This window comes from Pseudomonadota bacterium, assembly GCA_039024915.1.
Lineage (GTDB): Bacteria > Pseudomonadota > Alphaproteobacteria > Rhizobiales > MH13 > MH13.
Genome location: JBCCPK010000002.1, coordinates 230,687 through 288,357, shown reverse-complemented (window position 1 = coordinate 288,357; position 57,671 = coordinate 230,687). Strand labels below are relative to the sequence as shown.

The following is a 57,671-nucleotide window of genomic DNA, read 5'->3' as shown; positions in this document are numbered from 1 at the left end:
ATCTCCTACACCTTCTCAATTGTTCCAGAGGGTCTTGGTCGTGCAGCCGAGGACCGGGTATCTAATCTTCGAACCATCCTGTCGAAATTTACCGATGACGGTGGCCACCACATCAATGTCAACGTCTTTAATCGCGAGACGCTGCGCGATGCGATGCAGAATCCCGAGAAGTACCCGCAACTGACCGTTCGCGTCTCGGGCTACGCTGTGAACTTCATCAAGCTGACGCGCGAACAGCAGGAGGAGGTCCTCAAACGGACCTTCCACGAGGAACTCGGCGCTGCCTGAACTGCGAGACCGAGAAAGCTTCGCGCACCTGGCGAGCCACCGCTACGCGATTCAAAAGCGCGCGATGCAGACTTCGGGTGTCGTGCGGCTGCCTCGTGATCGCCTGGCCAAAGAGGCGGGCTACATTCATTCCATCGAGACCGGAGGGACATTGGATGGCCCCGGCATACGCTTCGTGGCCTTCCTCTCCGGTTGCCACTTCCGCTGCCAATATTGCCACAACCCCGATACGTGGAAGCTCAAGCACGGGCTTCATGTGACGGCTGACGATATGATGGCGGAAGTCGAGCGGTACGCGGACTTCCTCATCAAGTACGGCGGCGGCGTAACCTTGTCTGGCGGCGAGGTGATGGTGCAAGCGCCGTTCGTGGCGACGATCGTGCGAAAGATGAAGAGACGAGGGCTGCATGTCGCGCTCGATACCAATGGTTATCTCGGCGAGGCCGTACCGTCCGGGCTTCTGGAGGACGTTGATCTTTGGCTTCTCGATCTCAAGGCCTTTGATGAGAAGATCCACCACCGCGTCACTGGCCAATCTAATGCTCCGGTTCTACATTTTGCGAAGCGCCTATCGGACGCTGGCAAGACCATGTGGATCCGATTTGTCCTCGTCCCTGACCTGACGGACGACGAAGACGACGTCGCCGCTTTGGCGGATTTCATCGCATCACTGGAGACAGTCGACCGGGTCGAAGTGCTCAAGTTCCACCAGATGGGCGCTTATAAATGGCGTGAGCTAGGTTTGCCTTACCCGCTGTCTGAAACCAAACCGCCAGACGACGTGCTTTTGAACCGGGTACATCGGCAGTTCGCGTCTCGTGGTCTAAGGGTCTACTAATGGTTTTCTTGTCGTCCCGCCCACTGGCGCCAGCAAGGAGCGTATCGGCGTTGCAAAACCAAATATGGATAAAACGGGGAGCCGTGTTCCTCAACAGCACCCCAAAGTTCGTTTCGGCTGGAGCTTCTACCTTTCAGAGGATGCTTGGCGGAAACCGAGGGACAACGAACACCGGCCGGTATTGCCCATATCATGCATAGGGAGAGAGCTCGCGCTCGAGAACGCAGCCGTTGCCAGGCTCAGTGAGTATTTCGCCATCATTCATCGCCAGCCGACCGCCAAAAACAACCATCTTCGGCCAGCCGGTCACCTCAAAGCCTTCCCACGGCGTGTAGTCGGCACCGTGATGTAAGTCCTGTTGGCGGATCGTGCGTTTTTCGTTGGGATCCCAAATCGTCAGGTCTGCATCGAAGCCGATCCCGATTGAGCCCTTTTTCGGGTAGAGACCATACATGCGTGCATGATTGGTCGAGGTCAGTGCTACGAACTGCTGCAGCGAAATGCGGCCTTTCGAGACGCCTTCGGAGAAGAACACAGGCAGCCGCGTCTCAACTCCAGGTATTCCGTTCGGAACCCAGCGAAACGAGGTCCGCGCTTTCGGGTTTTGTTTACCGTCGGTGCCTTCGTAACGGAATGGGCAATGATCCGACGAGAAAGTGTGGAATACGCCTTGCTGAATGCCTTCCCAGATCGCCTTTTGGCTCTCCTCGTCGCGCGGAGGTGGCGAGCAAACGTATTTTGCTCCTGCCATATCCATGTTGAGCCCGCGCATGTCGTCTTCAGTTAGCGTTATGTACTGCGTACAGGTTTCGCCATAGATCTTCATGCCACGGGATTTCGCCCACTGGATTTGCTCCATCGCCTCGCGGCCTGACACGTGCACAATCATAATTGGCACATCAACCAATTGGGCGTGGCTGATGGCGCGGTGTGCAGCCTCACGTTCGACGATCTCGGGGCGGGATATGCCATGGTAGTAGGGAGCTGTTTTGTCAGCGTTCTCCAGCCTCTCGGTCATAAAGCGGATGGCGTCGTAGCCCTCGCAATGGACCATGACGAGGGCTTTCTCGCGCCGCGCCACGTCGAACACTTCCAGCAGTTCTTTGTCGCTCAAGACGAGATCATCATACGTCATGAACACCTTGAACGAGGTATAACCATCCTTGACCAAAGCTGGCAGCTCCTGGCCCAGCACCTGTTGGGTTGGATCAGAAATGATGAGGTGGAACGACGTGTCGATATGGCATCGCCCCTCCGCTTTTTTCCGATAGGATTCAACACTTTCGCGTAAGCTGTTTCCGCGCTCCTGAAGTGCGAAGGGCATAATGCAAGTGTTGCCGCCAGCCAGCGCAGCGCGTGTCGCAGACTCGAAATCGTCCGCCATCACGATTCCGGGGCCTGATGGCTGTTCAATGTGAACATGGCTGTCGATCCCGCCAGGAAGCACCAGGAGGCCGGACGCGTCGATCTCTTCAGCTGCACTGGAAAGGCTCTCTCCCAGTGCGACGATCTTGCCTTCCGTGATGCCGACATCTGCCTTCATCGTGTCGCTTGCGGTGACGACCGTTCCGCCACGGACCACCAAATCAAATTCCGGCATAGTCTTTCTCCCGTCCGGTTTCCTTGAGGCCTGAAGCGGAAAGGGCACCGTCAAGCAAGTCCCATTCCACTTGGGACAATTCTGGTTGGGGTGGGCGAACCGCCGCGCTTGCAAGCAGGCCCATCAGGAACAAGGCACCCTTGATGCGCGCAGTTGCCCGGGCCGCCGGTTGTTCACGGTAGATGGCGCGGGCGAGCGGGTAGATCAGATCGTGTATGGAACGTGCCCGATCCCAATGCTGTGCTGACGCTGCTTCATAAAACCGAACCAGAAGGTCTGGTGCGAGTGCCGCGAGGCTGACCTGGCTGCCGACGCTTCCGATCAGATAGCTTGTCAGCAGGTGCTCATCGCCTGAGCCGAGGACTGCAAAGTCTTTACTTTCAGACTGGAAGTAGCGCCACGTCTCCTCATAGGCGGCAACCTCCCAGCTGCCCTCCTTGATACCGACGATGCGCTCCCGCGCGGCAAGTTCTTTGAGCACGTGAGGTGAGTACGCCATCGCGCCGGCATGAAGTGGTGCTCCGTACAAAAGCAGCGGCAGGGAACATGCGTGTTCGACAAAGTGGTGATGAATTGCCGCGGAACGCTCGTCATGCGCGAGTGCGAAGCTGTTCGGCGGGAATACAAGAAGGATGTCTGCACCCGCCGTTTCGGCATCTTCCGCGTCACGTGCGGCTTGGAGGCTGGATTCTGCATTGACTCCGGAACAGATCAGGCAGTCCTGCGGCGCCACCTCGCGTGCGATTGCGATCACGCGTCTCTTTTCAGCGCTTGAAAGCACTGTGTTTTCGCCGGCGTGTCCGTTCACCAGCAGGCCGCGAATGCCCGGGGTATGCGAAACCCAGACGATGTGGTCTCGCAGCGCGCCTTCATCGAGATCAAAAGCACTCGTCATCGGTACAACGGTCGCCGCGTGAATGCCTTGCAGGCGATCGTGTATCGAGCTGTTCATGCAACGCCTTCCGCAATACGTTGGGGCGGCGTGCGCGCGAGAAGCAATCGATCTATAGGAAACAGCGGCCTTTCAGGTTCCCTACCGAGAAGGTGATCAGCCAGGAGTTTTGCGATGTAGGGACCACTGGTGTAGCCAGAGTGGATCGACCCACAGACGTACGCACCATCGACGTTAGGCACTGGGCCAACCATGGGCATGGCATCTTCGGTTTCGGCCTCATACCCTGTCCATGCTCGCAGCAGCTTTGCATCTCTCAGTTGCGGGATCGTATGGATTGCGAGCCGCGTATTGCCGACGACTTGATCTGGCAAGACCGTGCCCCGGTCACGATCCTTATCGCCGCGTGCTTGCCAACCCCCGCCAATAACGACAGAGCCGTGTGGAAACTGCTTGAGCGACAGGAGCCCGCTGGCTATTCCTAGGACAGTCCGCATCACGGGCTTTATCGGTGTGGTTACCGCGAGTTGGTTGACGAGCACCTTGACGGGAACTTTTACGCCGAGCCAACCAAGCATCGTTTCCAGCCAAACGCCGCCAGCAAGGACTAAGCGTCGAGCGCGAACGCGACGCATAGCGGAAACGATTGTGAAGCTGTTTTGGCCCTGTTCAATTCCCTTGACCGGGCAGCCCTCGTAGAGGGTCACCCCTGCCTGTTCTAAGGCGTTTCGATACGCGCGGCCGGTCAAATAAGCAGCGGCATAGCCATCGACTGTACAGTGTGCAGCTACCCTGATGCCGTCTCCAAGGCCTGGTTCGATCTGTTTTGCGCGGTGCGCAGTAATTAGCTCGATTGGTGCCCCTGCCTCCCGGCGCAGGTTCGCACGTTCAACAAGGATTTCTTCCTCGTTTTCGGTGAATGCCAAAGACAGCCCATCGCAAACCTGCACACCAACATCGTGCCCCAGCCACGACTGCGCATTTGCCCACATGCGGTGACCTTCCAGCGCGTACGGGATCAGCGCCACGCGGGTCATCTGCATCGTGAGCGTGCCAGCGTTGGTGCCCGATGCCTCACGGCAAATGGGGCCGCGATCAATTAATCCGACATTCATTCCGCCCCGCGCAGCGAAAAGCGCAACTGTTGACCCGAGAACGCCCCCGCCAACGACCACCAGATCGTGGTTATCTGTTGCAAGGTTGCTCATAGGGGCGCGGGCCTCGGTATTGGAATATCTGCGTAATCAAATGTTCCTGCGAGAGTGGACAGGTCGACCATCTCCAACGGCGGTCGCATAGTCCAGCGTCCCACGTCGCTACGGCACACGCTGAGATGTTGCGCCATCAGCCTGGCGGTAATTTCTTCGCAAGGACGGCCTTGGCAAACACCCATACCCATGCGCGTGAACTGCTTAAGCTGGTTCATATCCTGGGCACCTGCATCAATGGCTTTCCTCAAATCGCCTACGGTCTGCGGTTCAAAGCGACAAACCTGAAGGTCCGGCGGCAAATCAGATAGTTCGCTGGCCCAGACCGGTTGTTTTGCTACGTCCAAACGGTCGCCATCGCCCGCTCCAAATTCGTTGCTTGTCACCCAATGCGTGCCTTCGGCGGCATCTTTCGCGACCTGTGTTCCGAGGGCGCAAGCTCTGCTTTCTTCTCTTGGAATGGAGTAAAGCCCTGAAACGGTCGTTCGCCCAAACGCGTCACAGGTCGCCGCCTCACCGTCGCCACTTGAGAGGAAGGACATTTGAGCGCCGAGCAACCGCGGAATTTCATCGCGCCAGGTTAAACCGTCGTGGACGAAGATTACGTCGGCTTCCAGCGCTCGGGGCGTGGCCCATGTGGTGCCGTTAGGCGCGATCAAAGTACCTTCGACGCTATCCGTTCCAACCGCTTCGATGATCCTGTAGTCGTCGTAGACGGGAATATGGCGCCCGCTAAGCTCTGCTCTGACCGTGCTTTCCACCTGATCGTTTGAAGCGCCGCCGCCATCGACGCAAACAACGGCGGTCGGAACCGCCCCGCTTGCTAGACACGACGCAATGCCCGACCAGAAAGCGTCGCCGCGACCAGCCAAGATCGCTCTGGCTGACTTGCCGCGATTGACTAAGCGCACGCCTTCGCCAAGTGCCATGACACCGCCAAGCGCCCAGCCGGGAAATGGGACTACGATCTCGATTGGCACCGCTTCTGCAGCTATCCGCTGAGTGAGAAAGGACTTCGCGCCATCTCCTCCAATAACATCCACGCGGAAACCGACGCCCGGCGCTGGAATGACCGACCACACGGTCTCTTCAGATTCGGCAAGGATCGGGTCGGCGAGAAAAGCGGACGCTTCGCAGCTTCGATTGATCTGCTTTGTCTTGAGGCCGCATCCCTGTGCCGCCTCGGCTGTTTGCCGGGCGACCTGGGTTGTACCCAACACGACCAGATCGAACTGTCCTGGTGTTCCTATCATTGCGGCACCACGCGGGGCGTTTCAATGTTTTGCGCGTTGGGCGAGCGCGGGGCGTGAACGAGTTTTTTCTCCGCCGCCTTACCGGCGCGCGCGAAGGACCAGGAAATAATGAAATAGAGGACCAGAACGGTTCCGTAGCAGATCAGCGCGGAGAACCCGCGCTGGTTGAGCATTCGCGCGGCAAAGGTCAACTCAAGGAACCCGATCTGCGAAATGAGCGACGTTTCTTTGATCATGCTGACCGTATGGATCGTGGAGGGCGGCAGGATGATTTTCCACGCTTGCGGAAGGATGACCCGAAACAGGGTCGAGATCGGCGTCATGTTCATCGAGATGGCCGCTTCCCACTGGCGCGGATTGATCGCGTCATAGCCAGCCCTGATGTTCTCTGCCGCCAAGGCTGACATGCGCAGCGCTACGGCGGTCGTAGCAATGATAAACAGTGTCACCTCTGCGCCCGAAAGTTGGAAAGCAAAGAACACGCATAGGAGAAGGACCAGAAACGGGATCCGTCGAACCATCTCGGTGTAGGTGATCAAGAACCATCGCAGTGGTCCGACCGGGTTGATGAGCGCGACACGCAGCGTGGCAATGATGAAGCCGATCAGGTAGCCGATCAGGCAACCGAAAAACGACACCATTAGCGTGTTGAGTGCGGCTTCACCCAGAAAAATGAGGTTCCAATAGGTGTAAAACCTTGGTGCCTCTTCGAACAGGCGACCGATTGCATCCACGATCAGAAGACCTTCACTTTGACGCGGAAAAAGTAGCGCCCAAGGGCGTAAAGGATGACAGACGCCACAATCGTGAGGCCGATATAGATCAGCGCCGTGACCGAGAAAATTTCGAAAGAGCGGAAGCTGATCGCGTTGGCGTTCAGCGCACGACCCGTTAATTCCTCGACCCCAAAAATGGCGGCCATCGACGTGCCCAGCGTCATCAGAATGTAGTGGTTGGAAAGGGCTGGATAGAGCGCCCGGATAATATGTGGCGCGATGACGTACCAAACTGTTTGAACCCGCGAGAAGCCAAGCGTTTCAGCGGCCTCGACTTCAGCTCTTTGGATGGATTGGAAGCCCGCCCGTTGAATTTCCGTCAGGTAGCCAGCCGCGTTCAGCGTCATGCCCAGAAGAACCGCCTGATACGGGCTGAGCAGGATACCGAATTCCGGCAATGCGAAGAATAGAAAGAAGATCTGGACCAGCTGCGGCGTGTTGGTAAAAAAGCTCACATAGCACCGCACGGCGATACGTGCCGGCATGTTGCCATATGTGATGGTTGCAGCCCCAACGAGCCCCAAAATAACCCCGATAAGAAACGCCAGAACCGAAAGCTCGAGCGCAACGAGCGCACCGGCGAAAAAGTCAGGGATATATTGGACAATCTGCCCGTACTGCAGCTGCATAAGCATCAGTGCCAGGACGTGCCGCAAGCCATGACGACGGCGTCGTGCAGTCCTAGCAATCCAGTGTTGCTTCTCAGGTGTGGATAGCCGCCCAGAAGCTTGTTGAGATCAGAAGATTGGATTGAGCGGCACGGGAGTTTGCATGGGCACACCGAACCACTTTTCCCAGGTGGCATCAACAAACCCATTCTGGTGCAGCTCGAACAACGCGATGTTCATGAAGTCGCGCAGTGTATGGTTGCCCTTTTGAACGCCAACGCCAACCCATGTGTTGCTTATCGTCTCGTCCAGAATGCGCCAGCCCACACCCTCGACTTCCTGCATCGGAATGACGACGGATTCGATGACGTCGACCATGGCGTCGGCCCGTCCCTGTTGCATGGCGCGGAAGGTATCGGGGTAGTTGTCGAGGAGCGTCAGCTGGGCTTCCGGCGCGTTGGCTTCGATCCATGGCACGCCAATAGTTCCGCGCACCTGAACGAGCCGGACCTCAGGGTTGTTGAGATCGGCCAGGCTGTTGATCGGGACAGACGTTTCATCCTTTGTCAGGACGGCTACCGTCTGTGTGTGCAGGGGAATGGTGTAATCAATTACGAGCGCGCGGGAAACTGTACGGGTGATCGCGCCGAGGACGATATCGATCCGATCAGCTTGTAGGAACGGAATGCGGTCCGGGCTGCCGACTTGAACGATCTCCAGTTCCACGTTCATCAATCTGGCGAGTTCTTTTGCGATGTCGGCATCAAAACCGTCGATCTCGTTTCGGTCATTGAATGTACCGAACGGCACCAGCGTCGGGTTGATGCCAGCGCGCAGTGTTGATGATGAAAGCACGTCTTCAAGCGGACGGGCACTGGCCTGTTGCGTCGTCGCGGCAAGCGCTGGAATCGCCGCCGCACCGGCAGCCATGCCAAGAGCTGCACGGCGGGTGAAAAGGTTGGTATCCTTAGTTTTCTTGTGGTCTGTCATCGCTCGCGCTCCCAACTTTTGTGTTCACATTGCATACAATGCTTGTACAATTTTGCGATAGAGACTAGGCACTTTTTGTATGTCGATGCAAGTTGTCTTTGCAGGGTTGACGCCGGTTGGTGGCAGGGAAAACCCTTCGGCGGTTTGATCGAAGTCGGTAAAGTCAAGCGTGCTGGCTCGGAACTCATCTGAGCAAACTTGCGCGCTACACTCTGTCCAGCCAAGTAATTTGAGGCCGGCATGCGAGACAACGAGACGAGGATTTATGGCCTATCTTTCAGTCGACGGCATAAGCGCCGGGTATGGCAACGTCCCCGTGCTCAGGGATGTAAACATTGCCATCGAAAAGGGTGAGATTGCGGCGCTCATCGGCCCGTCGGGGTCTGGCAAGTCGACGCTTCTGCGAGCCCTAGTTGGCTTGTCTCGACCTAAGACCGGCGTTGTGCGGATTGGTGGAGAGACCATTGATTACGCCGACGGTAAGTCGCTCCGGAAGGCGCGAGATCGATTTGCCATCGTCTTTCAGCAATACAATCTGTTTCAGAATATGACTGCGTTGCGCAACGTGACCATCGCTCCCGACATCGTAAAAAAACGCAAGAAGACGGAGGTTGAAAATCTGGCTTCTGAGCTCCTCGCAAAGGTCGGTCTTGGGGATAAGCTTGATGCCTATCCAGACGAACTTTCCGGTGGTCAGCAGCAACGCGTTGCAATCGCCCGGGCGCTCGCGCTGAAGCCTGACATATTGTTGCTTGATGAGGTGACGTCCGCTCTCGATCCGGAATTGGTCACTGAGGTCCTTGATACGATCAGGCTCCTTGCCGATGAGGGAATGACCATGCTGATCGTCAGCCACGAGATGGCTTTCGTGCGAGAAGTTGCTGGCTGTGTTGTCTTCATGGACAAAGGGACGGTTGTAGAGTCTGGGCCGCCCGCTCAAGTATTCGACAATCCTGAGACGGATCGCTTGAGGGACTTCACCGCAAAAATCCTTCGCCACTAGTGGCCCCGGGCGTGATCGACGTGCCAGTTGAACCACGGCAGGACACGCCTCTCGGCGACGCCGACTGTCGGCTGCTTCGCGGGGCTGTTGATGGGCACATCCACGCGTGTCCCCATCTTAACGCTCGGCGCTTGAATGCGCTGGAGGCAGCCGAGCAAGCAGACCGTGCGGGCTTCGCCGGCATTGGTTTGATGGACAATTTCAGCAACTCTGCCGCCATGGCGGCTCTCGTTGGGGCGGCGCGATCTCAGAGCGATTTAGACGTCTTTGGTGGCCTGATTATGGAGCCCCAGGCTGGAGGAATCTCTGTCGAAGCGGTGAGCGCGGCACTCGGCTTAGCCTATCATCAGCTGGACACACCGAAGAGGCCTTGCCGCTTCATCTCGCTGCCGACCCACCACACCCGCCATGTTGCAAAGGCCGAGGGCCGATCGCGGGCTTACATTGACGCTTGCTTTGCGGTGCCAGAAAGCGGCCCGCTCCCCGATGCAGTGCTGAAAATTCTTGATTTGATTGCCGCCAGCGATGTCGTTTTGAATGTTGGGCATCTCAGCGCGCTTGAAGCCCTACGTGTGACCGAACTTGCGAAGGCTGCTGGCGTCCGGCGTATTCTTGTGCCGGCCAACAGCTTTACCGTTCATGATGTTGCCGACCTGACTGGCCTTGGCGCTGTGGTCGAGCTGTCGTTTTTTTTCATGTCGCCCGCTGCAGAGGTTGGCCTTACCCACGTCGACAAAGAGCGCCACACGATTGGTCGCATCAGTGCCTCACAGATGGCCGAGCTCGCCATGGCAGCACCGCCGGGAAGTCTCATTCTGTCGAGCGATTGCGGGGTGTCTATTTTGCCGACCCCGGTGGAGGGTTTGCTCAGTTTTGTCCGAACCCTTGAAGCTTGCGGCGTCCCCAACAACACCCTTGCTGAGGCAATCCGGCACACCCCAGCCAGGTTGTTCAAGGTCGGTTCTAGCGAAGCAACTTCGTTGCAAAGCGTCTGAGCGACCGAATGTGCGCGCGGACCGCGCGCCGCGCTCCAGTTTTATCGTTGGCTTCGAGCGCTGCTAGAATGTCTAAATGTTCGGATGAGTCCGGACCAACGCGATCAGCCAGCCGTTCAATCTCAAATAGCCGCGTCGTAATTCGCAGCGCTTGGATCGTGTCCGCGAGAACTGCATTGCCGCATACATCGGAATACATCGTGTGCAAGTTGTCGTCAGATATCCAATGTGCGTGCGTATGGTATTTGGTTGCGCTCTTGAGTTGGTTCAATTCGGTGCGAACGGCGCGAAACGTCTCTTGATCGATGTGCCCAATCGCTAGCGCGGCCGCCTCGGGCTCAAGGATTTCGCGCACTTTAAGGCTCTCCAAGTACTCCTGAAGGTCCACGCGGCGCACAACAAACGATCGATTTGCGACTTTTACAACAAGCCCTTCGCCTTCCAGCCGTTGCAGTGCTTCGCGGAGTGGCGTTCTCGACACCCCAAGAGCTTCGGCCAACCTTTGCTCAACGACAACTTCCCCGCCGCGAAGCTGGCGTTGGTAGATCATTTCGGAGATGGATTTGTAGGCGAGGCTAGATAGGTTGAGGCTAGCAGACGCGGCAGTCCCGAGTGGTTCAAGAGTATCAGCTAGATCAGGCACGTTCACCGTAGCTTGAAGTTTATCGCGATCCAAAATCAAAAGCCTTTTTCAGTGAACAGTAATCGGCGGGGCATTTGTGGCTGTCCAGGCGCTTCGGACCCCGCTTGTTTACGCGACCTGCTCGATAACTCTTGCCGAAAACGCATAACTCAGCGCCCCCAAAACACCGACCTGCGCTGTCTTCAAGTCTTTCTTGCAAACGGGCCGGCTTTTTCCCAGCGATCTTCGGGTGCTTTCAGCCAACCCATAGCGCACCGTTTGGTACAAACCAAAAAAGCATCTTGCAAAGAAACGAAAATCGCAACAAGCTAAATTGTATACGATGTGTATGCATGCAATGGGCTTTCGATCTTTTTATATGGCTGACAAAGCAATATCGTTCCTCCGCGAGTTGGTGAGTGCGCAATGTGGCGGTGAGCAGGAAGTTCAGTCGCTCATCGCTGCTCGATTGGAAGCGTCCGGCTGCGAAGTCCAAGCGGTTGAGTACGATCCGGACGAGGTGAAGGTGGTCGGTGAGTTTGCCAAGGATGCTGCACGGGCCACCGAACGACGCACCGCAATCGTTGGAACGCTGCCCGGTGATCCAAACAAGCCGAGCTTGTTGATGTTTGCTCATCCCGATGGTGAGCCCGTCGAAGATATCTCCGCATGGTCGCATAACCCCTTCGCGGGTGAAGTCTCTGATGGTCGGCTATACGGCTGGGGCATTGCAGATGATCTCGCCGGTTGTGCGTCCGCAGTCCTGGCAATCGAACAGGCCGCAGAGGCTGGCCAAAATATTGGGCGCGCCGTTTTCGCCTCAACGCCGTCGAAGCGCTACGCGCGGGGTGTCGCGGCTTTGCTGCACGGCGGGCTCTCAGCGGAAGCCGCGCTGTATCTCCACCCTGCGGAATCGGGTGTGGGAATGCGCGAGATCAAAGCGGTGGCGTCGGGACAGATGGAGTTCCAAGTCACTGTGCAAGGCAAGCAACCCGCGACGACGGAGCCGGGGCAGACCGCTTTTGCGCATCTTGCGGTAAACCCGATCGATAAAGCGCTGGTTCTGCGACAGGCTCTTATGGAGCTTGCCGAGGATCGCGCATCCCGGGTCCGCCATCCGCTCATCGAACAAGCGGTGGGCCGCGCGACAAACATCATGGTCTCTCGCATCTTTTGCGGACAGATGCGGCGCTTCTCCCGCATCGATGAGACATGTTCAATGGGATGCGCTGTTTCGTTCCCGCCGGGTGAAACCATGCAGCAAGTTAAGGCTGAGATAACCGCCTGCCTCGAAGCGGCTACTGAAGCCGACCCTTGGCTGCGCGATCATCCTCCACAGATCGATTGGATCACGGGCGTCACGGGCGGCGAAGTCTCTCCCCAACACCCGCTTTACCGAACGGCGGCGGCAGCCGTCCTAAAAGTCACCGGCGACACCCCGCACGTCAATCCGATGCACACCTCCTCGGACATTCGTAACCCTATCGTTGAGGCGGGTATCCCATGCGTGGGCCTCGGATGCCTTGCAGGCGATCTCTCCCAAAATGATCGGCACGACGAGTGGGTCGACGTCGATGACTTTCAACGCATGGTCGATGTCACGGCCACGATTCTCACGGACTGGTGCAGTGGCAAGGCCCACCATCATGGATGAAAAAAAGCCTGCAGGGCTGAAACTCATGGAAAACAGAAAGGAAGTTGTCATGAACCTGTTAAAAGCTAGTGGTCTTGCGATGGGGATCGGCATTGTCGCCGGTCTTGGGCTCCTCGCGAGCCCGCTGCCCAACAGCGGAGAGGCCCACGCTCAGGACTGTCCAGAAGACCTGCCGACGATTGAGCCGGGTAAGCTCACAATGTCGATCAATGCGACATTGCCGCCGCGCCAATTCCTCGACGCAGACGGGAACCTTCAGGGCCTGCACCCAGACTTGGGTAACGAAATTGCCCGCCGGCTTTGCCTTGAGCCTGTGTACATGAATGTCGGATTTGAGGTGCAGATTCCCGGGCTGGCCAGCAAGCGCTGGGACATGGTCAACACCGGTATGTACTACAACCCCGACCGCGCGAAGATCATGCGGATGGTGCCGTACGTTGTGAACGCGTTGGCAATCGTGGTCCAGGAGGGCAATCCACTGGGCATCGACAGCTATGAACAGCTTGCCGGTCAACCGGTCGGGACCGAAATCTCAGGCTTCGCTGACAATCTGATCCGCGAGATTAACGCGGAGCAGGTCGAAGCCGGCATGGAGTCGATGGATATCCAAGCCTTCAACACCTTCGGCGACGCCTTTGCAGCACTGGGGGCGGGGCAGGTTGTGGCCGTTTTTGGACCGGATGCCACAGCCGCCTACCTTGCGGAACGCGGCTCGTTTTCGGTTGGAGCCTCCGGCCTTAATCCAGGCCTTCCCTCGTCTTTTGGTTTCGATGGCGAAACAGGTGAAGAACTCGCCGATGCCGTTTCGGCTGTTCTCAAAGATATGGTTGAAGACGGGACTTATGACGAGATGATGAGCGCATACGGCGCCACCCAGATTCAGTTCTGGGAAGACTACACCGGCGATATCGAGATTTTCTACAACCCTGAATAGCCGATCCGCGCGATGTGTTCTCAGCCGCGGCGCAAACGACGCGCTGCGGCTGAGATCGGGCAGTTTGCCCAAAAAGACAACAATCCAGTCGAGGTAGCAGGTGAATTGGAGCTGGGAAGTTTTCTTCTCATACTTTGTCAACGGTGTGATGGTCCAAGGAGCTTGGACGACCGTCTGGCTGAGCGTCATTTCGATGATTTTGGGTCTTGGTCTAGGGGTGGTTGCCGCCTTGATGAAGATGTACGGCAATCGCGGTCTGCGATGGGTTGCTGAATTCTACATCTGGTTGTTCCGCGGCACGCCAATCCTTATCCAACTGGTGATTATTTACACCGGCCTTCCGCAATTGGGCATCCGTCTGTCTGTCATCGAGTCAGCGATCATCGGGCTTGCTCTCAACGAAGGGGCCTATATCGCCGAGATCATTCGCTCCGGAATAATGTCAGTAGATAAGGGTCAAACCGATGCGTCGCGCGCGGTTGGGATGACCTGGCGGCAGCGCATGTGGATGGTGATCCTGCCCCAAGCGACACGCACGATCATCCCGCCACTCGGCAATCAGTTTAACGGTATGCTCAAGACCACGTCTCTTGCGTCGGTCATTTCTATGGAAGAGTTGATGCGGACGGCTCAAATGCTGGCGCAGGTCGAGTTCCGGGTGCTCGAGTCGTATACCGTCGCCGCCGTTTGGTATTTGATCTTGGTGTCGATCTGGAGTCTCATCCAGATCCGCATCGAAGCGCATTACGAAAAGCCGTTTGGTCCTCAAGCGGCCGTCCCGACAAACGGTAAAAAGAGCCCCGCAGCAGCGGTCGGCGCCACCAGCTAGGTTTGGGTGCGATGCATGGACAACCCGATGGATGACATTAGCGAGGTAACTGTTGGTGCATCGCCCACGCACGTTCGGTCAAAAAGCCGCTCGTTGGGCGAGCCTGTTATTATGATCGCCAGCGTCGAGAAGTCGTTTGCTAGCAACCACGTCCTAAAAGATGTCTCGCTCACCGTACGCAAAGGCGAGGTGGTGGTGATATGCGGACGATCGGGAAGTGGGAAAAGCACGCTTTTGCGCTGTATCGATCAGCTTGAAACCATCGATGGCGGAACAATTCACGCAGCCGGCCATCTCATGGGTATGAAGGACAAAGGCGGTAAGCGCGTGCCGCTGCGCGACTCCGAAATCGCCGTGCAGCAGCGCGACCTCGGTATGGTTTTTCAAAACTTCAACCTGTTTCCGCATGTCAGCGTGATCGAGAACATCATGATGGCACCTGTGCGCGTCATGAAGCGTGATAGAAAGCAGGTTGAAGAAGAAGCTCGCGCGCTACTCAAAAGGGTCGGTTTGCCGGACAAAGAGCACGCCTATCCGCGCCAGCTTTCCGGCGGCCAGCAGCAGCGTGTTGCCATTGCGCGGGCGCTGGCGATGAAACCCAAGGTGATGCTGTTTGATGAGCCAACATCGGCGCTTGATCCCGAGATGATTTCCGAAGTGCTCGATGTGATGGTCGATCTATCGGAACAGGGCATGACCATGATCGTGGTAACCCATGAAATGGGCTTCGCACGCGCCGCCGCCGACCGTGTTATCCTGATGCACGACGGTCGGATCGTTGAGGAAGCGCCGCCGGAGAAGTTCTTCAGTGATCCCGACAGCGAACATACGCGGCTGTTCCTGTCGAAAATCCTCCAGCACTGAGGTGTCTGTGGTGCGAACGGTCCTCGGCGATGTCGACCCGGCAGATGTCGGCATGATCGCGTTCCACGAACATGTTCTGTTTGACATTGTGCCACCCGGACTTCGATGTGATCTCACCGCTGACATTACAATCGAAAACCGGTGGCAAATCGATTATCGATCCAATGAGAGCCCTGCAAACGCGTTTCAAACCGATCCCGACATTGCCGCGACCGAGCTTGAGTATTTCAAGCAGGACGGAGGCGGCCTGATTGTCGACCAGTCGGTTGCCGGGCTTGCTCGGGATGCTGACGGCCTCGCGCGTGCCTCCCAAGCGTCGTCGGTGCATGTGGTGGCCGCTGCCGGTTGCTATACCGATGCTTACGCGCCCGACCATCTGAAGGCCCTGCGCGATGAAGAACTGACGGAGCTTTTCGTTGCAGAGGTCAAGCAGGGCGCAGATGGGGGGACGATCTGTGCTGGCCTGATCGGCGAGATCGGCTGCTCCTGGCCCCTTGAGGCCTTTGAAGCACGGGCGTTAACAGCAGCCTCGCGCGCTGCCATCGTGACCGGTGCTGCTCTGTCAGTGCATCCAGGGCGCTCGCCGAACGCGTGCAATCAAATTCTCGATATCATCGAAGGCGAGGGGCTCGATCTTTCGCGGGTCGTACTTTGCCATATGGATAGAACGCACCCCAACGGGGAGGGCGTACGCGAACTGCTGGAACGCGGAGCAAATGTTGAGTGGGACTTCTTTGGCATCGAACAGTCCCACTATTGGATGGATGACACAGAGCTACCGACAGACCGGGGGCGGTTGCGCCTTATTAAGCGCTTCGCGGACGAGGGCTACGCCGACCAAATTCTGGTCTCGCAGGACATCTGCACCAAAACGCGCATGCGCCGGTGGGGCGGTCACGGTTACGGGCACATCTTTCGCAAAGTGGTACCGCTGATGAACCGGATGGGATTTGACGACGCTCTGATTGACCGTCTGTTGAGAAAGACGCCTTTGCGTCTGCTCACACTTCAAGAGGGAAAGACATGAGCCAAACGTTTCGCGGCACGTACACCGTCATGGTGACGGCGTTCGACACGAAGGGCCGCCTCGACCTCGATGCGCAGGCCCGCTTCACTGACTGGCAGATCCGTGAGGGCATCCATGGACTAATCCCGCTCGGCTCCACCGGTGAATTCCTCTCTATGACTGCCGATGAGCGCAGGGCCCTGGCGAAATGCGTCATCGACACGGCGGCAGGTCGCGTCCCAGTTGTGGTTGGCGCGGGAGCTGAGAGCACCGACGACGTGATCGCCAACGTCACCATGGCCGAAGAGCTTGGCGCGGATGGGACGATGATCATTCCGCCCTTCTATTCGACGCCGACCTGGGATGAGCTAATCCACCATTTCGGGCGCGTAGGCGAGGCGGCCACGCGCCCGATCATGATCTACAACAACCCGGCAACAGCAAACGTGGACCTCACACCGCCGCTGGTAGCGGAACTCTCCAGGCTGCCCAACATCGACTACATCAAGGAAAGCACGATGGATGTGACTCGCATTCGCGACATCCTTGAACTGTGCGAGGGCCGCATGACCGTCTTCGGCGGGATCATGGGATTCGAGAGCTTTGTCGAAGGCGCGGATGGCTGGGTTGCTGTTGGCTCCAACATAATGCCCGCGGCACTGGCTAAGCTGTTCACGCTGACCGCTGACGATGAGGACTACCGCGCCGCGAAAGCTCTCTATCGAGAGGTCTTGCCGATTATCCGCCTCGTTGCCGGACATCGCTACGTTTCAGGCAGCAAGGCGGCGCTTAACTTGATCGGCTACCCCATGGGCGTTCCCCGGCCACCGCGATTGCCGCTGCCGCAAAGTGAAATGGCAGAAGTGGAAGCCGCGCTCACCGCTGTCGGCCTTTTGCCACGCAACGTCGCCTGAATGGATGAGCTGACCTTTCACTTCGACGGAAGGTCGTACAGCGCCAACCGGGGCGACAGCATCGCTGCTGCGTTGTCTGCGGCAGGTGTTCATACGCTCGGCACACGGCGAAGCGGACGCCCCCGCGCAGCCTTTTGCGGCATGGGTGTTTGTCATGACTGCCTGGTTACGGTCGATAGTGTGCGCGGAGAGCGCGCCTGTATGACCCGGGTGCGCCAAGGCATGACCGTTCAGCGCGAAGATGAACGCAGCTTCGCCGACGGTACGAAGGCTCCTCGTCCAGCAACCTCAGAGGCCATCAATGCTGACTTGGCAATCATCGGCGCCGGCCCCGCCGGGCTGTCAGCTGCGCTTGGGGCAGCGGATGCCGGCGCGGATGTAGTGGTGCTTGATGAACGCGGCGAAGCGGGTGGTCAGTATTACAAACCACGAAGCGAAGGGCATCGCGGAAGCACGCTGCTCGATCGCCAGCACCTCCGTGGCAAAGCGCTGCGCGCGAAGGTCAGTGCATCTGGCGCGCGGTTCATTGCGGGACAAAGCGTCTGGTTCGCCCGCAGGAACGAAGCGGGGTTTGAAATCAGAACCCTGGGTCAAGAGCGTGCCTATCGCGTTCAGTCCCGCGCTGTCATTATTGCTACTGGCGCCTATGAGCGCCCAGCGATGGTGCCTGGCTGGACACTTCCCGGAGTGATGACGATCGGTTCCGCCCAAACGCTCGTCCGCCGCTATGGTGTCGTGCCGGGAAAACGCATCCTTATCGCGGGCCATGGCCCGCTTGGAATGCAGCTCGCCAGCGAGCTGGCGGATTTGAATGCCGACATGGTGGCGCTTGCAGACCGAGGTCGTCCGGCGCCCGGGCTCGCCCTTCTCTCGGCGGCCCTTGCCGACCCCCGGCTGGTTGCCGATGGGGCCGCCTATCGCCTCGCGTTGATGCGGGCGAGGACGCCTTTCTTATCCGGGTGGGAGCTTTGCCGGATCGAAGGCGAAGACCGAGCAGAAGCGGCGGTGCTGCGGCAGATCTCGACGGGCAAGGAGAAGCGCTTCGAGGTCGACTGCGTGGTTGCTGGCGATGGATTTGCGGCGCAACTGGAGTTGGCGCGGCTTCTCGATGTGCCGGTGAAGACCGACGTTACGACGGGCGATGTGCGTCCCATGAGACAGGCTGATGGCACGACGCCTACGCCCGGCGTGTGGATCGCAGGAGACGCCGGGGGACTGGGCGGTGCCCAGATCGCCACGCGCCAGGGCGAGCTCAGCGCTCTTTCCGCGCTTCAGTACTTAGGCATCCCTTCGTCGGCGGACACCAAGCGGGCCATGCGCAACCTCAACTGGGCGCAACGCTTTCAGAGTGCACTATGGTCAATGTACCGCGCACCGGCGCGCGGACCGATATGCGATCAGACCATCCTGTGTCGCTGCGAAGAGGTCAGTGCAGGAACCGCACGCGCGGCGATTGCGGATGGTGCAGATGACCCGGCGGTTCTCAAGCGAAAGACGCGGATCGGGATGGGGCGCTGCCAGGGACGCTACTGCCTACCGCAAGCGCTCAAGCTGTTCGATGCGGCGGGGATAAAGGCAGATTCATCTGCGCTTTTTGCACCTCAGATTCCAGCGAGACCAACTCAACTAGGAGCGCTTGCCCTGGAGAAGCCGGAATGGGGCGGTCATCGTGAGGGTGCTCCCGCCATCAGGCCCGATCGAGCAGCGCTAGCACCAATGCCTGTTGAAGCCGCCGATCTTGTCATCATCGGGGCTGGGGTGACGGGCGTCAGTGCGGCGCTCTATGCGGCGCGCGCGGGCGCGAAGGTTGTCTGCGTCGACCGAGGGCGGGTGAACGGTGAAGCATCTGGCGGCAATGCCGGCAGCTTACATTTGCAGCTCTTATCCTGGGACTTTGGCGGTAAGGCCGTCGGTGATGGCAGTCTTCAGCTGCAAACGCTACCGCTGCAGCAGGAGTCGATTGCGTTGTGGCGCGAGCTGGAATCTGAGCTTGACGTAGATTTCGAGATGGCCGTGACAGGCGGCTTGATGGTCGCCGAAGACACCGACCAGATCAGGTTCCTCATAGCGAAGGTTGAAGCTGAGGCCCGTGTAGGCATCCACACCGAGGTCATCGACGGTGCCCGGGTGCGAGAGATCGCGCCCGCTGTCTCTGACGAGATCGTTGCGGCGGCATGGTGCCCAGATGAAGGCAAGATCGATCCGCTTGTTGCAACGCCACTGCTTGCAAAAGCTGCGCGCGCTGCAGGCGCGCAGATCGAGGAATTCGCACCGGTGACGGGCGTCGCGCGCAACGGTTCCGGCTACGTTGTCGATACGCCGCGCGGCACGATCAAGGCTGCCCGCGTTCTCATCGCGACCGGTGGTTGGTCGTGCCAGCTGGGAAGTATGTTGGGAGCGGAGTTACCCATCCGTGGCGCGCCGCTGCAAATGGTCGTTACTGCGCCGAGCCCTCCCTTGGTACCATGTCTGCTGGCCCATGCAGACCGTCATCTATCGATGAAGCAAGCAGCGTCGGGCTCCATCATCATAGGCGGTGCATGGCCGGGCAACACAAACCATCAAGGGTGTAGCGAGGTCTTGCCGGACAGCCTGGAGGGCAACCTCTGGGTCGCGGCCAGGACGGTACCCGACGTGGCCAATTTGCAGGTGATCCGCAGCTGGGCCGCCATGAACATCGACATAGATGGGGCGCCCCTATTGGGATCGGTACCCGGTTTTGCCGGGATTACGGTTGCCGCGACCGCGAACGGCTATACGCTTGGCCCGCTGATGGGCAGGGAAGCTGCCAACATCGCTTTGTCGGGTCGAGCCCGTCAGGATCTCGAAGGGTTCTCCCTTGACCGCTTCGGATAAGCTCAGGCTCGCTCTGGTTGGACCCGGCCGCTGGGGACGCATCCTTGTGGAGGCGGTCCAGAACGTTTCAGACACCGTCATCTTTACGCATGCCGTTGCGCGCAACCCTGATAAGGTAGCTGAATGGTGCCGAAGCCGAGCTATCGAGCTGAGCACCGACCTATCGGATGTTCTCAAGAATTCCGACGTTGATGGCATTGTTCTCGCCACACCGCACTCGCAACACGCGGGGCAGATCGTTGAGATCGCAGGTGCAGGAAAGCACCTGTTCTGCGAGAAACCCATCGCTTTGTCCCTGGAGGACGCCCGGCGCGCCCTTCATGCTGCCTCATCGGCAGTGATCGTCTTCATGCCCGGCCACAACCGGCGGTTTCTGCCCGCCATCGCCGAAATGAAGTCCCGCCTTGATTCCGGCGATCTGGGAAAGCTGCTGCACGCTGAAGGCAATATGAGCAGCCATGTAGGCTACGGTGAGGTCTATACCGCCGACATATGGCGAGTGGCCCCAGGCGAAAGCCCGGCCGGTGGCCTGGCAGCGGCAGGTTTTCACCTCATCGACCTTATGATCCATCTTCTTGGCCCAATCGATGCCGTGACAGCTCAAAGCCACCGATTGGTCCATTCGATCAAACACGATGATACCACGAGCATGCTTCTGCGGTTCGGCTCTGGTGCGACAGGCTCGATCAGCACGCTCACGGCAACCGCCCAGATGTTTCAATTACGGGTCTTCGGAGAAAAAGGGTGGTTGGAGTTGCGTGGACAGGATGAACTCGCTTTCAAGCCCGTGAATGGTGCATGTGAGAGGCTATCTCTTCCAAAGGTGTCGACGGAGCGCCTTGAGCTTGAAGCGTTCGCGGATGCAATCCGAACAAGGACGCTGTCACCGATCCCTCAATCCGAGATCCTTAACGGCATCGCTGCTTTCGAGGCTGTGGTATCGTCCGTCGAGTCAGGCACTTGGGTCTCGTGTTGACGAAGTCAAAGGTCGGGCGCGGCGGTAGACCCAGCGTGCCAGCAATATCCTATCTTGATCGTTGGGCAGAACCGTCAGCTTGTTCAAAAGCGCTGATCTCCAACGCGTAAGTTTGAACCGCCGTATCGAAGAAGAAGGCTGCCTGATCGTTCTCGTTCCAGCCCTGAGTGAGCTCTATAAACGCGTTAATAGCTTCAGGTCCGGGGCAAGCCAGATCGTGGACCGGGTAGTCGGTACCCATCATCATGCGACTTGGTCCGAAGAGGTCGGTTAGCGGGTCAAAAACGCGGCGCAAGCTCGGCACTGTCCAATTCGAATCGTGCACCTGAAGGGCCGAGACCTTGACCACCGCATTCGGCAACTCTGCAAGCTTGGCCATGCTTCGTCGCCATGCATGCAGCCCTGCGGGCGATTGGTCGCGCGGCGCGCCCGCGTGCTCAATCGCTACCTTGAGCTGGGGAATTGTTTTTAAACAGGTATGCGCATCCCCTATTTGGTTTGGTTCCAGCATCAGATCAAAGACGAGGTTCTCGGCAGCAAGGGCCGCAAGGCCGACCTTAAAGCGCGGTGAAGACAGAAGGTCCGCGGCACGTGCGAAGCTTGGCCTATCGTGGACGTAAGCCACGATATCGCGGACCCCGACGACTGCCGGACAGTTGGTGCGAAGCTCGGCAAGGCGTTCGTGAATGTCAGGGGCGTCGAGTGGGCAGTGCGCGACAAAGCCGGTTGCAACTCTTTTTCCAGACTGTCTTCCCCAGCTTGCTGCGTGCTTCGCTTCCAAGACTGGATCGTCAGCATGTCCTTCGACAACGACAGAGCCTGCGATGGAAAACCCAGCGAAGGTGTTGGCGTAGTCTTCGGGCGTCACGTCGTGTGCGAGTGCTTCGCGGCTCGGATCCAGCAACCAGCTGTAATTGCCTTTTAAGGGCGCCCACAGATGGTGATGTGCGTCAATGATTGGGCCATTGTAGCGCGCCATTGGCTCTCACAATTCGGGAGTGACAGGCTTTTCAGTTGCAAGCGCCTCCTCCGCTGCCACCATCAGCGAAACGGCGCGCAAACCGTCCTCAAGTCCGACAATTGGGGTCTTGTCCGCAGCGAGGCAGTCCACAAAGTGGTCGACTTCGATACGTAATGCGCCCTCTACACGGCCATGTATCACGGTCTGGTGCCTTAACCCGGCAGGCCTGAAGCCTTCGATCTGATCAAATGCGATCAACTGCTGGCTACGCATTGACATGTCGTTGGATATGAAACCCTCACGCCCAAAGACGTCTAGGCGATTGTTGCCAGCGCCGGACCAAACGCTGGGCTTTGCGAAGTCAGTATAGGCAGGCGGCAGGTTCCAAGCGCTTTCTACAGTGCCGATAGCGCCGCCCGCGAAACGCACCGTTGTCACAACGTGATCATCCAACCCAAACTGTTCATAAAGGGGACCGCGCCCCGCGACCGCATAAACGTCGATGATCGGCGCTGGGTGGACCCACCGCAAAAGATCAAAATCGTGCACTCCGAGGACCTTCAGCGTTGATGAAATCCCAGCAAATCTCGGCGCTTCTACGGGTGCGAATTGTCGTCGAGCCATCACGGACACAACCGATCCGCATACACCCTCGTCTAGCGCGGCTTTCAGCTGAGCGGAGCCAACTTCAAAACGCTCCACATGGCCCGCCATCACCATGATGCCCGCGTTTCGCGCAATCTCGATCATTGATTGAATCGTGCTCACGTCCGCAGCGACCGGCTTTTCTACCAGCGCCGCGACACCGTGTTCAGCTGCCAATTGCAGGTGTTCGAGATGCGCATGTTCAGGTGTGGCGATGATAACCCCGTCGAGCTTTCCCTCGGCAAAGAGGTCGGTCGGCTCGGTGTAAGCTTTTGCGCCTAAGCTCTCACTGAGTGCGCCGACCTTCTCGTAGTCAAGGTCGCAAAGCGCAACGAGCCTTGCCTTCGCACCTTCCGCAAGAATGCGCGCGTGCCACGCGCCAATCGCCCCCACTCCGATGACGCCGACCCGCAACTCAGTCATCAGACGATGGTACCACCGTCAACGAGGATGTCCTGGCCTGTGATGTTGCCCGCAGCATCGGACAGAAGAAAATGAACGGCGTTTGCAACGTCCTCATCCGAACTCATTCGGCCGAGAGCAGCTGTCTTGCAGAAATTGGCGTAGACCTCTTCGTAGGTGATCCCCATTCGTTCAGCCTGTTCTCCGAGTTGGCGCGTCAGACGAGGGCCGTCCACGCCGCCCGGCGATACCATATTGACCCGCACCGCAGCCGCGCCTGCTTCAAGGGCGGCGGATTTCGTGAACCCGCGAAGCGCCCATTTCGTTGCGCCGTATGCGCTGGCATCCCGCACACCTTTGAAACCGAACGTTCCGCCTACATTGACGATGGAGCCGGCCTTGTCGGTGATCATGCGTGGCAAGAGAAACTTCATGGTTAGGAATGTGCCCATCACGTTGACATCGAACACTTCTTCGACGTCGGCCAACGTGTGCTCCCAGATCTTCTTGCCGGACGGTCCCGTCGTTCCCGCGACATTGACAAGGTCCCAACGGACTGAACCGAAGGCGTCAAACGCTTTCGCAACCGCCGAGCCCGTGCTGTCCTCGCTTGTGATGTCACAGGAGAATATCTCGGCGCGCTTGCCGAGAGCCCGCACCTCTTCGGCTACCGCCTCCATCGCATCCAAATCGCGGCCCGCCATCGCTACATCGGCGCCGGCACGCACGAGGCACAGAGTAACAGCGCGCCCCATACCTTTTGCAGGCCCTGTGATGAACACTGTGTGTCCATCAAGACTGAAGGGGCTAAGGCTCCTGTTCATTGGTTGAGGCTCCTTTCGATGCGGACCGTCAACGCGAAGATCATGAAGGCTAACGCAATGGTCAGCACAACGCCGGCCCACATCAGGGGCAATTGTCGAGAAGCTCCAGCTTCAAGGATCAAGGTCCCGATGCCGGGCGCCCCCGAAAGCCACTCAGCCAACATCGCTGCGAGCAGTCCGCTTGTTGCCGCTGTGCGGAGCCCGGTGAAGATATGCGGCGTGGCATAGGGCACGCGAACTTTGAAGAACGTCTGCAACCATGTCGCGCCGCAGACATGCATCAGCTCTAACGCTTCCCGATTGGTTGATCGAAACCCTCGCGTTGCATTTACCATCATCGGAAAGAAGGCGACGATCACAACGACCGCAATCGACGTGGCTTGGCCGCGCCCAAAAATGAGAATGAGCAGGGGGGCGATAGCCAATACTGGGGCTGTCCGAATGGTGATGACAATCGGCATCATCGCCCGCGCCAACCCATCCGACATGGTGAACAGGGTGGCGAGTGTCACCGCGACCAGGAAAGCTGTCGCGAGGCCGAGAAGGGCACTTTGCAACGTGTAGCCAACTGCGCCACTCAGACGGCTCCAATCGTTTTGAAGCGCTTCGAAGACACTTAATGGCGCTGGAACGACAAAGCTAGGCAAGTCCAGCGCTACGATTGCTGTTTGCCAAAACAGCAACAAAATCAGTAGGGTTACGGTGGCGAAGATGACACTTCGGTAGAGTGCCTTGAGCCTGCCTGCTGCCAAATCGCCGCGGGTTGGCACCAGGCTTGGGTTTGGTTGATCGATGACCCGCGCCATGGTTCTAACGCTCGGCCCCCAAGTCGCTGGACGAGCGGTGCCACACGACGATCCTGTCTTCCGCAAGCGCAACAATTCCGTAGCTAACGGCTGTAATGGCGCTGACGGCGATGATCCCAACCCAGACGAGCGGAACGTTGAACGAGAACAGCGCGTAAATGATCATGGTACCCAAGCCACGGTCTGTACCCATCCACTCCGCGATAAGCGTTCCCAGGAGAGCCAGGGGTGCCGCGATCTTCAGCGCCGAGAAAATGAAGGGAAGGGCACTGGGTAGGGCGAGACGTGTGAGAACTTGCCAGCGCGTTGCCGAAAGCACATGGAATAGTTCCCGAGACGTTGGGTCGGCTGATTTGAACCCTTGGATGAGCCCGACCAACATGGGGAACAAGCCAGCTATCGCAGCTGTCACAACATGCAATGTGATCCCGTTACCAAGCCAGATCATAAAGATGGGCGCGACTGCTATCAGTGGCGTCGAATCGACGAGGATTCCGAAAGTGAACACGCCGCGCTCCGCACGCGGCCAGGACACCGCAAATGCAGCCAAAGCGGCGGCGACAAGCGCTGCGCACAGATACCCGATCGCTGCTGACCTGATCGTCGAACTCGCGTGGTAGAACAGGTCATCCCATTCAGTAAGGAACGCGGCCCAAACCTGGGTTGGGGACGGTACTGTAATGGGTAATAGGTCTGCTGCGAAGGCAAGTTCCCAAACGACGAGGAGACCGGCAATCACCAATATTGGAGGGAGCACGTTGCGGGCGAGGGGCGCAAATCCTGCGGTGCGCGGGTTCGTCGATTGTCTGTTTGTGCCAGTGCTGACTGCGTCAACCATTGGCGACCAGCGGAAGGCGTTGCGGAGAACGATCGCCCGCGTCAGAAGTCGTGCTGGACGACGGTTCAGAACCGAAAAGCGCTGTGCGTACCGCGTTCTCATAAGCGTTGAAGGCAGGAGTAAGCTGTAGGCTCAGCTCGCGCGGACGTGGCAGATCCGTCTCGATACTCTCCGCCAGACGCCCGGGATGGGCCGACAGGACATGGATCGTGTCGGCCATGAACACAGCCTCGGATATCGTGTGCGTCACCAGAATTGCCGTGGTGTTGGTCTCTCGCCAGATCCGAAGCAACTCGAGATTCATCCGCTGTCTGGTGATCTCATCAAGCGCCCCAAAAGGCTCGTCCATCAGCAGAACCTTGGGATCGAGCGCCAGTGCACGAGCAATGGCCACGCGTTGTTGCATCCCACCAGAGAGCTGTGCCGGTCGTGCCTGCTCGAAGCCGTGTAGGCCGACTAGATCGATCAACGCTTGCGGGCTGCGTGACCCTTTGATGCCCGAGAGCTCGCTTGGAAGGCCCACATTGTCGAGGACTGTCCGCCAAGGAAGCAACGTCGCGTGCTGAAACACGAACCCAATCTGGTGGGATTTTCGCGCATGCGCGGGCGGTTGCCCTCCAATAGAGATTCCGCCTCTAGTCGGCTGAAGGATATCGGCGATGAGCCGCAACAAAGTCGATTTTCCGCAGCCCGATGGCCCGATGAGTGCGGTGAAGCTGCCGCTAGGAAATCTCAGTGACACATCGTCTAGCGCCAAGACATCGTTGCCCTTATCGAGGCTGAAACGTTTGGATACACTGTCGACCGTGATCGTCGTCATGAAACGAGCGCGCGCTTTTGCGCAACCTTTTCAACTGGTGTGGTGGATTGCGTGTGACAGCCGCATCGGTAGTAGTCGCGGTAGGCATCCGCGATGGCATCCAAGACTTTCAGGTCAACACTGGCAGCAGCTCGCCGCACGCGCTCAATGAGTTCGTCTTCCGCCGCTTCAAGATCGGCACCCATAAGCCTGCCAGCTGAAACGATCTGCTGTCCCGCTACCCAAACCTCATCGACGTGGTTCCTGGTCGCGCGGGTGAGAATGAGATCAATCAGGTCCGTACGTCCCGGAAGTACATCGCGTTGGATTGCGCCGGTATCGAGCACCATAAGATCGCCCGGTGCGCCGGGGCTGATCGGCTGTGCCGATCCTGGACCGAGGATGGCATCACGCCCGGTGAAGAGCACCGCCTCCAGCAGGTCGGCGCGGCTAAGTGTGTCGGTGAAACCGAACCCGCGCTGGATATGCCAAAGCAACCGCATTTCGCGCAGACCGTCTTCGTCATCGTCAAATGCCATCCCGTCCATGCCCATGCCGAAGCGAACGCCCGCGGCCATGAAGTCGGCAACCGGTGCGATGCCGGATCGCAAGCGCAGATTGGAGGACGTGTTCACCGAGACATAGACGCCGCGCTCAGCGAGAAGGTCGCACTCCCCGCGGGTCAGATAGGTGCCATGAGCAACCGTAAGCCGCTCGGACAACAGCCCGATACCATCGAGGTGCTGGAGGAGACCATTCGGATAATGCGCGTCCGCCCATTCCCTTTGGGCTTTGGTCTCAAACAGGTGCATGTGAATTCGGCGATCATGATTTGCGGACCGCTCCGCTATCAACTCCAAACTCTCGTCATTGACCCATTGCGGTGCGATGGGGCCGTATTGAACCGACACCAGATCATCGGAAAGTTCGAACAGCTGGTCCGCAACGGCTATTTGATCCCCAAAGCTCGGCACAGCCGCTGCATTGTCACGTATTTGCTCTGCCGCACGGTCCGGCAATCGGTCATACAGCGGCTTAGGGTCGCCGTAGGCGACTGGATTGTGTCCAAAAATCGGGGTTGCAAAGGCGAGGCGCACACCCACCGTGCGGGCGGCGCGGGCGACCGCTTGAGCTTCTTCCTCAAGCGTCCGGAAGTCGGCGGTGTTGTGGCAGTGGTTGATGATGGCGATGCCGCTGGTCGCCATACGTCCAACTGCAACAAGCGCTCGCAAGTATGGATCGACGGCAGGCTCCAAACCCAAGCGTGTCAGCCAGATCTCCAGTGCGTCGTCGAGTGCACCAAAGGCGAGCGTGCGCATCCCGCGCCCATGGTCATGAGCGTTTGCAAGCACGGGCATCGCCAGCCTTGCGCCCGACTTGTTGTAGGGTTCGCAGTAAACACCGCGCACGTTTGCGCCATCGAACATGAGTTCGCCTGCTCCGCTTACTGGTTTGTCGGCAGAGGCAAGAAGGTGGTCGAAAACCACCTTCCTCCGGGCGTGGTTGGACTGCACAGCAGACACAGGGTTCAGGACGATGTTCGTTTCTAGTCTTGTTCCAGCCGCTTAGATCGTTGCATGCGCCTCAGCGATGAGGTCCTGCGTCATCACGTCATCGACCGTTAATTCCGCCGCCGCTTCGTTACCGCCGGCCACATTAAAGGCGAGCCCGGCTTCAAATGGAGCAGGATTGATCCACAAGAGACCATTATCCGCTGCGTCACCCACAGGCAGGAAGTCCGCCATCATCAGGCTCTCGGCGGTCTGCGCTTCGAGATCGAGGCCTCGCTGCCCATATTTCTCGACCATGAGGCGAGCCATCTCTTCGGGGTTGTCTAGGTGCCATTGCCAGCCGCGAATTTCGGCGCGCAGCCACCTGACGAGCATGTCACGCTTGGTATCGATGGTTTCATCAGTGGCGATGAGAACGCCAGCGTAACCCGGCACACCTAGATCATTCATGTAAGCAATTTCGATGTCCACGCCGCGCGTCTGCAACATGACACCTTGGTTGGTCGCCCAGCCGTAATATCCATCGACTTGGCCAGCAGCGAGCATGCCTGGATCGGTTCCGACGGGTACATAATTCACGTCTCCTGGATCAAAGCCGCCGGAAGTCAAAAGGGCGTTGAGCTGCGGCCGGAGGCCATCGGGCAAAGCGATGGTCTTGCCCGGCATGTCACCTAACCCCGAGATCGGGCTTTCGGATAAGCTCATAATCGCGCCCGGTGCTTTCTGCATGATCGCACCGAAGGCTTTCACGGGCATGTCGTTCAGGCGCGCACGGATCGTTCCATCCACATCCGTGTCCGACGTCGTCGCTTGTCCGGTTGCGACCGCGACGTCTGTGCCAATGCCCGTCGGTCCGCCGGTAACGAACTCTGCCTCGATACCTTCTTCTTCGAAATAGCCCTGTTCAATTGCCGCGAAGTGCCCCCCAAATTGGATCGACTTCACCCAGCCCAGTTGGTGGGTTACTTGATCCATGGCGAGGGCGGGGCCCGTTCCTAACCCAACAAGGCCGCCCGGTACGATTGCGGCGCTAACCGCAGCGCTGGTGCCTTTGAGGAAACTACGACGGTTGAGATGGGGTGCCGCTAGCTCCTCGTCAGAACTGTTCTTATGTCCATTGTTAGTCGGATTTTTCGCCATCTTCATCGCTCTCTTCGTATTGTCGTTGGGGGTATGCGGGGTGGCAGCTCGCCAACGTTTAGTCAGCCTTGTTGCGCAAATTAGCAGCGCATGGGGATCGTGGCATGCAAAAATTGTATACAGTTAGCGCACACTTTGCCTAGAAATTAGCACGCACTAACGCATCGGCGCGTGTATAGATTTGTTGCTCGGAACACCCACCACTTGGAATCGACCGGGCTTCCATGGTTGCTCGATCACACCTCATGACGCCGCCCCAAAGCCTCCCGCGCACTCACCTGCTTGCTAATGGGATCACTCAAAGCGTGGTTCATAATGACGAACCTGACGGTGTGCCCGTCGTTCTTATTCACGGTTTGGGGTGGGATGCCGAGCGCTTATGGCTGCCAACAATCGAAGAGTTTGGGCCTGGGTCATGGCGCTTCTTGGCGCCTGACATGCGCGGCGTCGGCCAGAGCAGCAAACTCGATCGGCCATACACCATCTCCGCGTATGCCGATGACATTGAAACGGTGATCGAAGCGCTCAAAGTGGACAAGTGTGTGCTCGTTGGTTTCTCCATGGGTGGGATGGTCGCCACCCAGCTTGCAGGCCGGTTGGGGGAGCGTGCGCTGGGCATGGCTCTTTGCTGCGCGGGTCTGGCCTCCACGCCGGAGTCGGAAGCAGAGGTCGATGCCATGCTCGCGCGCGCTAGTCAGTTGGGCGCTCAGGCGTTTGCCTCGGAGCAGGCAGCGGCTATCTGGCATCCAGAATGGGCGGCGGCTAATCCCGGTGCTGTCAGTGACTTCAAGGATTGGCGTGCGGCGATGGATCAACAAGCGTTGTTTAACGCCTTCCGTGCCCCCGCTGGTTGCGATCTCACTGGAACGTTTGCGGGACTTAAGTGCCCGATCGCAACGGTCTTTGCAGCCGACGATGCCTTTATTAGCCTTGAGGATGCGCGTGCAACCGCCGCTGTGAACCCCAGGGCCAGCTTCACCGTCATCTCGCCAAGCGGCCACATGGCCCCCATTGAGCAGCCTGCGCAGTTCAACGCTGCACTCCGCGACTTTCTTAACCGATGCGCGCCAGCCGAAAGTGCCGCCTAATGGGTGTCGGACTGGTGACTGGCTCGGAGCCGTTTGCAAAATTGCCGGACAATCCCGCGATGACGGTATTGCCCTATCTCGATGGAAAGCGCTTTGGCGATATTGAGGTGAAGGCAGTCGCGACGCCGGTGAGCTTGAAAGGCTTGCCAACGTTCCTGCCCGAACTCATCGAAGAGTATCGGCCGGATTTTATGGTGTCGCTGGGGCTTGCATTGGGCGCGCCCGCTTTCCGCGTTGAGACCATTGGGACCAACATGCTTAGCTTCGGCGTGCCAGATAATGAAGGTGAGCGTCCCTTAGGAGGCGCACCGCTGGAAAGAAATGGCCCTGCCGCGCGACGTGCCACATGGGATCACGCTGCCATTGTCAACGCTTTACTGCATGCCGACCTGCCCGCTGTAACGTCCTTCTCGGCTGGCACGCATATGTGCAATGCCACTTTGTACACCGCGCTTGGCACGATGGAAAAACTTGGATTGCCCGGACCGTGCGGCTTTTTCCATTTGCCATATCTACCCTCGCAGGTCGCAAGGTTTTTGCGGGAAGCGCCGGCAGAGGGTGACCGGGCACCGGTGACCGATCGCGTCCTGGCGTCAATGAGCTTGGACGACCAACTGCGGGGACTCACAATCATGCTTGAGACGGTAGCTGCGCAAGTTGGCGGCTCACCGGCAGACAAATAAACCACAAGGAGAGCGAACGATGAATGAGCAATCAACGCCAGAGGTTTATGCCAAAGCCTCAGAGGTTGGGATCGACGCAATTCCGGTGATCGATGTTGGCAAGTTGCGGGGAGGAACGCTTGCCGAACGGCTTGTTGTTGCCCGCAAGATCGCAGCAGCATGTGAGACAGTTGGTTTCTTCTACATCATCAACCACGGTGTGCCGCAGGGTTTGATTGATGATGCATTTGGGCAGAACAAAGCGTTTTTCGATCAGAGTTTTGAAGATCGCATGCAGTCGGCGGCAACACTCGACCACTGGCGTGGCTATGTGCCATCGAAGCTCGAAGGGGAAGGCGGTGCCGTTGGCGGCGCAATCGAGACGTTTCGGTTCATGCTCGACCTACCGTGGGACGACCCTGATGTGAAAATTGGTAAGCCGATGCACATGCCCAACCGGTATGCCGACCACCTTCCAGGTTTCCGCGAGACGTCAACGGCTTACATCAAGGCTATGCACGAGCTATCAGCCGATTTACGACGCGCTTTCGCGTTGGGTCTGGGGTTGGCTGAGGAGTGGTTCGATCCTTTCTATAACCGCCCGCTGTTTCAACAGAGTTTCCTGCACTATCGACCGCCCGCTTCGCAACGCGAAGAAGATTTCGAAATTGGTGCAGGCGAGCATCGTGACACTGGTGCTTTCACGCTCTTGATGCAGGATGAAACGGGCGGCTTGGAAGTCGGCCACCTGGAGCATGAGTGGATTTCCGCAACACCGATCAAAGGCTCGTTCGTCGTGAACATTGGCGACATGATGATGCGTTGGACCAATGGCCGCTTCGTCTCAACGCTGCATCGTGTGGTCAATCGTTCGATGCAACCGCGCTACTCCATGCCCTATTTTGCAAATCCAGATTATGACGCCATCATCGCGCCAATCCCAAGCTTGGTTGTGCCGGGTACAAAAGTTGAATTCGAGCCGCTACATTTCGGCCAGTTCATGTATGATTTCTATAAACAAGGAATGGCCTACCTCAAAAGTGAAGCAGCAGAGTGAAGGCAAGGCCACAGCCCTGCGATGGCACAGTGTATTGACGCTTAATCTCGCCAGAGGGCGTTCTGCTCGTGACGGATTATTGTGCCTGCCAGGGTGTCGAATTCGCGGACTATGAACTTTCTAAATCTCTGAACCGTTGGTCCGAGTGCCGCGTCTTTTTTGTACAGAACACCCAAGTCTCGCTCCGGGTGGCCGATCTTGATCGAAAGAGCGGCTAGAGCCTTCTGCCGACGCAGCGTGAAAACCACGGAGTAGGGGAGAACGGTGAGTGCATCAGAACGCTCGAGAATGTTGACGATCGAGGTGAGAGACCCGCCGGAGAAGCTGACCCGGAAGTCTCGCATACCAATACTGCTCAAAACGCTCCTAAGATCCTCATACAGAGGGCTGTTCGTGGGCGGTGCAATCCAGGGGTAAGGGGCAATATCTGAAAGCGTCACCGAACTGCGGTTTGCAACTGGATGTGCCGCGCCGCATGCTATGACGTTGCGCCCAGGCAGAATGCTCGTAAACGTGAATTCGCCCGTAATCGCCTGAGGCTTCATGGGACAGATAGCGAGGTCAAGGCTACCCGTCTTGAGCCGCTCCATAAGCTCGTGTGCGTAGTCATACGATTGCTCAATGCGCACATCCGGCTGGGCCGTCTGGAAGTCAGCAATCATTCCCGAAATCACCCCGTCCATGAAGATGGGTGTCCCGCCCACGCGGACGATACCTGAGCGACCGTCCAGGTAGCGGCGGACGGTATCTGATGCACTTTGGCTAGCAGCCAGAACTTTTCGCCCTTCGATCGCGAGCGTCAGGCAGAGCTCTGTCGGTTGCAGTGGGCGCTTGTGCTTTTCAAACAACGGGCTGCCAACGCGAGCCTCGAGTTGAGCAAGGGTTCTCGAAATGCTCGGTTGGGATTTCCCAAGAGCGTCAGCCCCTTCCGTAAGGCCACCACGGTCAACGATAGCGGCCAGTATTTCGAGGTGTCGCGGGTCAAACTTCATAACATGGAGTTATATTAAGCGCATTTAATTCGATCAAGACCACAAAAATTGCGTGCTAGCGTTTCGCCAATCAAGGAAAAGACGCCCTCGAAAGGCGCGTTCCGGAGGTAACGTGACGCATTTCCAGCCATCATTCGAAGCTCAAAACACGGCGGTTCGTGTGCGCTTTGGAGCCGGCGTGCGTGCCGAGATCGAAGCGGAAATTGACCGGCTTGGTTGCTCCCGTGCCTTGGTCCTTTCGACGCCGCCGCAGGCAGATGGCGCCCTGGATATGGCGGCAAAGCTCAATGGAAAGGCCGCGGGGGTCTACACGAAAGCGACAATGCACACGCCCGTGGACGTGACAGCTGATGCGATCGCGCATGCCAAGAGCGTTGAAGCGGATTGTGTGGTTGCTCTCGGCGGTGGGTCGACCACGGGCCTTGGCAAGGCCATCGCATACCAGACGGACCTTCCGCAGATCGTGATCCCAACCACCTATGCAGGCTCTGAAGCCACTGCGATCCTTGGCCAGACCGAGAACGGGGTGAAGACCACCGTGACGGACCCGAAAATCCAGCCGGAGGTCATTCTTTACGACGCCGAATTGGTCGCGACACTGCCCGTCCCTATGACGGTTACCAGCGCGCTTAACGCAATGGCGCATGCTGCTGAGGCGCTTTACGCGGTTAACCGCAATCCAGTATCGACCATGCTGGCCATCGAAGGTCTGGCGGCGTTCCAGCGTGCCTTGCCGGCGGTGATTGATAAGCCGGGCGATTTGCATGCGCGCGGTGAAACCCTTTACGGCGCCTGGCTGTGCGGGTCCGTCCTTGGTCAGGTCGGCATGGCGCTGCATCATAAGCTTTGCCACACGTTGGGCGGCTCGTTCGATCTGCCGCACGCTGAGACCCACGCGATCGTCTTGCCACACGCCATTGCCTATAACGGTGTGGCCGCCAGCGATGAACTGCAACCCATCTGCGATCTATTTGGCGGTAATGAACCCGGCGCATCGCTTCACGCATTCGCCGGTTCGGTGGGCGCGCCCCTGGCACTCAGAGAGTTGGGCTTGAAAGAGTCCGACCTCGAACGCGCGGCGGACCTGGCGGTCAGCAAGCCCTATCCGAATCCACGGCCGGTTGAACGGCAAGCTATTCTCACGCTGCTTCAGGCGGCATGGGCTGGCGACGAACCAACATCATAAGAACAGCAACGATCATCTCGGGAGGATGACATGATTTCACGTCGTACACTTTTGAAAGGAACCGCCGCAGCCGCCGCAGTTAGTGCGTTCCCGATGCCCGCCATCGCGCAGGGCGCCCGCATCAAGCTTGGCTATGTGAGCCCGCAATCGGGTCCGCTTGCCGCGTTCGCGGAGGCCGACAATTTTATCCTCTCCAACTTCGCGCAGGCCGCTGTCGCCGAGAATTTCGAGGTTATCGTCAAGGATAGTCAGTCTAATCCAAATCGGGCTGCCGAAGTCGCTCAAGAGCTGATCATCGACGATGAAGTTGATCTCCTCCTCGTCGCCTCAACGCCCGAGACGACCAACCCTGTCGCAACCACCGCCGAGCTAGAAGGTGTCCCCGTGATCTCGACCGTGGCGCCCTGGCAGCCGTGGTTCATCGGACAGCAGGGCAATCCCGGCGACCCATCAAGCTGGCAGCCGTTCGACTACGCTTTCCACTTTTTCTGGGGCCTTGAAGACATCATCTCGGTCTTTACCGCCATGTGGGCGCAGCTTTCGACCAACCAGTCTGTTGGTGCACTGTACCCCAACGACGGTGACGGTAACGCGTGGGGCGACCCCAATGTCGGCTTTCCTCCGGTTTTGGCTGAGCAGGGCTACACGCTGACCGATACGGGACGGTATCAAAATCTGACCGATGATTTCACTGCACAGATCAATGCCTTCAAATCTGCTGACGTTGAGATCGTGACCGGCGTGCCGATCCCGCCAGATTTTACGACGTTTTGGACACAGGCTAAGCAGCAGGGCTTCACCCCAAAAGCGGCATCCGTCGGAAAGGCGATCCTGTTTCCGCAAGCGGTCCAAGCTCTGGGTGACACCGGCCACAATCTGTCTTCCGAGGTGTGGTGGTCACCGAGCCATCCATTTGCATCATCCATCAATGGGCTGACGGCAGGCCAAGTCGCCGAGGCTTACACCAGCGAGACAGGTCGGCAGTGGACCCAACCGATCGGCTTCGTCCACGCACTGTTTGAATTGGCGGTCGATGTGATGGCCCGCGTCGAGGATAGCCGCGATGGCGATGAGGTTGCCGACGCCATCGCCGCGTCCAATCTCGACACCGTTGTTGGCCCGATCGCCTTCAACGGAGCGGGCCTGCCTCCGTTCGCCGCGCGCAACATCGCGAAAACACCGCTCGTCGGCGGTCAGTGGCGTCTGAACGAAGGCGGCGGCTACGATCTGGTCATCGTCGACAATACCGACCATCCGTCGATCCCCACTGGTGGGACGATGGAAGAAATCGCCTAGCGGCTAGCTTCCGGGCGCTGATCATTGGTTGGCGCCCGGTCCCACCAAACCTCCCAACCCGCACGGTTTTGGAGCTGGTCATGACCATGCTTGCCTTACAGAACGTGTCAAAGAGCTTTGGAGCCCTGAAGGTGACCGATGATGTCTCGTTCGAGGTTCCAGAAGGCCAGGCGCTGGGCATCATCGGCCCGAACGGTGCGGGCAAATCCACCTTGTTCAACCTGATCACCGGCAATCTGCCCGCCGATCTGGGAACTATCCATTTTGAAGGGCGCGATGTCACACGCGTGCCGGCGATGCAGCGCTGCGTGTCCGGCGTGGGCAGGTCCTTCCAGATCCCGCAGCCGTTCACCCATCTGACGGTCTACGAGAACCTGCTGGTTGCCGCGACCCACGGCCGTCAGCACTCCGAAAGCGAAGTGATGCGGCAGTGCGCGGTTATCCTTGAGCGCACTGAGCTGATCCATCGCGCCAACCAGACGTCCGGTTCGCTATCGCTGCTGGAACGCAAACGGCTTGAGCTCGCGCGGGCGATGGCGACGCACCCGAAGTTGTTGCTCCTGGACGAGATCGCCGGCGGGCTCACCGAAGGCGAGTGCCACGCGCTGGTCGAGACCATCAAGGCCATCCACGCCGAGGGTGTGACCATTATCTGGATCGAGCACGTGCTGCATGCGCTGACCTCGGTTGTCGACCGGCTTCTGGTGCTGGACTTCGGCAAGGTGATCGGCATCGGCGAGCCGGACGCGATCATGGAGTCGAAAGAAGTCAAGGAAATCTATTTGGGGATCGACGTCTGATGGCCCTGCTTTCCACCCACACGCTAACCGCTCACTACGGAGACTTCCAAGCGCTTTTCGGCGTCGACATCGCGCTTGAGGAAGGCGAGACCATCGCGATTATTGGCGCCAATGGCGCGGGCAAGACCACGCTGATGCGCTCGATCTCGGGCGTTCTGACCAACGAGTCCAACATGGTCACGCTCGATGGCGCGCCGATCGGCAACGCATCGGCGGACACGATCATGGCGCAGGGCGTTGCGATGGTGCCCGAGGGGCGGAAGCTCTTCCCGTCCCTGTCGGTCGAAGAGAACCTTCTTATCGGTACCTATGGCCGCAAGACCGCCGGCCATTGGTCGCTGGAAACGATCTACGACCTCTTCCCGATCCTCAAGGAACGCCGGAAGAACCCCGGCACGGCCCTATCAGGCGGTCAACAGCAGATGGTCGCCATCGGCCGCGCCTTGATGAGCAATCCGCGGGTTCTACTGTGCGATGAGATCTCTCTCGGCCTCGCGCCGGTGGTGATCAAGGACATCTATCAGGCGGTGCCGAAGATTAAACAAGCCGGCGCCTCGATGATCGTGGTCGAGCAGGACATCGGGCAGGCCATGAAGGTCGCCGATCGCCTTTACTGCATGATGGAGGGTCGGGTCACGTTAACCGGCACGCCCGCCAGCCTCTCGCGGGACGCGATCCATAATGCCTATTTTGGAGCAGCCGCATGATCTGGGTCGACACCATTGTCCAAGGCATTCTGCTAGGCGGGCTCTATGCCTTGTTCGCTGCCGGTCTGTCGCTCGTTTTCGGAATTATGCGGCTCGTGAACCTCGCCCATGGCGACCTCATCGTCATGGGGGCCTATCTGATCCTGGTCGTTGTCTCGCTAACTGGCCTGTCCCCTTTTATCGCGGCTGCCATAGCCATGCCTTTGATGTTTGCGCTGGGGTATGGCCTGCAGAAGGTGATGCTCAACCGCGTGCTCGGCGATGACATTCTCCCGCCGCTGCTTGTGACCTTTGGCCTGTCGGTCGTCTTGCAAAACGCGATGCTGGAAGGCTTCTCCGCTGACAGCCAACGGCTTCCGACCGGAGCGATTTCCACCGCATCGGTCGAACTGGGATCGATCAACCTAGGCGTCCTGCCGCTGCTGACCTTTGGGTCCGCTGTTTTGGTGATCGTTGTGCTGAACCAGATTTTCTACCGCACTGAGCTGGGCCGGGCTTTTCGTGCCACGTCCGACGACGCGATCACGGCCAGCCTGATGGGCATCAAGCCCGCGAACATCTTCGCCATGGCAACGGGCATCGCGCTCATCATTGTGACCATCGCCGCACTCTATCTCGGCATGCGGGCGAACTTCGATCCGAACATCGGGCCGGCGCGCCTGATCTATGCCTTCGAGGCCGTGATCATCGGAGGTCTTGGTTCTCTCTGGGGCACGTTGCTGGGCGGGATCATCATCGGGGTCGCGCAAACCGTTGGCGCCGCCATCAACCCCGAGTGGCAGATACTCGCCGGCCATGTCGCCTTTCTCATCGTTCTTCTAATCCGTCCGCGCGGGCTGTTCCCGCGGGTCGTGGACTAAGGACGCGCACATGACCGATCAAGCCGTTCCTTACGCCGTCCACACAGGCACAGCGGTTTCCCGTATCGCGGGGCTTTCGGCCCTGATCCTGATCCTCGTACTGGTGGCGCTGCCAGCCTTTGCGTCACGCAGCCTAATCCAGGACCTGTTCTTTATCCTGACCATGCTGGTGCTGGCTCAGTTCTGGAACCTGCTCGCGGGCTATGGCGGCCTGGTCTCGATCGGCCAGCAGGCCTTTGTCGGTATCGGTGCCTACGCCATGTTCGGTGTCGTGATCCTTGCTGGTCTCGATCCGGTGCCGGCCATTTTACTGGGCGGCGTGGTCGCGGTGCTTCTCGCTATCCCGACCGCGTTCTTCGCCTTCCGCCTGCAAGGCGCGTATTTCGCTATCGGTACCTGGGTGATCGCCGAAGTCGTCCGATTGCTCACGTCGCAATGGAAGGCCGTGGGCGGTGGCACTGGCACCTCGCTGCCCCGCGATGCCACACGCGATCTGTGGATGAGCGAGACGATCGAAACGGTCTTTGGGGTCCGCAACTCCGCCGCACGGGACATCCTGTCCTACTGGCTGGCCGTCATTCTGGCAGTCGCGACCATCGGCGGCATCTACTGGCTCTTGCGCACCAAGCGCGGGCTCGCGCTGGCGGCGGTGCGCGACAACATCGAAGCGGCGAAGTCAGTTGGCGTCGATGCTGTGCGCATGAAGTGGACCGTCTTCCTTGTTTCCGCCTTTGGCACCGGCCTGACGGGCGCGCTGATTTACCTGCAGAAGGCGCGCATCTCACCGGACGCCGCGTTCTCCGTGACGGACTGGACGGCCTTCGTCCTGTTCATCGTCGTTATCGGTGGCATAGGCACCATCGAAGGGCCGATCATAGGTGTGATTGTCTTTTTCGTGCTGCAGTCGCTGCTGGCGGACTACGGCACCTGGTACCTCATGCTGCTTGGCGTCATCGGCATCATCATCATGCTGTTCGCCCCCAAGGGCCTGTGGGGCCTTATCTCATCACGCACTGGCATCGAACTGTTCCCCGTGCGCCGTCGCCTGACCGGCGGCATGCTCGCTTCTTCCAAACCAATCAAAAACACAACCGAGGAAACCTCCAATGGCTGACATCACAACCGACGTCCTGATCATCGGCACGGGTCCTGCCGGCTCGTCCATGGCCGCGCTTCTGTCGACCTACGGCGTCGCGAACATAGCCGTGAATCGCTACCGTTGGCTCGCCAATACGCCGCGCGCGCACATCACAAACCAGCGCACAATGGAGGTCCTGCGGGACTTGGGCAAAGACGTCGAGGACGAGGCTTACATGTTCGCTGCGCATCAGGAACTGATGGGCGAAAACGTGTTTTGCGAGAGCCTTGCTGGCGAAGAAATCGGTCGCATGAAAAGCTGGGGCAATCACCCCATGTCGAAGGCTGAACATCTGCTGGCTTCGCCCACAATGATGAACGATCTGCCGCAGACCTTTATGGAGCCGCTTCTGTTCAAGACCGCCTGCTCACGCGGTACGCAGGCACGCCTGTCGACCGAATACCTGCGCCACGAACAGGACGCCGACGGTGTGACCACCACCTGCCTTGATCGGTTGTCAGGCAAGGAGTTTCAAATCCGCTCGCGCTACCTGATCGGTGCCGATGGTGGCAACTCGAAGGTTGCCGAGCTCGAAAACCTGCCGTTTGAAGGGCAGATGGGCGTGGGCGGTTCCATGAACATTATTTTCAAAGCCGACCTTTCTAAGTACGTCGCTCATCGTCCGTCAGTCCTTTATTGGGTCGTTCAACCAGGCGCTGATGTTGGTGGCATCGGTATGGGCCTCGTCCGCATGGTTCGCCCTTGGGATGAGTGGTTGATCGTGTGGGGTTACGACATCAACCAACCGGCGCCAGAGGTGACGGATGCGTTTGCGACCAAGGTTGTCCGGGACCTGGTAGGTGACCAGACGATCGAACCAAAGATCACGTCTGTTTCGACCTGGACCGTCAACAATATGTACGCGACGAACATGCAGGCGGGCCGCGTGTTCATTATGGGCGACGCCGCGCACCGGCACCCGCCCTCGAATGGGCTCGGCTCCAACACGTCGATCCAGGATAGCTTCAACCTCGCGTGGAAGATGGCGGCCGTGGTCAAAGGCGAGGCTGGCGATAGCCTGCTTGATACCTACACCGAAGAACGAGCGCCGGTCGCAAAGCAGATCGTTACCCGCGCCAACCAGTCTATCGGCGAATTCGGTCCGATCTTCGAAGCGCTGGGCCTAACTGAGTCTACTGACCCGGAGGTCATGCAAGCCAATATGGTCGCCCGCTGCGATGCGAATCAGGAAGCTGAAAAACAACGCGCGGCGATCCGCGATGCCATAGCCTTCAAGAAGTACGAGTTCGACGCCCACGGCGTTGAGATGAACCAGCGCTACAAGTCGTCCGCCGTCGTCACCGATGGCCAGATGGAGCCGGCATTCGAGCTGGACGCGGAACTCCATTATCAGCCCACGACCTGGCCGGGTGCGCGTATTCCTCATGCCTGGGTCTACGATCATGAAGGTGGAAAACACTCGACGCTTGATCTGGTCGGCCAAGGCCGTTTCACAATTCTCACCGGTATCAATGGCGAGCCCTGGGCTGCGGCTGCGCAGGCTGTCGGCAAAGCCATGGGCATCGATGTTGTTACCCATGTGATCGGGCCGCGCCGCGCGTTGATAGACCATCATGGCGAGTGGGCGAGGGCCCGCGAAGTGAATGAGGCCGGTTGCGTTCTGGTTCGACCAGACCAACACGTTGCTTGGCGCGCGGAAGACATGGCCGAGGACCCACAGGCTGAACTGACGCGAGTGTTAGCGACGCTTCTACACCGCGATGTCGACGCGGTGCGGGAGGCGGCCCAATGAGTAGCGCCGTCAAATCCCAACTAAGCAATGCAGATATAGCTGATACGATTGATTACTTCACCGAAGACCATTCGGTTGACGCCGTTAACGCACGCATGAGCCCTGACGCCGATGAACGGCTGGCAACGGTCATCGCCTCGCTCGTCAAGCACCTGCATGGCTTCGTCAAGGATGTTGAGTTGACACAGGACGAGTGGGGCATCGCGATCGATTTCCTGACGAAAACCGGGCACATGTGCGACGAAAACCGGCAAGAGTTCATTCTCCTGTCCGATACCTTGGGCGTCTCCATGCTTGTCGATGCGATCAACAATCGACGCCCGTCGGGCGCAACCGAAAACACGGTTCTCGGGCCCTTTCACCTCGATGATGCACCCAATTATCCCATGGGTGCCAACATCTCCCTCGACGGCAAGGGCGAAAGCTGCCTGTTTCACGGTCAAGTTGTTGATCGCCAAGGCCAGCCCATCGAGGGCGCGAAGATTGATGTTTGGAGCGACAATGCCGACGGCTTTTACGACGTCCAGCAGCCAGACGTTCAGCCTCCCTTCAACAATCGCGGCGTGTTCACCACCAGCGCCAGTGGGGACTACCACTTTATCGGGGTCCGTCCGGTATCCTATCCTATCCCCGATGATGGCCCGGTGGGTAAGTTGCTCGCCGCGCTCGGTCGCCATCCAAACCGGCCCGCACACATGCACTTCCTTGTCACAGCACCTGGCTATGAGCAGATCATCACCCACACCTTTGTTGCTGGAGATAGATGGTTGACGTCAGACGCGGTGTTTGGCGTCAAGGCCTCGCTGATCGCAAGCATGGAGACCGGTGAGCCCGGTGGGCCCCAATGGAAATCACAGTTCGATTTCGTCATGACGGAAGCGAGTTGAACGATGGCTCATCCATGCATCATCTGCGTGGCAATCACCGGCTCGCTGCCCACAAAGGCGAACAACCCCGCGGTGCCTATTACGGTGTCCGAACAGGTGGAGTCGACGCACGAAGCCTTCGAAGCCGGCGCCAGTATCGTCCACGCTCATGTTCGCAACGATGACCAGACGCCATCGTCGGACCCTGAAAGGTTTGCGCGTCTGAAAGAAGGCCTCGAAACGCACTGCCCGGGAATGATCATTCAGTTTTCGACCGGCGGGCGTTCAGGTGCAGGCAAGGAGCGTGGAGGCATGCTTCCTTTGAAGCCAGATATGGCCTCGTTATCAGTGGGCTCGAACAATTTCCCGACGCGCGTTTATGAAAACCCACCCGATCTGGTGAATTGGCTCGCTTCAGAGATGCGGGAATATGGCGTGAAACCAGAGATTGAAGCTTTTGACCTGTCCCACATTATCCAAGCCGTCCGGCTGTGGAGAGACGGCGCGATCGAGGGCACGCCTTACATCCAGTTTGTCATGGGTGTGAAAAACGCCATGCCTGCGGATAAGCATGTGTTCGACTTCTACGTCGAGACCGTCGAGCGCCTCGTACCCGGCGCTCCCTGGTGTGCCGCCGGCATCGGTCCCAACCAGATCGTTGTGAATGAGTGGTCCATCGCGGCGGGCGGCCACGCTCGTACGGGTCTTGAAGACAATGTTCGCTTCGATCGCGAGACCCTTGCGCCGTCCAACGCTGCGCTCGTCGGGCGCACCGCGCAGGTCTGCGAGAAGAATGAAAGACCGGTCGCAACCTGGCAGCAGGCTCGGGAAATCCTTGGAATACCGCTGAACTGAGCCGCATCGCGGATCAGCGGAGCGGTGAGGTCACTGCGATAACCTACGCGGCAGCGCTTCGCTTGCTGCGTTCGAGGCGGCCGGTGAAGCCGGCTTGTCGGGGGAGTTCTGTGTTCAGCTCGTTTCATTGGCGAAAAGGGCGCTACGATCCAACTTTAGCCTTCGCTGCATACGATCGGGTAGACCTCGGTCTGTTCCACGATCAGGACGCCAGCTTCCGCAACCTGCTTGTCGCCTTCTCCACGTGCCGTTCGAATCGAGACCAGGACTTGCTGGACGTTTGGGTCGGTGAAGTCGGCACGTCTTCCGGTCGCGTCACCGAAAGCCTGACCGACAATGATTTCTATTTCGTCACCCGAGGGAGTGAGGGCGTAGTTACCGGTTGGTGTGCTTATACGCCCGTTAACGATCGCTAGAACGGGAAGGCTGCCAAGAGTGAGGAGTACTTCGACATCGCTTCCATCAGCGCCGGTACAAACCAAAGAGCTGGTTGCGAGAGAGGGTGATGGCAGGCTTAGTACGGCCGTAAGTGCGAGTGCAGACACGTGACGCTTTTTCATCGCTTTTGGCCTTTCTCCAAGTGCCGCGAAGGAACAATACAGGATGGTGGTTAGTCGGGCAATTGTAGGACCCCAAGGTGCGCACAGCTCAAATGAGACAACGATATGGCTCTCTGTTTTTGACCGCTGGTGTCGCGCGTCATTGGGCCGAGGCAACGCAAGTAGCCCCTTACATTTGTCAAAAGACTTAGATGGTCTGAACTGTCAGCTTTGCATGACGCCCCCACGCTGCTAAGACCAAGTTCACTGCATGTTGCGTGGGATAAACGATTTGGGCGAGCGGGCAGCCTTTCCATTTTCAGCCATTGTTGGCCAGACATCCATGAAGCGGGCGCTGCTGATCTCAGCGGTCGACCCTGCGGTAGGTGGCGTCCTGGTCTTTGGTGATCGAGGGACCGGCAAGTCGACAGCTGTGCGAGCCCTCGCTCAGCTACTGCCGAAGATGCGCGTCGTGTTGGGGTCGCCCTACAATATCGATCCGACGTCCATACCTGAAACCGATGGTGTGAAGAGCCGTCTGGTTCCTGTTCCCGTGGTCGACTTACCGCTTGGCGCAACCGAAGATAGGGTTGTCGGAGCATTGGATATCGAAAAGGCTCTCACCCAGGGCGAGCGGTCGTTTCAGCCCGGTTTGCTGGCCCAGGCCAATCGAGGTTTTCTGTACATTGATGAAATCAATCTGCTCGAAGATCATCTCGTGGACTTGTTGCTCGATGTCGCAGCCTCAGGTGAGAACCTTGTGGAACGCGAGGGGCTGTCCATCCGCCATCCGGCGCGATTTGTTCTGATCGGTTCCGGCAACCCCGAAGAAGGCGAGTTGCGCCCGCAGCTCCTCGATCGGTTTGGATTGTCGGTGGATGTTGCAACGCCCGAAGCGATCAAAGACCGTATTGAGGTCGTACGACGTCGCGATGCGTTCGATCGTGATCCCACGGCTTTCTATGAGAAGTGGAAGCGGAAAGACGCCCAGGTTCGGCGCAGCATCGTCTCAGCGCGCGAACGGTTGGAGAGTGTCGATGTCCCAGACCGTGCGCTGGAACGCGCCGCTGCGCTGTGCATGGCGTTAGGTACCGATGGGCTGAGAGGGGAGCTGACCCTGATGCGCGCCGCACGAGCGCATGCAGCCTTGGAGGGTGAAGAACAAGTCGGTGAGGCGGCGCTCGACTTCGTTGCACCTATGGTTCTCGGGCATCGCCTTCGCCGCAACCCCCTTGACGACTCGCGAGCGGTCACACGGGTCGAAAAGGCACTTGCGGAGTTGGTCGGGTGACCGCCAACCTCCCTTTTACTGGCGTGCAAGGACAGCCACTTCATGCGCCCGCCCCGATACCCGGAGACGATGTTCGCGCCATGGTTTGGGCGGATAGCTGCATGGCAGCGGCTTGCTTTGCCGTTGCGCCCGCTGGGTTTGGCGGTATCTCGGTTCGCGCGCATGCGGGGCCGGTGCGCGATCGGATGGTCGCTCATGTATCAGGCTTGGTGAAAGGGTACGGACCGCTTCGCAAGCTGCCGGTCCACTGCCCAGATGACCGGCTCGCCGGTGGTCTCGACCTTGCCGCCACCTTGTCTCAAGGTCGGCCAGTTGCCCAGAGGGGTCTGCTTTCGGAAGCAGATGGTGGTGTCGTCGTCGTTCCAATGGCAGAGCGAGCCGAGGGCCTCGTTGTAACGCGGCTCCTAAACGCTCTTGATAGCGGGAAGGTCGCTGTCGAACGTGACGGGTTGGCCCACCGTTTGGACGCGCGCGTCGGAGTTGTGGCGCTTGACGAGGGCCTGGATGATCATGAAACGCTTGCGCCAGCGCTTGCCGACCGCCTTGCCTTCAGCTTCGACCTTCGTGCGCTTTCGATCCGAGACTGCGTATCGCCTACGATTCATGCAGCGGATGTCGAAGCGGCACGGGGTCGTTATGAGCAGCGGAGCGAACAGGGCGAAATTGTCGAGGCGGTTATGGCGATAGCGGACGCTTTCGGAGTCCGCTCGGCTCGTATCGGGCTTTTTGCGGTGCGGGCGGCTCACGCTCTCGCGGCGCTCAATGGCCGTGATCTAGCGTCGCAAGATGATGTCGGACTCGCGGCGAGGCTGGTGATTGCGCCAAGAGCCACCCAACTTCCGAGTGTCGAGCAAACTGAGCCGGTCGAAGATGAACCTTCGGAGCAGGATAGGCCCGATCCACGTGATCAGGAGCAAGCTGATCCCAAAGATCGGAGCGATCTCCAGGCAGATGACAATTCCATGGATCAAGGCCCCCTTGATGACCGCGTCGTTGAGGCTGTGACGGCAGCCATACCGGCTGATCTGCTTCAGCAACTTAAGCTCGGCGCCGCCTTTCAATCGCAGTCTTCAAGGTCAGCCGCCGGGCAGGGCGCGGTTCGAATGGCGCCTCAACGCGGGCGACCGTTAGGTTCAAAGCGCGGTCGGATCGGTGGTCACCAGAGGCTTCATGTCGTTGATACTCTGCGGACAGCGGCGCCGTGGCAGACGCTTCGTAAGCGGGAACGTGGCAATGCAGGGGTTGCGAGTAGTGTTGATGTACGAGCCGACGATATTCGGGTCCGGCGTTTCAAGCATCGCGAGGAAAGCGTCACGATCTTCGTCGTTGACGCCTCCGGTTCGTCCGCACTCAACAGGTTAGCCGAGGTCAAGGGAGCGGTGGAGCTGCTGCTCGCTGAGAGCTATGCACGGCGAGACTATGTTGGCTTGATTGCATTTCGCGGGTCAGCTGCGGAATTGATCTTGCCGCCGACCCGCTCGCTGGTGCGCGCCAAAAGAGCGCTGGCTGCGCTACCTGGAGGTGGTGGGACACCGCTCGCGTTGGCAATCGATGCGGGTGGTCAGCTTGCCAGCGATTGCCGAAAGCGGGGGCAATCTCCTCGGGTGGTGTTCATGACGGACGGGCAGGCGAACGTCGGTTATGGCAATGCTTCTGGCCGCGCAGCAGCGCATGCGGATGCTCTGTCAGCGGCGCGACGCTTCGCGACCGAACGTCTGTCGGCCATGCTTATCGACACGAGCCCACGCAAGAGCTCGAAGGCCGCGGAGTTGTCGCAAGCGATGGCGGCGCACTATCTGCCACTTCCGCACGCCAGTGCCGAAGGGATCACCGCGGCGGTAGCGGCCGCGGCTTCGTCTGTAGGGCGAGGCTAGCCGCATGTTTCTCGCTCCTGATCCACCTTCATGGCGCGCACTCGGCAAGGTCTGGCCCCACGCTTCGGTCAGCGAGTTTGTTGATTCTGGTGGGTTACGGTGGCACGTGCAGACCATGGGCGAGGGGCCCGTCGCTCTTCTTATCCACGGTACCGGCGCCTCATCCCATTCCTGGCGGGATGTTATGCCGCTGCTGGCGCAGCACATGCAGGTATTGGCTATCGATCTGCCCGGGCACGCGTTTACAGATGCACCCCCGAGCTATCGTCTGACGCTTCCCCGTGTTGCGCGACTGGTGGCAGGTTTGTTGGATGAGATTGGTGTGTCCGTTGACGTTGCCATTGGCCACTCGGCGGGAGCTGCAATTCTCATCGAGGCAATCCACAGCCAAGCGGTCCAGCCGCGTGCACTCATCGGCGTAAACGGTGCTTTCCAACCGTTTGAAGGTTTGGCAGGTTCGGTCTTTCCGGCAATGGCGAAGCTGCTTTTCATCAATCCGCTGACGCCCAGAGTGTTTGCCCTTTCGGGGCGCGATGAACGCCGCGTTCGGCGGCTGATCGATCAGACTGGGTCGCAGATCGACCAACAGGGCGTCGACTACTACCATGCCTTGATGATGTCGTCCGGGCACATAGCCGGGGCTTTGGCGATGATGGCGAACTGGGATCTTCAACGTCTCCAGTCACGTTTCAAAGACGTTGGTACGCCAACCCTGCTTCTGGCGGGCGATAAAGACAGGACCGTGCGACCGGCGGTTTCGGCGCGTGTTGCAGAAGCGATGCCGAACGCATCGTTAGAAATCGTTGAGGGCTGCGGGCATCTGCTGCATGAGGAACGACCCGAGGAGTTCGCGCGGCGATGTCTATCGTTTACGCACGAGCGTGGAGTGTTCGCGTAATGCTGACAAGAACGAGTTTCCGGAAGGGTGACAAATGACGAGCCCGGAATTCAAAGCGTCCTTGCAGATGGGCTGGAACGAGACCGCTTGCCGGGCATTGATCCGCCGCGGGTCCAAGTCCTTTTACGCGGCCTCGCTACTGCTGCCTAAAAGGGTTCGAAAGCCTGCATACGCCCTCTATGCTTTTTGCCGCTTGTCCGATGATGCCGTCGATGCGCTTGACGCGCCGGTTGATGCGGTCGATCGGCTAAGGGACCGCCTAGACCGGGTCTATGCCGGACGTCCGGAGGCTATTCCTGCCGACCGGGCGTTCGCGGACGTCATTGAAGCCTTTGATATGCCTCGCGCTTTGCCCGAAGCCTTGCTTGAGGGCCTCGAGTGGGATGCCGCTGGTTGGCGACCAAAAACCTTGTCGGATACCATCGCCTACAGCGCGCGTGTCGCCGCGTCCGTTGGTTCGATGATGACCATTCTCATGGGAACGCGTGACCAGGGCACGCACGCACGCGCGTGCGATCTAGGTGTGGCAATGCAGCTTACAAATATCGCTCGCGATGTTGGGGAGGATGCACGGCGTGGTCGGACCTACATCCCGACCGAGTGGCTTGAGAGGGCGGGTATTGATCCCGACGAGTTTGTTGCTTCGCCAAAATTTAGTGAAGCTGTAGCCGATTGCACGCGCCACCTGCTTGGTGAGGCTCGAACGCTTTATGATCGGGCTTTGAGTGGTATCGCGCAGTTGCCGACCGATTGCCGTCCAGCAATACACGGTGCCCGGCTGATCTATAGCGAAATTGGCAGCGTCATCGCCGACAATGGGTACAACTCGATCGATGATCGAGCTTTTGTGACGACCAGCCGCAAGCTCGCCTTGTTGGCTGCCGCTGGAAGGCAAAGCCTCCGTGCCCAAGGTGTCGTGGATGAACCAGCCCTTGAAGAGACAACCTTTCTGGTCGATGCGGTCACTACCGGTGCACCATCGCGCCGCGAAGACTTCAAGGATCAGCGCTTTCTGCCAGCCGATGATGAGCCGGATCGTGGGGTTGGTCGGATGATACAACTCATTCATCTGCTTGCGCGACGTGATAGTGCGCGTACGACGGTCACTCGCGCGAATTAGCGTCTGCGCGGGGTCCGCTCATAGGTCTTGCTATGGTCACCTGCGCCAGAGACTAGAGCTGGCCGAATTGACCTTGCCCCCACCGGACGCGTACTACGCAATTCAGTTTGACGAGCCATACACGGTCTTAGGGTCTGGATTGCTATGACGATTTCTTGGTCACTGTTCGCCTTTTTTGGGTTGTGTTTCGTCGCGGCTTTATCGGGAAGTGTGTTCCGCCCTGGCGAATGGTATCGGCAACTCAACAAGCCGTCATGGAATCCGCCTGACTGGTTGTTTCCGGTCGCCTGGACCGCGCTTTTTGCCATGATGGCGATTTCAGCATGGCTGGTTTATCGTCAGGCAGGTTTGCAGGGTGCGGGGCTGCTCGCACTAAGTGCATGGCTGGCACAACTGGCCTTGAATGCGCTTTGGTCGGCAATCTTCTTTGGGGCTCGTCGCATGGACTTGGCCTTGATAGAGGTCGCCGCACTTTGGCTTGCAATTGTCTGGACGATTGTCCTGTTCTGGCCAATCTCCACTTTGGCAGGCGCGTTAATGCTGCCCTATCTGGCGTGGGTGAGTTTCGCTGCCTTCTTAAATTGGACCTTGCTGCGCATAAACCGCTCGACCGCAACGAGCGTACCAAACGACGCGTAAACGAAAACGGAGAAGCGTCGTGGAGTACGAGACCTTCAAAGCACTCAAGTTTGTCATGCTGGCTGTCGCTTTTTTCGGCTTCTGTTTTTGGCAGCTTTATTCGGTCGACAAAGACATCAAAAAACGTGAGGCGAAGCAGGTGGCGGATGCCGCTAAGTCGGCCAATGGCTCCGACGCGGCATCCGAAACGGCAAGAGCCGCTTGACCCAGCCAGATCTGAAGCGGTCAAGATTGAGAGCTTCGTGCACCGCGGGACACGCTTTGCCGTTCAAAATGATTGATATCACGTCGCGCGTGTAAAATGGCGCGTCTAGAAACGGCGTTGTGATTTTCGCTTCATCGGCGATCTCAGATCGCGTATGGCGTTTGATGCCCCACAGCCCAGGCTTTAGTTGGGCAGTGGGTGGAGCAGTATAAGTCTCTACGCGACCTTGGTGATCCACGTGGATGGCGATGACAGACTGTCGACCCGAACGCTCATCTGGCTCGTAGAAGATCACGGTGCCATCATCCACCGTCGCCCGCGACCAGGTCCAACCTGAAAAATCATCTTCAAGTGCGGCCGAACCAGTATTGGTGTCTGCATAACCATGCCCGCTCCAAGATAGTGCGGGGCGTTGAAAGTCCGCGGAGATGGTGCCGAACGGCGCGTACGGCCACCAGTGATGCCTCGCATTGCTGTCCAGCTCAAAGGATCTGTTTTGGACGAAATCCGGGCGAAAGCGGATCTCCCCGCTCAAGCGGCGCGGAAGCGGCGCACAGATTTCGTTGACGGCAATAACAAGCGTGTCGTTTTGCCACCGAATTGAACTGGGACCGACGGTGAAGCTATCGGGGGTTTGTGCCAGTGCGCTGCGACCCCGCTCGGTCATCGACCAGCGCCTTGTGTCGCCATACAGAGCAACATTAATGCACACATGGTCTTCGGGCTTCGAGCGATCAGACCATGCGTAATAGGGCGAGAAAACGCTGCCCACGAACCCTATGACGGTGAGGCCGTGGCGCCCGTCATCGCTCAGGCCGTCAATGTACCACCAACGGTAACCGCCCGTGGGCGTGAGAGCGTCGAAGTGCGGTCGGCCAGGTAAGCCGCTGCTGCCAGGCGACCCGAAAGGGCTGCCATCGGAACCCCAGGCCCCGGATGAACGCTCCCCCCGGCGAGGTACAGCCCCGGTACGGCCGTTCGATTGTCCGCTCTCTTGAAGCTGGCAAAGGGGCTGTGGTTGGCGCGGCCATACAAAGCCCCCCCGGAGCCGGGAAACAGCTGGCTGAAACCAACCGGGCCGGTTTGAACGCTCGCGGCCTCGTCGACCGATACCGTCAACCCGCATGCCTCCAATCGCTGCAAAGCTCGCTCGGCGCATGCGATCATCTCCTCGTTCAGCGTGCCGTTGGTGTCGCCATGGGGCGGTGCATTGATCACCATCAGCATGCGCTCGGCGTCGGTGATAGACGCCATCTGGGCGTTCGCCGATCGGTCCTGAGCGCACAGATAAACGGTTGGATCGTTCGGGAATTTGCCGCGTTGTAAGGTCGCCTCAAATTCTTCTGGGTAATCGCTCCCGAAAAAGACATTGTGATGCGACAGGTCAAATCCACTGGTGTTCGCCTCGAGCGTCCACGCGATCGCAGATAGTGAACGTTGCGATGGTGGAACCGGCTCTGCTGCGCCGGCAACTTCGCGACCGAGCATGCCGGTACCCAATGCCGATGCATCGGTGTTTGCGATCACCGCATTCGCCCCAAAGCGCTCGCCGGACGATAACAGGACAGCGGAGACCTTTCCGCCGTCGGTCTCTATCCGTTCAACTGGACAGTCTGTTCGAACGGTAACGCCCTTCGCTTCGCACGCCCGGCGCATGGCCAGCGCAAGGTTTTTCATACCACCGCTGACCTGCCAGACCCCTTGCATCTCAACATGGGCGATCAGCATGAGTGTTGCCGGTGCGGAGAAGGGAGAAGCGCCGGTGTAAGTCGAATACCGACCAAACAGTTGGATCAGGCGTGGGTCGGAAAAAACCTTCGAGAGAGACTGCCAGAGTGTCGAGAACGGTTGGACGGAGAAACCCCGGAAACCTAGATGCGCGCTCAAACTCATAACGGATGGTTTTGACGAGCGCAGGAACGGTTCCTCCAATAGTTCGTACATCTCGGCGGCTTGACGTGCAAAACTCTGAAAAGCGCGCGCTTCCGATGAGCCGCAGAACGCCGCTATCGCGTCGGTGCTGCGCTCAACATCGCCAAACAGGTCAAGGTAGCCGCGCTCGTCCCATGCATGGCGCGCAAGAACATCACACCGGCTGAGTTCGACGAAGTCGCTGAATTCGAGACCAGCTTCATCGAAAAGCTCTTCGAAGACCCAACGCATTGTGAACACCGTGGGGCCGCCGTCGATGGGCCTGCTGCCAACAGGCAGTGCGCGAACCTTACCGCCGACCTCCTTGCGCGCTTCGACAAGCGTGACGCTCAAGCCCTTTGCCGCCAGCTTCAGCGCCGCCGAGAGGCCACCCATGCCCGCGCCGACTATGACGATTTCATCCTTAGGCAAGGCGGCTCCCTGACAAGTCGATTGTTTTGAGGACAGCGCCGGAAGACAACTGTCAATTTAATTTGACAGTTTGCATAGTCCGATTAAATTGACAACTATCGGTCTCCAACGAGTGCCGCTGGATGAAAATGGTTTGGAGCAGACAATGGATGCCTCATCTTCGATCGAACGCGGCCTGGAGCTGGCGGTCCAATTGGCTCAAGGGCGCGGACGAGGATGCGAACGCGCGCCGGGACAATTGGGCATGGCGGTTCGCCACGCTGTCTTCCCCGGTGGCGCGCGGGTCCGGCCGAGGCTTTGCCTGGCGGTTTCAATGGCTTGTGGCGGCGATGCGCCAAGGTTGGCGGGTGCGGCGGCAACGAGTATTGAATTGCTCCACTGCGCGTCTCTCGTTCATGATGACATGCCTTGCTTCGATGACGCTCATATTCGTCGGGGTTTGCCGTCTGTTCACAAGGCATATGGCGAAGCCTTGGCGCTGCTTGCTGGTGATGCACTGATCGTGCTCGCCTTTGATGTGCTCGGCCACGCCGCTGAAGAGGCACCTGAAAGGCTCGGCCCCGTTCTCTCGACGCTGGCCGCGGCGGCAGGCATGCCGGGAGGCATTGTTGCAGGTCAGGGTTGGGAAAGCGAGACTGCGGTACCAGTGGAAGCCTATCATCGCGCGAAAACCGGGGGCCTGTTCATTGGAGCTGCAGCCGCCGGTGCTCAAGCCGCCGGGGATGATCCCGCGCCTTGGAGGCGTCTTGGTCAGGCGTTAGGTGCTGCCTATCAGGCAGCCGATGATTTACGCGACGCCTTGGGCACAGAGGAAGAGCTTGGAAAGCCCACCGGACAGGACCAGGTTCATCATCGGCCGAGCCTCGTGAGCAGTTGTGGTGTCCGTGAGACGGTGACGCGCCTGGAAGACTACGTGGCATCTGCAATCGCAGCCATACCGCCGTGTGCTGGAGCAGCATCCTTAGAGGCGTTGATCAAATCCGAAGCAAAGCGGCTGAAACCGAAGAACCTTTCACTGGTCGCCGCATAGTTTTGAAGCCAGTTGTGAATGAAGTAAGCCGCGATCCCGCGATGGACTTGCTTGTCAAGCCGACGAAGTTTCGGCATGGCAATGCCTGGCGCGAGGTGCGAGCCCGCGCAAGTGATGACCCTAGAGTAAGGCGGCTTTTGGCCGGTGGCGGGCAGTTGAACTTCGTGCGGGACAGATGGTTGGCGTGGCGCGACGCGCTGTTGCAGAAACCGGGTTTTATCCGCTGGGCCAGCCGTTTTCCGCTAACGAAGCCGATGGCGCGCCGTCGAACACGCGAGCTGTTCGATCTGGCTGCTGGGTTCGTTTACACGCAAATTTTGACAACCTGCGTCCGCCTGAACCTGTTTGAACATCTGCGATCTGGTCCAAAGACTGTGAAGTCGCTCGCTCAGGCGCTCGACTTACCGGTTAACTCCGTACGCACCGTGGTTAAGGGTGCACAAGCCCTTGATCTGATTGAAGAGCGTGGTGATGAGCGCTACGGACTTGGCCAATTAGGTGCCGCGCTCCTCGCCAACCCCGGTGTGATCGCGATGGTCCACCACCATGCTTTGTTGTACCAGGACTTACGCGACCCGGTTGCTTTGCTTCGCGACCCGTCAAGCGCGACATCCTTGTCGCGCTATTGGGCCTATGCGCAAGACAGCGTGCCGGACGCACTGCCTGCCGAATCGGTTGCCTCGTACTCTCAGCTGATGGCGTCGTCTCAGGATTTCATCTGCGCTGAGGTGCTCGACGCCTATCCCGTCACCAGACATCAGCAATTGCTTGATATTGGAGGTGGGGAGGGCCGGTTTGCCGAAGCGGCCATGATGCGCTCCAAGAAGATAAAGGCAACAGTTTTCGACCTGCCCGCAGTGGCCGAACGCGCGGAGTTGCGCTTCGCCGATGCTGGCTTCGCCCAGCGTGGTGGCGTCATTGGGGGCGACTTCTTTGTGGATTCGCTGCCTCAGATGGCCGATTTGGTGACTTTGGTTCGCGTTCTGCACGACCACGATGACGACAAGGCACGCAAGCTTCTGGACCAGGCGCACTCAGCGCTGCTTCCGGGCGGGACGGTCGTGATTGCAGAGCCAATGGCCGATACGCCAGGCGCTAAGAAGGCGGGTGACGCGTATTTTGGCTTTTATCTCATGGCGATGCGGTCGGGTCGCCCGCGAACGTTCGGTGAGATCAAGCGGTTTCTCGCCGACGCAGGCTTTGACAACGTTCGGGAGCACCAAACATCCAATCCGCTGTTGACCCGCGTTATCAGTGCGAAGGTTCTGTAAGGGAAAAAACGAGGGTGAGTGTCAAACTAACTTGACATGTAAATGTGTCAAATTAAACTGTCAGTCAGATTGTTGGATGCTGACGAAAGCCCCCTGGCGTGACCACTTGCCTCTCTACCACTGCAGTCGTTCTGCAAGCCCCTGAAAAACTTGGGCTTCGCGATCTACCGCTCACGCCTCTTGGTCCGCGTGATGTGCTGGTCGAGGTCGCCTACAGCGGCGTTTCCGCAGGTACGGAGCGCCTTTTGTGGAAGGGCGAGATGCCGACGTTCCCTGGCATGGGCTACCCGCTTGTTCCCGGTTACGAATCGGTTGGCGTGGTCAGCGACGCTGGCGAAGCTGCTAAGGCGCGCATTGGAGATGCGGTCTTTGTTCCCGGCGCGCGCTGTTATGGCGAGGTGCGCGGGCTCTTCGGCGGATCAGCGCGTCGCGTGGTGCTCGACGCAGACCGCGCGACGACCATTGATCGTAAGCTTGGGCGCGATGGCGTTCTCTTGGCGTTGGCGGCGACTGCCTACCACGCACTTGCTCAACCAGATGCCAAACCTCCCGAGGTCATCGTCGGCCACGGCGTGTTGGGTCGGCTTATGGCGCGGATCGCAACCGCCATTTTCGCGACGCCGCCGATTGTATGGGAAACCTCGGAGCACCGGCGTGATGGTGCCGAAGGATATGCCGTCGTCGATCCATCTGACGATGATCGGAAAGGCCTTGCAGCCCTATACGACGTCAGCGGTGACGGATCACTCCTTGATAGCCTTATTGCTCGCCTGGAACGCGGTGGGCAGGTGGTTCTTGCTGGCTTCTACAGCCAGCCACTTCAATTTGCGTTTCCCCCCGCATTCATGCGCGAAGCGCGCCTGCGTGTTGCCGCTGAATGGAACCCAGCGGATTTAAGCGCCGTGCTCGGTTTGATCGAGGCAGGCGACCTGTCGTTGAAAAATCTGGTGACACACTGCGAAGACGCAAGCACATCCAAACAAACTGATCGTGCTTACCGAACCGCCTTCGACGATCCCGATTGCCTCAAAATGGTTCTCGATTGGAGCGGCGTATCATGAGCATGACCTTGGACGATGCGTCGATTGCTGCTGCAGAGGCCTCAACTGAGGCCTCGGGTCGTCAGACACTTGTTGATCACACAACATCCTTGCGCGAAGAAGCCGCGCAGGCACCCGAACCCGCGCACTCCGGTCCCGTCACCAAGGAAACGCAGATCATTGCGATCTATGGCAAGGGTGGAATTGGTAAATCCTTCACCCTAGCCAACTTAAGCTACATGATGGCGCAGCAGGGCAAGAAGACCCTTCTGATCGGCTGCGATCCCAAGTCAGATACCACGTCACTGCTGTTCGGCGGGCGCTCAACCCCAACGATTATTGAGACCTCATCGGCCAAGAAAGAAGCTGGTGAGGAGGTTCAGGTTGGCGATGTCTGCTTCAAGCGTGACGGTGTTTACGCCATGGAGCTCGGTGGTCCTGAGGTCGGCCGAGGTTGTGGCGGGCGCGGCATCATCCATGGTTTTGAAACGCTTGAAAAACTGGGTTTCCACGATTGGGACTTCGACTACGTCCTGCTCGACTTTTTGGGTGACGTTGTATGCGGCGGTTTTGGTCTGCCGATCGCGCGAGACATGTGCCAAAAGGTGATTGTGGTCGGTTCGAACGACCTGCAGTCTCTGTACGTCGCCAACAATGTTTGCTCTGCCGTGGAGTACTTCCGTAAGCTTGGCGGCAATGTTGGCGTCGCCGGCATGGTGATCAACAAGGATGATGGAACAGGCGAAGCGCAAGCTTTCGCCGATGCTGTTGAGATACCTGTCCTTGCGGCGATTCCCGCCGATGAAGACATCCGCCGAAAGAGCGCAAACTACGACATTATCGGCAAGCCTGATGGTCCTTGGGGTCCATTGTTTGAAACGCTTGGCGTGAACGTGGCGGAGGCGCCGCCGAGACATCCCACTCCCCTGACGCACGATCAGTTGCTGGACCTTTTTAAAGGCAAGGAGAGCGATAGCGAGTTCAAGCTCGAGCCTGCCACGTATGCGGACATGTGCGGCGTGAACTACGTCGAGAAACCGTCCCTCGAAGTGATTTACGACGAGGCGTAGCGGCAATGACGGACAACCTCGATCGGCAGATGACACCAAATGTCGGAGACTTTGGCGGCTCGCAAGGGGCCGCTGAAGTCTATGAGGTGGTGTATGATGAGGCTGGTCGCGTCACCGTCGAAACCGTCCCGGTGATCGACCCCACCGCAAAGCCGCAAGTGACCAACCCGGACGCCAAGAAACGTTCCACCATTGAAGCGGGTGGAGCGCCTGCGAAGCGGGACGAAGCCACGTCAGCGGCTCCGAGCGACACAAATTCTGCTTCTGGCTGTCACGGTGGCAAGGACACGATGCGGGAAGCGGCGAGGGCGGCTGGCCAGAGTGCCGTGCTTGATGCGTTAGCGGAAGACTATCCCCAAGGCCCCCATGATCAGCCGCAATCCATGTGCCCGGCGTTCGGTTCGCTTCGGGTTGGGCTGCGCATGAAGCGGACTGCGACGATCCTCTCGGGTTCCGCCTGCTGCGTCTATGGGTTGACCTTCACTTCGCACTTTTACGGTGCGCGGCGCTCGGTTGGGTACGTTCCCTTCAATTCTGAAACTCTGGTCACGGGCAAACTGTTTGAAGACATTCGCGAGGCGGTTTTTGCGCTCGCAAAACCAGAAGACTACGACACCATAGTCGTCACCAATTTGTGTGTGCCGACCGCGTCGGGCGTCCCGCTGCGTTTGCTTCCAAAAGAGATCAATGGCGTCCGCGTGATCGGGATCGATGTTCCAGGTTTCGGCGTGCCGACACATGCCGAAGCCAAGGATGTCTTGGCCGGCGCGATGCTTGCTTATGCGAGACAGGAGGCAACTGCAGGACCCGTCCAGGCGCCAGATGCACCAAAGGCCGAGCGCCCCACGATTGCGCTTGTGGGTGAAATGTTCCCCGCTGATCCGATGGTGATCGGTCAGATGTTGGCGCCACTTGGCCTTGCGGCAGGACCTGTCGTTCCAACGCGCGAATGGCGCGAGCAGTACGCTGCTTTGGATTGCGCAGCGGTTGCTGGCATTCACCCATTCTACACAGCTACGTTCCGTGAGTTCGAAGCCTCAGGCCGCTTGGTTGTCGGATCAGCGCCGGTTGGACGTGACGGTACTGCGGAATGGCTTGAAGCAATCGGTGAAGCCTGCGGCGTCGCGCGCAAAAAGGTTCAGGCAGCGAAGGCTGCTCTTTTGCCCGGTATTGAGGGCGCGCTTCAGGGTCAGCGCATCAATGGGCGCATCACGATGTCGGGCTATGAGGGCTCGGAACTGCTTGTGGCCCGCCTTCTGATCGAGAGCGGGGCGGATGTTCGCTATGTCGGTACCGCGCTGCCGCGTACGCCGGTCGCTGAGATAGATCGCCAGTGGCTCGAGGCGAAGGGCGTTTCGGTGCGTTTCCGCGCTTCGCTTGAGGATGATCTTGCCGCAATGCGAACGTTTGAGCCCGATTTGGCCATCGGCACCACGCCGGTAGTGCAAAAGGCTAAAGAACTGTCGATCCCGGCGCTTTATTTCACAAATCTGATCTCCGCGCGGCCGCTCATGGGCGCAGCTGGTGCCGGCTCGCTGGTGCAAGTCATCAATGCCGCGATCGGTAACCGCGATCGGTTCAAGCGCATGACGGCGTTTTTCGAGGGCGTTGGGACGGGCGACCTCGCCGGCGTTTGGGAGCACAAGCCCGTCGAAAGACCTGAATTCAAAAAGAAATATGCCGCGCGCTTAGCAGCCGCCTCCAAGAAAGTCGTGGAGGGCTCAACGGGATGCTAGTGCTCGACCATGATAGAGCCGGCGGCTACTGGGGCTCGGTCTACGCCTTCACGGCAATCAAGGGCCTGCAGGTCATCATTGACGGGCCGGTTGGCTGCGAAAACCTGCCTGTCACCTCTGTGCTTCACTACACGGACGGTCTGCCGCCGCACGAGTTGCCGATTGTCGTTACCGGACTGGCGGAAGAGGAGCTCGGACAGAAGGGCACCGAGCAAGCGATGAGTCGCTCGCACAAGACCCTGGATCCGGCGCTGCCGGCGGTTGTCGTAACGGGTTCTATTGCCGAGATGATCGGCGGCGGCGTGACCCCTGAGGGCACCAAC

Annotated in this window: 55 protein-coding genes (2 of these 55 running past the window's edge); 35 read left to right on the top strand and 20 right to left on the bottom strand. The window is 58.8% G+C overall.

Annotation, left to right across the window (positions count from 1 at the left end):
• Positions 1 to 288 carry the final stretch of a formate C-acetyltransferase gene (pflB, locus tag AAF739_04670; protein ID MEM6381947.1) on the top strand. Its footprint begins 1,986 nt before the window's first position, so only the last 288 of its 2,274 coding nucleotides appear in the window; its start codon lies beyond the left edge, outside the window; the stop codon is at positions 286 to 288.
• Between the two features lie 64 nt (positions 289 to 352).
• Positions 353 to 1,126, top strand: coding sequence for a pyruvate formate-lyase-activating protein (gene pflA, locus AAF739_04665; GenBank protein MEM6381946.1), 774 nt, complete (start codon positions 353 to 355; stop codon positions 1,124 to 1,126).
• Positions 1,127 to 1,316: 190 nt separating this feature from the next.
• Here the strand turns inward: pflA and hydA are convergent, their stop codons facing one another.
• The 7 genes from hydA to AAF739_04630 form a co-directional block, all read right to left on the bottom strand.
• Positions 1,317 to 2,726, bottom strand: coding sequence for a dihydropyrimidinase (hydA, locus tag AAF739_04660; protein MEM6381945.1), 1,410 nt, complete (start codon positions 2,724 to 2,726; stop codon positions 1,317 to 1,319).
• Entirely contained in the window at positions 2,713 to 3,678 is a 966-nt protein-coding gene (locus AAF739_04655) for a dihydrodipicolinate synthase family protein (protein ID MEM6381944.1), read from the bottom strand. The genes hydA and AAF739_04655 overlap by 14 nt, the downstream gene beginning before the upstream one ends.
• Positions 3,675 to 4,826 carry an FAD-binding oxidoreductase gene (locus AAF739_04650; protein MEM6381943.1) on the bottom strand — a complete coding sequence of 384 codons (1,152 nt, stop codon included), beginning with the start codon at positions 4,824 to 4,826 and terminating at the stop codon, positions 3,675 to 3,677. The genes AAF739_04655 and AAF739_04650 overlap by 4 nt, the downstream gene beginning before the upstream one ends.
• A complete protein-coding gene (locus AAF739_04645) occupies positions 4,823 to 6,079 on the bottom strand; it encodes a (2Fe-2S)-binding protein (GenBank protein ID MEM6381942.1) in 1,257 nt (418 codons plus the stop codon). Before AAF739_04645 ends, AAF739_04650 begins: the two co-directional genes overlap by 4 nt.
• The gene (locus AAF739_04640) at positions 6,076 to 6,813 is read right to left on the bottom strand and encodes an amino acid ABC transporter permease (GenBank protein ID MEM6381941.1); all 738 of its coding nucleotides are present in this window, start codon (positions 6,811 to 6,813) and stop codon (positions 6,076 to 6,078) included. The genes AAF739_04645 and AAF739_04640 overlap by 4 nt, the downstream gene beginning before the upstream one ends.
• Before the next feature lie 2 nt (positions 6,814 to 6,815).
• Entirely contained in the window at positions 6,816 to 7,490 is a 675-nt protein-coding gene (locus AAF739_04635) for an amino acid ABC transporter permease (protein MEM6381940.1), read from the bottom strand.
• Between the two features lie 102 nt (positions 7,491 to 7,592).
• On the bottom strand, positions 7,593 to 8,453 hold the full coding sequence (locus AAF739_04630) for a transporter substrate-binding domain-containing protein (protein ID MEM6381939.1): 861 nt from the start codon (positions 8,451 to 8,453) through the stop codon (positions 7,593 to 7,595).
• 265 nt (positions 8,454 to 8,718) lie between these two features.
• Between AAF739_04630 and AAF739_04625 the strand changes: the two genes are divergently transcribed.
• Entirely contained in the window at positions 8,719 to 9,456 is a 738-nt protein-coding gene (locus AAF739_04625) for an amino acid ABC transporter ATP-binding protein (protein MEM6381938.1), read from the top strand.
• A 20-nt stretch (positions 9,457 to 9,476) separates the two neighbouring features.
• Positions 9,477 to 10,451, top strand: a complete 975-nt coding sequence (locus tag AAF739_04620) for a DUF6282 family protein (GenBank protein ID MEM6381937.1) — start codon at positions 9,477 to 9,479, stop codon at positions 10,449 to 10,451.
• Here the strand turns inward: AAF739_04620 and AAF739_04615 are convergent.
• Positions 10,420 to 11,094, bottom strand: coding sequence for a GntR family transcriptional regulator (locus AAF739_04615; GenBank protein MEM6381936.1), 675 nt, complete (start codon positions 11,092 to 11,094; stop codon positions 10,420 to 10,422). The genes AAF739_04620 and AAF739_04615 overlap by 32 nt on opposite strands.
• A gap of 358 nt (positions 11,095 to 11,452) precedes the next feature.
• Here AAF739_04615 and AAF739_04610 point away from each other — a divergent pair, with 358 nt between their 5' ends.
• From AAF739_04610 to AAF739_04575, 8 genes are all read left to right on the top strand, one after another.
• The gene (locus tag AAF739_04610) at positions 11,453 to 12,727 is read left to right on the top strand and encodes a M20/M25/M40 family metallo-hydrolase (GenBank protein ID MEM6381935.1); all 1,275 of its coding nucleotides are present in this window, start codon (positions 11,453 to 11,455) and stop codon (positions 12,725 to 12,727) included.
• A 49-nt stretch (positions 12,728 to 12,776) separates the two neighbouring features.
• On the top strand, positions 12,777 to 13,661 hold the full coding sequence (locus tag AAF739_04605) for an ABC transporter substrate-binding protein (GenBank protein ID MEM6381934.1): 885 nt from the start codon (positions 12,777 to 12,779) through the stop codon (positions 13,659 to 13,661).
• A 148-nt stretch (positions 13,662 to 13,809) separates the two neighbouring features.
• Complete coding sequence (locus tag AAF739_04600; protein MEM6381933.1) at positions 13,810 to 14,490, top strand: amino acid ABC transporter permease; 681 nt, start codon at positions 13,810 to 13,812, stop codon at positions 14,488 to 14,490.
• Positions 14,491 to 14,517: 27 nt separating this feature from the next.
• Complete coding sequence (locus AAF739_04595; protein ID MEM6381932.1) at positions 14,518 to 15,354, top strand: amino acid ABC transporter ATP-binding protein; 837 nt, start codon at positions 14,518 to 14,520, stop codon at positions 15,352 to 15,354.
• A gap of 10 nt (positions 15,355 to 15,364) precedes the next feature.
• Positions 15,365 to 16,381, top strand: a complete 1,017-nt coding sequence (locus AAF739_04590) for an aryldialkylphosphatase (GenBank protein ID MEM6381931.1) — start codon at positions 15,365 to 15,367, stop codon at positions 16,379 to 16,381.
• On the top strand, positions 16,378 to 17,274 hold the full coding sequence (locus tag AAF739_04585; GenBank protein ID MEM6381930.1) for a dihydrodipicolinate synthase family protein: 897 nt from the start codon (positions 16,378 to 16,380) through the stop codon (positions 17,272 to 17,274). Before AAF739_04590 ends, AAF739_04585 begins: the two co-directional genes overlap by 4 nt.
• Complete coding sequence (locus AAF739_04580) at positions 17,275 to 20,130, top strand: FAD-dependent oxidoreductase (GenBank protein ID MEM6381929.1); 2,856 nt, start codon at positions 17,275 to 17,277, stop codon at positions 20,128 to 20,130.
• Positions 20,114 to 21,106, top strand: a complete 993-nt coding sequence (locus AAF739_04575) for a Gfo/Idh/MocA family oxidoreductase (protein ID MEM6381928.1) — start codon at positions 20,114 to 20,116, stop codon at positions 21,104 to 21,106. Before AAF739_04580 ends, AAF739_04575 begins: the two co-directional genes overlap by 17 nt.
• Positions 21,107 to 21,155: 49 nt before the next feature.
• On the opposite strand, the gene AAF739_04570 is transcribed toward AAF739_04575, so the two are convergent.
• The 8 genes from AAF739_04570 to AAF739_04535 all read right to left on the bottom strand — a co-directional run bounded on the left by AAF739_04570 (position 21,156) and on the right by AAF739_04535 (position 29,032).
• Positions 21,156 to 22,085, bottom strand: a complete 930-nt coding sequence (locus tag AAF739_04570) for an amidohydrolase family protein (protein MEM6381927.1) — start codon at positions 22,083 to 22,085, stop codon at positions 21,156 to 21,158.
• 6 nt (positions 22,086 to 22,091) lie between these two features.
• Complete coding sequence (locus AAF739_04565) at positions 22,092 to 23,135, bottom strand: Gfo/Idh/MocA family oxidoreductase (GenBank protein MEM6381926.1); 1,044 nt, start codon at positions 23,133 to 23,135, stop codon at positions 22,092 to 22,094.
• Positions 23,135 to 23,938: an SDR family oxidoreductase gene (locus AAF739_04560; GenBank protein ID MEM6381925.1), complete on the bottom strand. Its 804-nt coding sequence runs from the start codon at positions 23,936 to 23,938 to the stop codon at positions 23,135 to 23,137. Before AAF739_04560 ends, AAF739_04565 begins: the two co-directional genes overlap by 1 nt.
• Positions 23,935 to 24,744, bottom strand: coding sequence for an ABC transporter permease (locus AAF739_04555; GenBank protein ID MEM6381924.1), 810 nt, complete (start codon positions 24,742 to 24,744; stop codon positions 23,935 to 23,937). The genes AAF739_04560 and AAF739_04555 overlap by 4 nt, the downstream gene beginning before the upstream one ends.
• A 4-nt stretch (positions 24,745 to 24,748) precedes the next feature.
• A complete protein-coding gene (locus tag AAF739_04550; GenBank protein MEM6381923.1) occupies positions 24,749 to 25,582 on the bottom strand; it encodes an ABC transporter permease in 834 nt (277 codons plus the stop codon).
• A complete protein-coding gene (locus AAF739_04545) occupies positions 25,575 to 26,402 on the bottom strand; it encodes an ABC transporter ATP-binding protein (protein ID MEM6381922.1) in 828 nt (275 codons plus the stop codon). Before AAF739_04545 ends, AAF739_04550 begins: the two co-directional genes overlap by 8 nt.
• Complete coding sequence (locus tag AAF739_04540; GenBank protein MEM6381921.1) at positions 26,399 to 27,868, bottom strand: amidohydrolase family protein; 1,470 nt, start codon at positions 27,866 to 27,868, stop codon at positions 26,399 to 26,401. The genes AAF739_04545 and AAF739_04540 overlap by 4 nt, the downstream gene beginning before the upstream one ends.
• A gap of 78 nt (positions 27,869 to 27,946) precedes the next feature.
• Positions 27,947 to 29,032, bottom strand: a complete 1,086-nt coding sequence (locus tag AAF739_04535; GenBank protein ID MEM6381920.1) for an ABC transporter substrate-binding protein — start codon at positions 29,030 to 29,032, stop codon at positions 27,947 to 27,949.
• Positions 29,033 to 29,337: 305 nt separating this feature from the next.
• Here AAF739_04535 and AAF739_04530 point away from each other — a divergent pair, with 305 nt between their 5' ends.
• From AAF739_04530 to AAF739_04520, 3 genes are read left to right on the top strand one after another with little or no spacing between them, the layout of a single operon-like run.
• Complete coding sequence (locus AAF739_04530) at positions 29,338 to 30,120, top strand: alpha/beta hydrolase (protein MEM6381919.1); 783 nt, start codon at positions 29,338 to 29,340, stop codon at positions 30,118 to 30,120.
• Entirely contained in the window at positions 30,120 to 30,803 is a 684-nt protein-coding gene (locus AAF739_04525) for a pyroglutamyl-peptidase I (GenBank protein ID MEM6381918.1), read from the top strand. The genes AAF739_04530 and AAF739_04525 overlap by 1 nt, the downstream gene beginning before the upstream one ends.
• A gap of 19 nt (positions 30,804 to 30,822) precedes the next feature.
• A complete protein-coding gene (locus tag AAF739_04520; protein ID MEM6381917.1) occupies positions 30,823 to 31,839 on the top strand; it encodes a 2-oxoglutarate and iron-dependent oxygenase domain-containing protein in 1,017 nt (338 codons plus the stop codon).
• Positions 31,840 to 31,880: 41 nt separating this feature from the next.
• Here AAF739_04520 and AAF739_04515 read toward each other — a convergent pair whose 3' ends face one another.
• Positions 31,881 to 32,831, bottom strand: coding sequence for a LysR family transcriptional regulator (locus AAF739_04515; GenBank protein ID MEM6381916.1), 951 nt, complete (start codon positions 32,829 to 32,831; stop codon positions 31,881 to 31,883).
• 112 nt (positions 32,832 to 32,943) lie between these two features.
• Between AAF739_04515 and AAF739_04510 the strand changes: the two genes are divergently transcribed.
• The 9 genes from AAF739_04510 to AAF739_04470 all read left to right on the top strand — a co-directional run bounded on the left by AAF739_04510 (position 32,944) and on the right by AAF739_04470 (position 42,292).
• A complete protein-coding gene (locus AAF739_04510; protein ID MEM6381915.1) occupies positions 32,944 to 34,017 on the top strand; it encodes a maleylacetate reductase in 1,074 nt (357 codons plus the stop codon).
• A gap of 30 nt (positions 34,018 to 34,047) precedes the next feature.
• Positions 34,048 to 35,313: an ABC transporter substrate-binding protein gene (locus AAF739_04505; GenBank protein MEM6381914.1), complete on the top strand. Its 1,266-nt coding sequence runs from the start codon at positions 34,048 to 34,050 to the stop codon at positions 35,311 to 35,313.
• Positions 35,314 to 35,393: 80 nt separating this feature from the next.
• A complete protein-coding gene (locus AAF739_04500; GenBank protein MEM6381913.1) occupies positions 35,394 to 36,113 on the top strand; it encodes an ABC transporter ATP-binding protein in 720 nt (239 codons plus the stop codon).
• On the top strand, positions 36,113 to 36,820 hold the full coding sequence (locus AAF739_04495; protein MEM6381912.1) for an ABC transporter ATP-binding protein: 708 nt from the start codon (positions 36,113 to 36,115) through the stop codon (positions 36,818 to 36,820). Before AAF739_04500 ends, AAF739_04495 begins: the two co-directional genes overlap by 1 nt.
• Positions 36,817 to 37,680: a branched-chain amino acid ABC transporter permease gene (locus tag AAF739_04490; GenBank protein ID MEM6381911.1), complete on the top strand. Its 864-nt coding sequence runs from the start codon at positions 36,817 to 36,819 to the stop codon at positions 37,678 to 37,680. Before AAF739_04495 ends, AAF739_04490 begins: the two co-directional genes overlap by 4 nt.
• Before the next feature lie 10 nt (positions 37,681 to 37,690).
• Positions 37,691 to 38,794, top strand: a complete 1,104-nt coding sequence (locus tag AAF739_04485; GenBank protein MEM6381910.1) for a branched-chain amino acid ABC transporter permease — start codon at positions 37,691 to 37,693, stop codon at positions 38,792 to 38,794.
• On the top strand, positions 38,787 to 40,571 hold the full coding sequence (locus tag AAF739_04480) for an FAD-dependent monooxygenase (protein MEM6381909.1): 1,785 nt from the start codon (positions 38,787 to 38,789) through the stop codon (positions 40,569 to 40,571). The genes AAF739_04485 and AAF739_04480 overlap by 8 nt, the downstream gene beginning before the upstream one ends.
• Positions 40,568 to 41,458 carry an intradiol ring-cleavage dioxygenase gene (locus AAF739_04475; protein MEM6381908.1) on the top strand — a complete coding sequence of 297 codons (891 nt, stop codon included), beginning with the start codon at positions 40,568 to 40,570 and terminating at the stop codon, positions 41,456 to 41,458. The genes AAF739_04480 and AAF739_04475 overlap by 4 nt, the downstream gene beginning before the upstream one ends.
• A gap of 3 nt (positions 41,459 to 41,461) precedes the next feature.
• Positions 41,462 to 42,292, top strand: coding sequence for a 3-keto-5-aminohexanoate cleavage protein (locus AAF739_04470; GenBank protein ID MEM6381907.1), 831 nt, complete (start codon positions 41,462 to 41,464; stop codon positions 42,290 to 42,292).
• Positions 42,293 to 42,447: 155 nt separating this feature from the next.
• Here AAF739_04470 and AAF739_04465 read toward each other — a convergent pair whose 3' ends face one another.
• Positions 42,448 to 42,852 carry a hypothetical protein gene (locus AAF739_04465; protein MEM6381906.1) on the bottom strand — a complete coding sequence of 135 codons (405 nt, stop codon included), beginning with the start codon at positions 42,850 to 42,852 and terminating at the stop codon, positions 42,448 to 42,450.
• Between the two features lie 250 nt (positions 42,853 to 43,102).
• On the opposite strand from AAF739_04465, the gene bchI reads away from it, so the two are divergent.
• From bchI to AAF739_04440, 5 genes are all read left to right on the top strand, one after another.
• Positions 43,103 to 44,122, top strand: a complete 1,020-nt coding sequence (gene bchI / locus AAF739_04460) for a magnesium chelatase ATPase subunit I (GenBank protein ID MEM6381905.1) — start codon at positions 43,103 to 43,105, stop codon at positions 44,120 to 44,122.
• Positions 44,119 to 45,996 carry a magnesium chelatase subunit D gene (locus tag AAF739_04455; GenBank protein MEM6381904.1) on the top strand — a complete coding sequence of 626 codons (1,878 nt, stop codon included), beginning with the start codon at positions 44,119 to 44,121 and terminating at the stop codon, positions 45,994 to 45,996. Before bchI ends, AAF739_04455 begins: the two co-directional genes overlap by 4 nt.
• A 4-nt stretch (positions 45,997 to 46,000) precedes the next feature.
• The gene (gene bchO / locus AAF739_04450; GenBank protein MEM6381903.1) at positions 46,001 to 46,894 is read left to right on the top strand and encodes an alpha/beta fold hydrolase BchO; all 894 of its coding nucleotides are present in this window, start codon (positions 46,001 to 46,003) and stop codon (positions 46,892 to 46,894) included.
• A 34-nt stretch (positions 46,895 to 46,928) separates the two neighbouring features.
• The gene (locus AAF739_04445; GenBank protein ID MEM6381902.1) at positions 46,929 to 48,014 is read left to right on the top strand and encodes a phytoene/squalene synthase family protein; all 1,086 of its coding nucleotides are present in this window, start codon (positions 46,929 to 46,931) and stop codon (positions 48,012 to 48,014) included.
• A gap of 144 nt (positions 48,015 to 48,158) precedes the next feature.
• Complete coding sequence (locus AAF739_04440) at positions 48,159 to 48,653, top strand: TspO/MBR family protein (GenBank protein MEM6381901.1); 495 nt, start codon at positions 48,159 to 48,161, stop codon at positions 48,651 to 48,653.
• A gap of 152 nt (positions 48,654 to 48,805) precedes the next feature.
• Here AAF739_04440 and AAF739_04435 read toward each other — a convergent pair whose 3' ends face one another.
• Positions 48,806 to 49,525, bottom strand: coding sequence for a carotenoid 1,2-hydratase (locus AAF739_04435; protein MEM6381900.1), 720 nt, complete (start codon positions 49,523 to 49,525; stop codon positions 48,806 to 48,808).
• A gap of 143 nt (positions 49,526 to 49,668) precedes the next feature.
• Positions 49,669 to 51,201: a 1-hydroxycarotenoid 3,4-desaturase CrtD gene (gene crtD / locus AAF739_04430; GenBank protein ID MEM6381899.1), complete on the bottom strand. Its 1,533-nt coding sequence runs from the start codon at positions 51,199 to 51,201 to the stop codon at positions 49,669 to 49,671.
• Positions 51,202 to 51,346: 145 nt separating this feature from the next.
• Between crtD and AAF739_04425 the strand changes: the two genes are divergently transcribed.
• The 6 genes from AAF739_04425 to bchZ form a co-directional block, all read left to right on the top strand.
• Positions 51,347 to 52,231: a polyprenyl synthetase family protein gene (locus AAF739_04425; protein MEM6381898.1), complete on the top strand. Its 885-nt coding sequence runs from the start codon at positions 51,347 to 51,349 to the stop codon at positions 52,229 to 52,231.
• Between the two features lie 41 nt (positions 52,232 to 52,272).
• Positions 52,273 to 53,502 carry a methyltransferase gene (locus AAF739_04420; protein ID MEM6381897.1) on the top strand — a complete coding sequence of 410 codons (1,230 nt, stop codon included), beginning with the start codon at positions 52,273 to 52,275 and terminating at the stop codon, positions 53,500 to 53,502.
• 98 nt (positions 53,503 to 53,600) lie between these two features.
• Positions 53,601 to 54,563 (top strand): chlorophyll synthesis pathway protein BchC, encoded by a 963-nt coding sequence (gene bchC / locus AAF739_04415; GenBank protein ID MEM6381896.1) that lies wholly within the window; start codon positions 53,601 to 53,603, stop codon positions 54,561 to 54,563.
• Positions 54,560 to 55,612, top strand: coding sequence for a chlorophyllide a reductase iron protein subunit X (locus AAF739_04410; protein ID MEM6381895.1), 1,053 nt, complete (start codon positions 54,560 to 54,562; stop codon positions 55,610 to 55,612). The genes bchC and AAF739_04410 overlap by 4 nt, the downstream gene beginning before the upstream one ends.
• A gap of 5 nt (positions 55,613 to 55,617) precedes the next feature.
• Positions 55,618 to 57,348, top strand: a complete 1,731-nt coding sequence (gene bchY / locus AAF739_04405; protein MEM6381894.1) for a chlorophyllide a reductase subunit Y — start codon at positions 55,618 to 55,620, stop codon at positions 57,346 to 57,348.
• On the top strand, positions 57,342 to 57,671 hold the beginning of the coding sequence (bchZ, locus tag AAF739_04400; GenBank protein ID MEM6381893.1) for a chlorophyllide a reductase subunit Z. 1,137 nt of this gene lie beyond the right edge of the window; 330 of the gene's 1,467 nt are visible here — the first part of the coding sequence; the start codon lies at positions 57,342 to 57,344; its stop codon lies off the right edge, out of view. Before bchY ends, bchZ begins: the two co-directional genes overlap by 7 nt.

Bases quoted from the DNA above. Each gene is read 5' to 3' on its own strand.
- pflA (MEM6381946.1), top strand. From the start codon at position 353: ATGCAGACTTCGGGTGTCGTGCGGCTGCCTCGTGATCGCCTGGCCAAA.
- hydA (MEM6381945.1), bottom strand. From the start codon at position 2,726: ATGCCGGAATTTGATTTGGTGGTCCGTGGCGGAACGGTCGTCACCGCA.
- AAF739_04655 (MEM6381944.1), bottom strand. From the start codon at position 3,678: ATGAACAGCTCGATACACGATCGCCTGCAAGGCATTCACGCGGCGACC.
- AAF739_04650 (MEM6381943.1), bottom strand. From the start codon at position 4,826: ATGAGCAACCTTGCAACAGATAACCACGATCTGGTGGTCGTTGGCGGG.
- AAF739_04645 (MEM6381942.1), bottom strand. From the start codon at position 6,079: ATGATAGGAACACCAGGACAGTTCGATCTGGTCGTGTTGGGTACAACC.
- AAF739_04635 (MEM6381940.1), bottom strand. From the start codon at position 7,490: ATGCTTATGCAGCTGCAGTACGGGCAGATTGTCCAATATATCCCTGAC.
- AAF739_04630 (MEM6381939.1), bottom strand. From the start codon at position 8,453: ATGACAGACCACAAGAAAACTAAGGATACCAACCTTTTCACCCGCCGT.
- AAF739_04625 (MEM6381938.1), top strand. From the start codon at position 8,719: ATGGCCTATCTTTCAGTCGACGGCATAAGCGCCGGGTATGGCAACGTC.
- AAF739_04610 (MEM6381935.1), top strand. From the start codon at position 11,453: ATGGCTGACAAAGCAATATCGTTCCTCCGCGAGTTGGTGAGTGCGCAA.
- AAF739_04605 (MEM6381934.1), top strand. From the start codon at position 12,777: ATGAACCTGTTAAAAGCTAGTGGTCTTGCGATGGGGATCGGCATTGTC.
- AAF739_04600 (MEM6381933.1), top strand. From the start codon at position 13,810: ATGGTCCAAGGAGCTTGGACGACCGTCTGGCTGAGCGTCATTTCGATG.
- AAF739_04595 (MEM6381932.1), top strand. From the start codon at position 14,518: ATGGATGACATTAGCGAGGTAACTGTTGGTGCATCGCCCACGCACGTT.
- AAF739_04585 (MEM6381930.1), top strand. From the start codon at position 16,378: ATGAGCCAAACGTTTCGCGGCACGTACACCGTCATGGTGACGGCGTTC.
- AAF739_04580 (MEM6381929.1), top strand. From the start codon at position 17,275: ATGGATGAGCTGACCTTTCACTTCGACGGAAGGTCGTACAGCGCCAAC.
- AAF739_04570 (MEM6381927.1), bottom strand. From the start codon at position 22,085: ATGGCGCGCTACAATGGCCCAATCATTGACGCACATCACCATCTGTGG.
- AAF739_04565 (MEM6381926.1), bottom strand. From the start codon at position 23,135: ATGACTGAGTTGCGGGTCGGCGTCATCGGAGTGGGGGCGATTGGCGCG.
- AAF739_04560 (MEM6381925.1), bottom strand. From the start codon at position 23,938: ATGAACAGGAGCCTTAGCCCCTTCAGTCTTGATGGACACACAGTGTTC.
- AAF739_04555 (MEM6381924.1), bottom strand. From the start codon at position 24,744: ATGGCGCGGGTCATCGATCAACCAAACCCAAGCCTGGTGCCAACCCGC.
- AAF739_04550 (MEM6381923.1), bottom strand. From the start codon at position 25,582: ATGGTTGACGCAGTCAGCACTGGCACAAACAGACAATCGACGAACCCG.
- AAF739_04545 (MEM6381922.1), bottom strand. From the start codon at position 26,402: ATGACGACGATCACGGTCGACAGTGTATCCAAACGTTTCAGCCTCGAT.
- AAF739_04535 (MEM6381920.1), bottom strand. From the start codon at position 29,032: ATGGCGAAAAATCCGACTAACAATGGACATAAGAACAGTTCTGACGAG.
- AAF739_04525 (MEM6381918.1), top strand. From the start codon at position 30,120: ATGGGTGTCGGACTGGTGACTGGCTCGGAGCCGTTTGCAAAATTGCCG.
- AAF739_04520 (MEM6381917.1), top strand. From the start codon at position 30,823: ATGAATGAGCAATCAACGCCAGAGGTTTATGCCAAAGCCTCAGAGGTT.
- AAF739_04515 (MEM6381916.1), bottom strand. From the start codon at position 32,831: ATGAAGTTTGACCCGCGACACCTCGAAATACTGGCCGCTATCGTTGAC.
- AAF739_04505 (MEM6381914.1), top strand. From the start codon at position 34,048: ATGATTTCACGTCGTACACTTTTGAAAGGAACCGCCGCAGCCGCCGCA.
- AAF739_04500 (MEM6381913.1), top strand. From the start codon at position 35,394: ATGACCATGCTTGCCTTACAGAACGTGTCAAAGAGCTTTGGAGCCCTG.
- AAF739_04495 (MEM6381912.1), top strand. From the start codon at position 36,113: ATGGCCCTGCTTTCCACCCACACGCTAACCGCTCACTACGGAGACTTC.
- AAF739_04490 (MEM6381911.1), top strand. From the start codon at position 36,817: ATGATCTGGGTCGACACCATTGTCCAAGGCATTCTGCTAGGCGGGCTC.
- AAF739_04485 (MEM6381910.1), top strand. From the start codon at position 37,691: ATGACCGATCAAGCCGTTCCTTACGCCGTCCACACAGGCACAGCGGTT.
- AAF739_04480 (MEM6381909.1), top strand. From the start codon at position 38,787: ATGGCTGACATCACAACCGACGTCCTGATCATCGGCACGGGTCCTGCC.
- AAF739_04475 (MEM6381908.1), top strand. From the start codon at position 40,568: ATGAGTAGCGCCGTCAAATCCCAACTAAGCAATGCAGATATAGCTGAT.
- AAF739_04470 (MEM6381907.1), top strand. From the start codon at position 41,462: ATGGCTCATCCATGCATCATCTGCGTGGCAATCACCGGCTCGCTGCCC.
- AAF739_04465 (MEM6381906.1), bottom strand. From the start codon at position 42,852: ATGAAAAAGCGTCACGTGTCTGCACTCGCACTTACGGCCGTACTAAGC.
- bchI (MEM6381905.1), top strand. From the start codon at position 43,103: ATGTTGCGTGGGATAAACGATTTGGGCGAGCGGGCAGCCTTTCCATTT.
- bchO (MEM6381903.1), top strand. From the start codon at position 46,001: ATGTTTCTCGCTCCTGATCCACCTTCATGGCGCGCACTCGGCAAGGTC.
- AAF739_04445 (MEM6381902.1), top strand. From the start codon at position 46,929: ATGACGAGCCCGGAATTCAAAGCGTCCTTGCAGATGGGCTGGAACGAG.
- AAF739_04440 (MEM6381901.1), top strand. From the start codon at position 48,159: ATGACGATTTCTTGGTCACTGTTCGCCTTTTTTGGGTTGTGTTTCGTC.
- AAF739_04435 (MEM6381900.1), bottom strand. From the start codon at position 49,525: ATGACCGAGCGGGGTCGCAGCGCACTGGCACAAACCCCCGATAGCTTC.
- AAF739_04425 (MEM6381898.1), top strand. From the start codon at position 51,347: ATGGATGCCTCATCTTCGATCGAACGCGGCCTGGAGCTGGCGGTCCAA.
- AAF739_04420 (MEM6381897.1), top strand. From the start codon at position 52,273: ATGGACTTGCTTGTCAAGCCGACGAAGTTTCGGCATGGCAATGCCTGG.
- AAF739_04410 (MEM6381895.1), top strand. From the start codon at position 54,560: ATGAGCATGACCTTGGACGATGCGTCGATTGCTGCTGCAGAGGCCTCA.
- bchY (MEM6381894.1), top strand. From the start codon at position 55,618: ATGACGGACAACCTCGATCGGCAGATGACACCAAATGTCGGAGACTTT.